The organism is Endozoicomonas sp. ALE010 (assembly GCF_049310165.1).
Classification (GTDB): domain Bacteria; phylum Pseudomonadota; class Gammaproteobacteria; order Pseudomonadales; family Endozoicomonadaceae; genus Endozoicomonas.
In genome coordinates this window covers 1-52,467 of record NZ_JBLYNV010000042.1, presented here as the reverse complement: position 1 = coordinate 52,467, position 52,467 = coordinate 1, and the positions used below count along the sequence as shown (strand labels likewise).

Annotated in this window: 47 protein-coding genes and 7 tRNA genes; 31 read left to right on the top strand and 23 right to left on the bottom strand. The window is 48.8% G+C overall.

The window, feature by feature from the left end:
• Nucleotides 1-119: 119 nt before the first annotated feature.
• Nucleotides 120-851 carry an ankyrin repeat domain-containing protein gene (locus ACO6UY_RS16535; RefSeq protein ID WP_422490672.1) on the top strand — a complete coding sequence of 244 codons (732 nt, stop codon included), beginning with the start codon at nucleotides 120-122 and terminating at the stop codon, nucleotides 849-851.
• 15 nt (nucleotides 852-866) lie between these two features.
• On the opposite strand, the gene ACO6UY_RS16530 is transcribed toward ACO6UY_RS16535, so the two are convergent.
• Complete coding sequence (locus ACO6UY_RS16530; protein ID WP_422461366.1) at nucleotides 867-1,772, bottom strand: sulfurtransferase; 906 nt, start codon at nucleotides 1,770-1,772, stop codon at nucleotides 867-869.
• Nucleotides 1,765-2,211 carry a TVP38/TMEM64 family protein gene (locus ACO6UY_RS16525; protein ID WP_422490670.1) on the bottom strand — a complete coding sequence of 149 codons (447 nt, stop codon included), beginning with the start codon at nucleotides 2,209-2,211 and terminating at the stop codon, nucleotides 1,765-1,767. Before ACO6UY_RS16525 ends, ACO6UY_RS16530 begins: the two co-directional genes overlap by 8 nt.
• Nucleotides 2,212-2,583: 372 nt before the next feature.
• Between ACO6UY_RS16525 and ACO6UY_RS16520 the strand changes: the two genes are divergently transcribed.
• Nucleotides 2,584-4,101 (top strand): hypothetical protein, encoded by a 1,518-nt coding sequence (locus ACO6UY_RS16520; RefSeq protein ID WP_422450128.1) that lies wholly within the window; start codon nucleotides 2,584-2,586, stop codon nucleotides 4,099-4,101.
• Between the two features lie 43 nt (nucleotides 4,102-4,144).
• Here ACO6UY_RS16520 and ACO6UY_RS16515 read toward each other — a convergent pair whose 3' ends face one another.
• Nucleotides 4,145-4,693 carry a carboxymuconolactone decarboxylase family protein gene (locus ACO6UY_RS16515; protein ID WP_422450129.1) on the bottom strand — a complete coding sequence of 183 codons (549 nt, stop codon included), beginning with the start codon at nucleotides 4,691-4,693 and terminating at the stop codon, nucleotides 4,145-4,147.
• Between the two features lie 178 nt (nucleotides 4,694-4,871).
• On the opposite strand from ACO6UY_RS16515, the gene grxD reads away from it, so the two are divergent.
• Complete coding sequence (gene grxD, locus ACO6UY_RS16510) at nucleotides 4,872-5,207, top strand: Grx4 family monothiol glutaredoxin (protein ID WP_209275513.1); 336 nt, start codon at nucleotides 4,872-4,874, stop codon at nucleotides 5,205-5,207.
• Nucleotides 5,208-5,480: 273 nt separating this feature from the next.
• On the opposite strand, the gene ACO6UY_RS16505 is transcribed toward grxD, so the two are convergent.
• Nucleotides 5,481-6,173, bottom strand: coding sequence for a hypothetical protein (locus ACO6UY_RS16505; RefSeq protein WP_422490668.1), 693 nt, complete (start codon nucleotides 6,171-6,173; stop codon nucleotides 5,481-5,483).
• 462 nt (nucleotides 6,174-6,635) lie between these two features.
• Between ACO6UY_RS16505 and ACO6UY_RS16500 the strand changes: the two genes are divergently transcribed.
• The 7 genes from ACO6UY_RS16500 to ACO6UY_RS16470 all read left to right on the top strand — a co-directional run bounded on the left by ACO6UY_RS16500 (nucleotide 6,636) and on the right by ACO6UY_RS16470 (nucleotide 8,155).
• On the top strand, nucleotides 6,636-7,238 hold the full coding sequence (locus ACO6UY_RS16500; RefSeq protein ID WP_101746706.1) for a peroxiredoxin: 603 nt from the start codon (nucleotides 6,636-6,638) through the stop codon (nucleotides 7,236-7,238).
• A 126-nt stretch (nucleotides 7,239-7,364) separates the two neighbouring features.
• Nucleotides 7,365-7,440 (top strand) — tRNA-Asn (locus ACO6UY_RS16495).
• A 37-nt stretch (nucleotides 7,441-7,477) separates the two neighbouring features.
• Nucleotides 7,478-7,553 (top strand) — tRNA-Lys (locus tag ACO6UY_RS16490).
• A 117-nt stretch (nucleotides 7,554-7,670) separates the two neighbouring features.
• Nucleotides 7,671-7,746: transfer RNA gene (locus ACO6UY_RS16485), tRNA-Lys, on the top strand.
• A 72-nt stretch (nucleotides 7,747-7,818) separates the two neighbouring features.
• Nucleotides 7,819-7,894: transfer RNA gene (locus ACO6UY_RS16480), tRNA-Asn, on the top strand.
• 37 nt (nucleotides 7,895-7,931) lie between these two features.
• Nucleotides 7,932-8,007: transfer RNA gene (locus ACO6UY_RS16475), tRNA-Lys, on the top strand.
• Nucleotides 8,008-8,079: 72 nt separating this feature from the next.
• Nucleotides 8,080-8,155: transfer RNA gene (locus tag ACO6UY_RS16470), tRNA-Asn, on the top strand.
• 249 nt (nucleotides 8,156-8,404) lie between these two features.
• On the opposite strand, the gene ACO6UY_RS16465 is transcribed toward ACO6UY_RS16470, so the two are convergent.
• From ACO6UY_RS16465 to ACO6UY_RS16425, 9 genes are all read right to left on the bottom strand, one after another.
• On the bottom strand, nucleotides 8,405-9,415 hold the full coding sequence (locus ACO6UY_RS16465; protein WP_422490666.1) for an ABC transporter ATP-binding protein: 1,011 nt from the start codon (nucleotides 9,413-9,415) through the stop codon (nucleotides 8,405-8,407).
• The gene (locus tag ACO6UY_RS16460) at nucleotides 9,412-10,446 is read right to left on the bottom strand and encodes an ABC transporter ATP-binding protein (RefSeq protein ID WP_422462415.1); all 1,035 of its coding nucleotides are present in this window, start codon (nucleotides 10,444-10,446) and stop codon (nucleotides 9,412-9,414) included. The genes ACO6UY_RS16465 and ACO6UY_RS16460 overlap by 4 nt, the downstream gene beginning before the upstream one ends.
• 2 nt (nucleotides 10,447-10,448) lie before the next feature.
• Entirely contained in the window at nucleotides 10,449-11,378 is a 930-nt protein-coding gene (locus tag ACO6UY_RS16455) for an ABC transporter permease subunit (protein ID WP_422490664.1), read from the bottom strand.
• Nucleotides 11,375-12,301 carry an oligopeptide ABC transporter permease OppB gene (gene oppB / locus ACO6UY_RS16450; protein WP_422462411.1) on the bottom strand — a complete coding sequence of 309 codons (927 nt, stop codon included), beginning with the start codon at nucleotides 12,299-12,301 and terminating at the stop codon, nucleotides 11,375-11,377. The genes ACO6UY_RS16455 and oppB overlap by 4 nt, the downstream gene beginning before the upstream one ends.
• A gap of 116 nt (nucleotides 12,302-12,417) precedes the next feature.
• Nucleotides 12,418-14,028, bottom strand: a complete 1,611-nt coding sequence (locus ACO6UY_RS16445) for a peptide ABC transporter substrate-binding protein (RefSeq protein ID WP_422490662.1) — start codon at nucleotides 14,026-14,028, stop codon at nucleotides 12,418-12,420.
• A 197-nt stretch (nucleotides 14,029-14,225) separates the two neighbouring features.
• The gene (locus ACO6UY_RS16440; RefSeq protein ID WP_422490661.1) at nucleotides 14,226-14,705 is read right to left on the bottom strand and encodes a hypothetical protein; all 480 of its coding nucleotides are present in this window, start codon (nucleotides 14,703-14,705) and stop codon (nucleotides 14,226-14,228) included.
• The gene (gene pspB, locus ACO6UY_RS16435) at nucleotides 14,702-14,938 is read right to left on the bottom strand and encodes an envelope stress response membrane protein PspB (protein ID WP_101746715.1); all 237 of its coding nucleotides are present in this window, start codon (nucleotides 14,936-14,938) and stop codon (nucleotides 14,702-14,704) included. The genes ACO6UY_RS16440 and pspB overlap by 4 nt, the downstream gene beginning before the upstream one ends.
• A gap of 53 nt (nucleotides 14,939-14,991) precedes the next feature.
• A complete protein-coding gene (locus tag ACO6UY_RS16430; RefSeq protein ID WP_422466131.1) occupies nucleotides 14,992-15,669 on the bottom strand; it encodes a PspA/IM30 family protein in 678 nt (225 codons plus the stop codon).
• On the bottom strand, nucleotides 15,666-16,004 hold the full coding sequence (locus ACO6UY_RS16425) for a hypothetical protein (protein WP_422466133.1): 339 nt from the start codon (nucleotides 16,002-16,004) through the stop codon (nucleotides 15,666-15,668). The genes ACO6UY_RS16430 and ACO6UY_RS16425 overlap by 4 nt, the downstream gene beginning before the upstream one ends.
• Nucleotides 16,005-16,248: 244 nt before the next feature.
• Between ACO6UY_RS16425 and pspF the strand changes: the two genes are divergently transcribed.
• Nucleotides 16,249-17,334 carry a phage shock protein operon transcriptional activator gene (gene pspF / locus ACO6UY_RS16420; RefSeq protein WP_422490659.1) on the top strand — a complete coding sequence of 362 codons (1,086 nt, stop codon included), beginning with the start codon at nucleotides 16,249-16,251 and terminating at the stop codon, nucleotides 17,332-17,334.
• A gap of 55 nt (nucleotides 17,335-17,389) precedes the next feature.
• Here the strand turns inward: pspF and ACO6UY_RS16415 are convergent, their stop codons facing one another.
• Genes ACO6UY_RS16415 through ACO6UY_RS16400 form a run of 4 tightly spaced genes read right to left on the bottom strand, consistent with a single transcriptional unit; the run spans nucleotide 17,390 to nucleotide 23,680 of the window.
• Nucleotides 17,390-19,075 carry an ABC transporter ATP-binding protein gene (locus ACO6UY_RS16415; protein WP_422490657.1) on the bottom strand — a complete coding sequence of 562 codons (1,686 nt, stop codon included), beginning with the start codon at nucleotides 19,073-19,075 and terminating at the stop codon, nucleotides 17,390-17,392.
• Complete coding sequence (locus ACO6UY_RS16410; RefSeq protein ID WP_422490655.1) at nucleotides 19,072-20,502, bottom strand: ABC transporter permease; 1,431 nt, start codon at nucleotides 20,500-20,502, stop codon at nucleotides 19,072-19,074. The genes ACO6UY_RS16415 and ACO6UY_RS16410 overlap by 4 nt, the downstream gene beginning before the upstream one ends.
• A gap of 18 nt (nucleotides 20,503-20,520) precedes the next feature.
• Nucleotides 20,521-21,498: an ABC transporter permease gene (locus tag ACO6UY_RS16405; RefSeq protein ID WP_422490653.1), complete on the bottom strand. Its 978-nt coding sequence runs from the start codon at nucleotides 21,496-21,498 to the stop codon at nucleotides 20,521-20,523.
• A gap of 10 nt (nucleotides 21,499-21,508) precedes the next feature.
• Nucleotides 21,509-23,680 (bottom strand): ABC transporter substrate-binding protein, encoded by a 2,172-nt coding sequence (locus tag ACO6UY_RS16400; protein WP_422490651.1) that lies wholly within the window; start codon nucleotides 23,678-23,680, stop codon nucleotides 21,509-21,511.
• Between the two features lie 764 nt (nucleotides 23,681-24,444).
• Here ACO6UY_RS16400 and ACO6UY_RS16395 point away from each other — a divergent pair.
• The 18 genes from ACO6UY_RS16395 to ACO6UY_RS16310 all read left to right on the top strand — a co-directional run bounded on the left by ACO6UY_RS16395 (nucleotide 24,445) and on the right by ACO6UY_RS16310 (nucleotide 45,560).
• Entirely contained in the window at nucleotides 24,445-27,309 is a 2,865-nt protein-coding gene (locus tag ACO6UY_RS16395; protein ID WP_422490649.1) for a TonB-dependent receptor domain-containing protein, read from the top strand.
• Nucleotides 27,310-27,425: 116 nt separating this feature from the next.
• On the top strand, nucleotides 27,426-28,226 hold the full coding sequence (locus ACO6UY_RS16390) for a DUF3450 domain-containing protein (protein WP_422490647.1): 801 nt from the start codon (nucleotides 27,426-27,428) through the stop codon (nucleotides 28,224-28,226).
• Nucleotides 28,226-29,653: a MotA/TolQ/ExbB proton channel family protein gene (locus ACO6UY_RS16385; protein WP_422490645.1), complete on the top strand. Its 1,428-nt coding sequence runs from the start codon at nucleotides 28,226-28,228 to the stop codon at nucleotides 29,651-29,653. The genes ACO6UY_RS16390 and ACO6UY_RS16385 overlap by 1 nt, the downstream gene beginning before the upstream one ends.
• Before the next feature lie 10 nt (nucleotides 29,654-29,663).
• Nucleotides 29,664-30,185, top strand: coding sequence for a MotA/TolQ/ExbB proton channel family protein (locus tag ACO6UY_RS16380; RefSeq protein WP_101746722.1), 522 nt, complete (start codon nucleotides 29,664-29,666; stop codon nucleotides 30,183-30,185).
• A 54-nt stretch (nucleotides 30,186-30,239) separates the two neighbouring features.
• The gene (locus tag ACO6UY_RS16375; RefSeq protein WP_101746723.1) at nucleotides 30,240-30,644 is read left to right on the top strand and encodes an ExbD/TolR family protein; all 405 of its coding nucleotides are present in this window, start codon (nucleotides 30,240-30,242) and stop codon (nucleotides 30,642-30,644) included.
• A 31-nt stretch (nucleotides 30,645-30,675) separates the two neighbouring features.
• A complete protein-coding gene (locus ACO6UY_RS16370; protein ID WP_422490644.1) occupies nucleotides 30,676-31,296 on the top strand; it encodes an energy transducer TonB in 621 nt (206 codons plus the stop codon).
• A gap of 15 nt (nucleotides 31,297-31,311) precedes the next feature.
• Nucleotides 31,312-32,553, top strand: coding sequence for a tetratricopeptide repeat protein (locus ACO6UY_RS16365; protein WP_422490642.1), 1,242 nt, complete (start codon nucleotides 31,312-31,314; stop codon nucleotides 32,551-32,553).
• An 83-nt stretch (nucleotides 32,554-32,636) separates the two neighbouring features.
• Nucleotides 32,637-34,454, top strand: a complete 1,818-nt coding sequence (locus ACO6UY_RS16360; protein WP_422490640.1) for a M3 family oligoendopeptidase — start codon at nucleotides 32,637-32,639, stop codon at nucleotides 34,452-34,454.
• A 415-nt stretch (nucleotides 34,455-34,869) separates the two neighbouring features.
• Nucleotides 34,870-36,612, top strand: a complete 1,743-nt coding sequence (locus ACO6UY_RS16355) for an ABC transporter transmembrane domain-containing protein (protein ID WP_422490638.1) — start codon at nucleotides 34,870-34,872, stop codon at nucleotides 36,610-36,612.
• A 67-nt stretch (nucleotides 36,613-36,679) separates the two neighbouring features.
• Nucleotides 36,680-38,467, top strand: coding sequence for an ABC transporter ATP-binding protein (locus ACO6UY_RS16350; RefSeq protein WP_422490636.1), 1,788 nt, complete (start codon nucleotides 36,680-36,682; stop codon nucleotides 38,465-38,467).
• 121 nt (nucleotides 38,468-38,588) lie between these two features.
• Nucleotides 38,589-38,786, top strand: a complete 198-nt coding sequence (locus ACO6UY_RS16345; RefSeq protein WP_422462389.1) for a hypothetical protein — start codon at nucleotides 38,589-38,591, stop codon at nucleotides 38,784-38,786.
• Nucleotides 38,767-39,363 (top strand): hypothetical protein, encoded by a 597-nt coding sequence (locus tag ACO6UY_RS16340; RefSeq protein WP_422490634.1) that lies wholly within the window; start codon nucleotides 38,767-38,769, stop codon nucleotides 39,361-39,363. Before ACO6UY_RS16345 ends, ACO6UY_RS16340 begins: the two co-directional genes overlap by 20 nt.
• Nucleotides 39,342-39,593: a hypothetical protein gene (locus ACO6UY_RS16335; RefSeq protein ID WP_422490632.1), complete on the top strand. Its 252-nt coding sequence runs from the start codon at nucleotides 39,342-39,344 to the stop codon at nucleotides 39,591-39,593. Before ACO6UY_RS16340 ends, ACO6UY_RS16335 begins: the two co-directional genes overlap by 22 nt.
• A gap of 61 nt (nucleotides 39,594-39,654) precedes the next feature.
• Entirely contained in the window at nucleotides 39,655-40,155 is a 501-nt protein-coding gene (locus tag ACO6UY_RS16330) for a GNAT family N-acetyltransferase (protein ID WP_422462387.1), read from the top strand.
• A gap of 189 nt (nucleotides 40,156-40,344) precedes the next feature.
• Nucleotides 40,345-41,043 (top strand): Type 1 glutamine amidotransferase-like domain-containing protein, encoded by a 699-nt coding sequence (locus ACO6UY_RS16325; RefSeq protein WP_422462385.1) that lies wholly within the window; start codon nucleotides 40,345-40,347, stop codon nucleotides 41,041-41,043.
• Nucleotides 41,044-41,147: 104 nt separating this feature from the next.
• A complete protein-coding gene (locus ACO6UY_RS16320; RefSeq protein WP_422490630.1) occupies nucleotides 41,148-44,222 on the top strand; it encodes an efflux RND transporter permease subunit in 3,075 nt (1,024 codons plus the stop codon).
• Nucleotides 44,219-45,277, top strand: coding sequence for an efflux RND transporter periplasmic adaptor subunit (locus ACO6UY_RS16315; RefSeq protein ID WP_422450158.1), 1,059 nt, complete (start codon nucleotides 44,219-44,221; stop codon nucleotides 45,275-45,277). The genes ACO6UY_RS16320 and ACO6UY_RS16315 overlap by 4 nt, the downstream gene beginning before the upstream one ends.
• Nucleotides 45,278-45,484: 207 nt before the next feature.
• Nucleotides 45,485-45,560 (top strand) — tRNA-Lys (locus ACO6UY_RS16310).
• Nucleotides 45,561-45,610: 50 nt separating this feature from the next.
• Here the strand turns inward: ACO6UY_RS16310 and ACO6UY_RS16305 are convergent.
• Nucleotides 45,611-46,924, bottom strand: a complete 1,314-nt coding sequence (locus ACO6UY_RS16305) for an NAD(P)/FAD-dependent oxidoreductase (RefSeq protein ID WP_422490628.1) — start codon at nucleotides 46,922-46,924, stop codon at nucleotides 45,611-45,613.
• A gap of 125 nt (nucleotides 46,925-47,049) precedes the next feature.
• Nucleotides 47,050-47,289 carry a DUF3094 family protein gene (locus ACO6UY_RS16300; protein ID WP_422450160.1) on the bottom strand — a complete coding sequence of 80 codons (240 nt, stop codon included), beginning with the start codon at nucleotides 47,287-47,289 and terminating at the stop codon, nucleotides 47,050-47,052.
• A 183-nt stretch (nucleotides 47,290-47,472) separates the two neighbouring features.
• Here ACO6UY_RS16300 and ACO6UY_RS16295 point away from each other — a divergent pair, with 183 nt between their 5' ends.
• A complete protein-coding gene (locus ACO6UY_RS16295) occupies nucleotides 47,473-48,249 on the top strand; it encodes an SAM-dependent methyltransferase (RefSeq protein WP_422450161.1) in 777 nt (258 codons plus the stop codon).
• A 39-nt stretch (nucleotides 48,250-48,288) separates the two neighbouring features.
• Here the strand turns inward: ACO6UY_RS16295 and ACO6UY_RS16290 are convergent, their stop codons facing one another.
• The 3 genes from ACO6UY_RS16290 to ACO6UY_RS16280 form a co-directional block, all read right to left on the bottom strand.
• A complete protein-coding gene (locus tag ACO6UY_RS16290; protein WP_422490626.1) occupies nucleotides 48,289-49,086 on the bottom strand; it encodes a hypothetical protein in 798 nt (265 codons plus the stop codon).
• A 183-nt stretch (nucleotides 49,087-49,269) separates the two neighbouring features.
• The gene (locus ACO6UY_RS16285) at nucleotides 49,270-50,280 is read right to left on the bottom strand and encodes a nucleoid-associated protein (RefSeq protein WP_422490624.1); all 1,011 of its coding nucleotides are present in this window, start codon (nucleotides 50,278-50,280) and stop codon (nucleotides 49,270-49,272) included.
• 333 nt (nucleotides 50,281-50,613) lie between these two features.
• Nucleotides 50,614-51,216: a TetR/AcrR family transcriptional regulator gene (locus ACO6UY_RS16280; RefSeq protein ID WP_422450164.1), complete on the bottom strand. Its 603-nt coding sequence runs from the start codon at nucleotides 51,214-51,216 to the stop codon at nucleotides 50,614-50,616.
• Nucleotides 51,217-51,385: 169 nt separating this feature from the next.
• Between ACO6UY_RS16280 and ACO6UY_RS16275 the strand changes: the two genes are divergently transcribed.
• On the top strand, nucleotides 51,386-51,931 hold the full coding sequence (locus tag ACO6UY_RS16275) for a thioredoxin family protein (RefSeq protein WP_422466160.1): 546 nt from the start codon (nucleotides 51,386-51,388) through the stop codon (nucleotides 51,929-51,931).
• Between the two features lie 4 nt (nucleotides 51,932-51,935).
• On the opposite strand, the gene ACO6UY_RS16270 is transcribed toward ACO6UY_RS16275, so the two are convergent.
• Nucleotides 51,936-52,467: tRNA-uridine aminocarboxypropyltransferase (locus tag ACO6UY_RS16270; protein WP_422490622.1), on the bottom strand; the 532-nt coding region annotated here is incomplete at its 5' end.

The following is a 52,467-nucleotide window of genomic DNA, read 5'->3' as shown; positions in this document are numbered from 1 at the left end:
ATAAATTGAATATAAGAAATTTCTGCCCAAAGGAACAAGTTTAATTAGCGTTAAATAATAGTACTTTAGTACGCCTGAAGCTTTCGCCCTGAGGTTCCGGTCAATCAGCCTTTCACGAGGTGGTTAAAGAGGGGCAAAAAGACAAAATCCAGGCCATGATAACCCGGCGTGCCGATGTGAATGCCCGTGACTACCGGGGATGGACGCCCCTGCACTGTGCAGTCTACAGCCGCCATCCGCAAGACGCCATTGAGGTACTGGTTGGTTCTGACGTCAATGGCAGAAACAACGAGGGACAAACACCTCTGCATCTTGCGGCTAAATCAGGTAAGTCAGACGTTATTGTTCAACTGATTGACCGTGGTGCTTCTGTCAATGCTACCACCGACAGAAGGGTCGATGTTACAAGGTGGACGGAGGTTGAGGGTTATCAGTCAGCCATGGCAGCACTGGCATTGGAGCGTTTCAAACAGGAGTTTTGCCTGAGAGGCTTGCTATTAAATGGCCAACCGGTCATACCGGATGCGATGGTTAAGATAGATAACATCGGCATGATGACCCCCCTCCATTATGCAGCCCAGGGAGGTCATGTAAAAGCAGTTCAGCACCTGCTTGTCAGAGGAGCTTCCATCAACGAAAGAGCCCAGAACGGAATGACACCACTGAAACTTGCAGAATCTGAGCTGATGAAAGCTAAAAAGATAAAAGTGTTAGGCCTCACCTCATTCCTTGTGAGGCAGCAGGGATCAGGCTTGACCGTCGCAGAAGCAAAAGTTAAATCCTACTCAGACATCATCAGCCTTCTGAAGGCTCAGTCATCACTAACCTCCGTACCTTCGGTACCTATCTGAGGACCTTCAATGTTGTCATTCAATCGGGGTGTAGGATAACGCAGCCCAATGGTAAAATGAGGGCGTATAATTTTTGACGTTGGTGTAGCCAGCCGCCTTCAGCACCATCACCATGTGTGCGGACCGGATACCGGCAGTACAGTAGACGACAATCGGGCTATTTTTTTGAATATCCTTATCCGATAACATTCGGCTAATGTCGTCAAATGACTTCAAGGTGCCATTGGCCGTGAACATCTGCTGAAATGGTAAGCTCACGGCCCCGGGAAGATGCCCTTTGCGCTGTTCACCCAAGTCCATTTTGCCGTGGAACTCTTCCGGTGATCGCGAGTCGATCACGCGAAACTGTGAGTAGTCCCGGTAAAGGGCTTTGGTATGAATGGTGGCTGAAGAATCCCGTTGGGTTATCGTGTAATCACTTTTGGTATTGAAGAAGGTTGGGATGATGGTGGTTTTCAGCCCTTTTTCTTTCCAGTGAGAGTACCCGCCATTAAGAATGCGGACATTCTTTAACCCTGCCACGTGCAAACTCCAGGCAATTCGGCCATCTTCACCCCACCCCCGTTGAGCATCGGCATAAACGACAATATTGTCTGTTGGGCTCAGGCCCAGCTTCTGTATCTGGTATTCCAGCTCCTTATTGTCAAGAACTGTTGCCCAGTTCTCGCTACCGGCCGCCCCATTCATATCAGAAAGTGATTGCCACTGAACTGAGCGGGCTCCCGGGATATGTCCCTTGAGATACTCAGAGTATGCCCGGGCATCGATCAGCAGGTAATGGTCGGGATTGCTGGCAACCGTTTCTGCACTGATAAAATAATCCTCTGGTACTGCACAGGCGAATCTGAAGGGCAGAATCAGTAACAGGAAGAAGAAAATACATCTTTTGAGGTATTGGGATAATACTGGTTTCTTATTCATTGCCAACAGGCCTCGATTCACGGAAATAGACAGACTTCAGGAAAAAGTCATCGACCTGATCAAGGGCAAAGTGACTGGTCAGCCTGGCCACTCCCTCCCGGCCAAACCAGCGGGAGATAAAGAAACAGAGTGTAACCGCGACCATGGCGCTGCTCCAGGATAGCAGTGCCCCCTGCCACCAGCCAAAAATGGCGGCGTTGGCAAAGGTAAGAATAAAAGCAGGCAGCGGCGCTGCTACTGCCTGGATCACCATCAGCAGTCCTGACACCAGAGGGGCCCACAGTCCGAAACTGAGAATGTAGGTGCGTACCTTGTCGATATCCAGCGATGAAAGAATCCGGATCATCTCAAATAGCCACTCACGGGCTGGCGGGGTAGCCAGAATAGCGGCAGTTATCAGCAGAACGATCAGTGGTTTGGTAATAGATTGAATAGTCATTAATCGGTTGTAAACGCAGTTCTTTAAGGAACCCTTCCATGCCTGGTTGAAGTTTCCCAACTGCCAAAAGATGTGAACGTTGAAATTGGGTCGTTGGCCACTGTGAAATCAGCAGCTGTGGTTTTTTTACCGTTTGAAGATAAACTATTCGGTTTTTATATTTAAACTCCGACGTTTACTTCAAACATTGATTCCAAGGAGTTAATCGGTCCTCAAAGCGCGAGGGAGGGTACTCGTGCATGAGCCCTGTGTCAAACCGGGGCCGTTCGAGAGATCGGCGGTGAACTTTATTCTTCAGCGGTTGTCAGAATGCCGGTCATATTCAGGATTTTGCCCAACTTTCACTCGTTCTGTGAAGATAAGAGGAAAGGTATGTCAAACCCATCTTCGCAACCGGCAATCTCTGGTGCAGTGCACTCTGGCTGGAATTTCCCTCCCCCTGATGATCAGTCGGCAAGTTCCGCCGCCACCCACTTGCCGGATACCCATAAAGCTACGGCGTTTTGTCGGCGAAATACGACGTTGGCTTCTCATGAAGAGCAGCACCTGAAGATTCATGGCTATTCCACCGAGGAAATCGCCAGGTCGGAAAAAGCCCTGGTCCAGCGCAATATCACCCCAAGCAACAGTGAGATCATTGGTCATCTTCAGTCAGACAACGGTGATACACTGGGCACCATTAAACAGTGTATTGAAAACGGGTTGAGTTCAACAGCAGGGGTTCAGGGCAAACTGCGATTGTTGATCGAACTGCAAAGCTACACCAAATCATGTGTAAAAACCGCCGCTGAGAATCTCAATCGTCAATACTCTTCCTTCTGGCCAGATCGCCAGAGCATCGTAACTATGGTCAATAAATGGCCCAGCACATTGCAACGACAGGGCGCTGTTATTTGCAAAAGCTGGCCAGAGCTGCTTGTTGACAATGCTGTACAAGTGGATTTCAGCTCCAGCATAAGTATCTGTTCCAATGAACTTAACTTTCAGTTAGCGCCACTGGATTGCCTGTCATTTTTACGACTTGTCAAGGATATCTGGTTTGATGCCCTGAGTTGTGGAAATATCTGTGCCATCGACAGAGTCAGTCACCTGCTGGTTACGTTTGCCTGGGAAATGTCTTCCAATCTCTATTATTTGCGCGGTAGCTCTCCCACGCACGACCGTCACGAGCGATTTGAGCAAGTGGTTCAGCAAATGCTGCAACAAGGTATTCACTGCATTGATGATATTGACGCGTTTGCATTTATGCTGGTAACCAAGCCCCACATCTGGCGCAATCATCAAAGTGATGTTCTGCAACTGATGATCTGCAGGGCGTTCAAAGGCCGGGACCAGCAACTGTCTCCACTCTGTGCCCAGTGGCGGGAGGATGCAAAGAGCCACGAACAAATCGCTAAAACAGTAGAAACAGAGATCATCCCTGACACAGCTTCCGCCATGCATTACCTTAACGACATACACGGTTATCTGATGCAATACAGGGACAGGCACCCTAACTGCAGCGACAGCAGCCAAATACATAACGCGAAATACTTTGATCCTGTCACCCTGCAATTAATGTCACCAATCCTTGCCCCTGACCTGACAACCACACCCGCTCTTGAGGTGACAGGTGCGACTCTATCGGCCTATTTCAATTTCTGCCTGGACCATCAGGCGTCGTCATCAAATAAAACATTTGAGGACTTCCTGACGAACAAAGTCGTACCGGATATCAGCGAGCCGGGATATTTTGGACTTCTGGAAAGCACTGACAACGCCGAAAGCATGGCATCGAGACCAGGCACCAGCGCAGAGTTGAGTACCATCCGTAGTCACGGTGAAATGCCCAAACGCAGAAAGAAGTTGGCCAAATCACCCGTGGTGCCAAGAAGCCTCACCAGGGATTGATGATCCTGTCGGGTTTATTGGTGCCAGCACTTGCAGGAAATGTTTATTTCTTCGGAATTTTGCAGAAACCTTCTGCTGGCACATCCAGGGCGGCGTTGAATTTGCTGGACATGTTCTGAAAAGCGATCAGGCCAGTCAGTTCAATAACAGCGTCATTATTGAAATGCTCTTTTAGCTGCTTCATCAGTTCAGGGGTTACCTGTTGGTCGCTATAGGTAATCGCTTCGGTATATTCCAGGGCAATACGCTCCTGAGCATTGAAAAGATCAGAGTCTTGCCAGTTATCCAATGCTTCTACTTTATCCATGCTGCCTGCACGTTTTGCCAGGGTCATGGCATTGATGTCAACACAGAAGGAGCACCAGTTAACCTGGGATACTCTGACGGTAACCAGCGAGCGCAGCTCCGGCGACAGGGGTGACTTTTTTCGATCCAGCACGCCGTAGAGCGTGGCTACAGCGGCAAATAACCGGGGAACTCTTGCCCATAACAAGCCCGGCTTAAGGACTTTTCCATAGCGACGCTTCTGGCTCCAGAAAAAAGGCATTAGCCACCAGGGATAAGAGCGAAGGGGTTTATCCGGTACATACATGGCTGATTCCTAACTTGCAGTTCCATAGTAGGTCAGCCGATGGTGGCAGGAAAGTTGGATGTCTACAATCCTGTTGTTGGTTTTTTCTATTCGACTATATGTAATAACATATGGTGACAGTCAGGTATTTTCTTTAAAATATCCTGCTTTATGATTCCAATGAAGAAGAGGTCGTCTCATGGACGTAATGGAGCAAATAAAAGAACAGGTTGAATCCCATACTATTCTGCTGTACATGAAGGGCTCTCCCAAGTTGCCCCAGTGTGGTTTCTCTGCCAAGGCGGTTCAGGCGTTGATGGCCTGTGGCGAACAGTTCGCTTTTGTGGATGTTCTGGCTAACCCGGAGATTCGTGCCAATCTTCCCAAATATGCTAACTGGCCGACCTTCCCACAACTGTGGATTAAGGGTGAGCTGATTGGTGGCAGTGACATTATTATTGATATGTTTAACAGCGGTGAACTGCAGCAGTTGATTGCTGAAGCGGCTGGTTCTGCTGAAGGTGCAGAAGACTGATTTTGCAATCGTTTTCATCCTTCCCTTCCGGTGTGATAAAACCGGAAGGTTATCTTTCTCCTAGGAGGCTGACCGAGAATAGCGCCCGTAGCGAGGATGGCAGAAAATTGAGGATAAAAAGTCGGAAATTTTTAGTGAATAGTGGTTCTATTTGCTAAAAATTTCCGACTTTTTAGACCAATTTGCTGCTACCGCAGTAGGGCAGTCTATTCTCGGTCAGCCTCCTAGTACCTGACTCATTGAGTCCCTGTCAGTATCTCCTTTCTGCTGTAATTACTCCAAAGGCTCCTTTCCCGGGGCAAAGTCATAAGGTAAGGAGTGAAAACCAAATAAGTCTGACTGTTCAGCCATCAGAGTATCCTGAGGCTCTAGCCAGTTTATGGCAGCATTTACCGGAGGTGCTGAATTGCACAGCTTTTTGGGCGAAGGCTCAGTATTGGTATTGCCCGGGCTGAACATTGTTGCATCTGTTGTTACAAAGGCTATGGGTAAAGTTGCTGCGGATATTACCTGCTGCCCTGAAGTGCCGGGATAAGAGTGGAGCCTTACCGGTTTTGGAGGGCCATTTTTTTTCTTGTACGATAGCTTTGTTTTGGCTTTTAACATGGCCCTTTCATTAAAATGTTCAGGTTTGTGCCCGGGGCGTTGATGTTTATCGATATTAGTGTGATCTGGGATTGATATGCCAGCAAATGCTTCCAGTATTTCCTGATCACACTCTGAATCGCTTTCTGATTCATTTTGCGGCGTTTTTGTTGTCTGTTCAGATTTCCTGGCAAGGGGAGAAAATGCAGAGTCTTCTCCAAACAGGACGTAGTTTGATGGCGGATGTGGGGTAACCTTCAGCCCTCCGCTGGTATGTCCGATATCTGGTTTTCTTGTGGGATTTGGTTTTTTGACATCATTATCGGGTGCTTCATTCCAGAAAAGCAGCGTCTTTCCAGTAGGAACGCCAGTATTTTGCATAAACACACGCCAGTAAAGTCATTTCTACACATACTTTGATGTTTTAATTCCCAATTAGTTCATTTTTTTTGTGCGAAAAAAAAAAAAGCTTTCTGAACCCTGTCTTCATTCAGGATTTGCTACCGCAATAAACTCTGCTTTGTGGGGGGAGGAAAAGAGTGGATTCCGGCTGGGCCAGTCTTTAGAAAGGCGGCACGTCAACAGGCTCCGGGTTGTATTTTTCTTCTTGCTCCTTTATCTGTATGTGGCTTGTGATAAAAAAAGTAGTCATTTGTTTCTACTGCGGTAGGCGAAAACCGTGGTCATGTGTATCATTGTATGCGCAGTTTTTGTGATGCGTGATTCAATGTGAGATGACATATTACTTGGACTCTCGTATTAATACGCACAACTTTGTAAATGATAGCTTTTTATATGACAGCTTTTTAAATGACAGTTTCATAAAGCGTAGGAGAAATATTTATGGGCGTTTTAGTAGGCAAAAAGGCTCCTGACTTCACAGTCCCTGCTGTACTGGGTGACGGCTCTATTGTTGATGCTTTTACCCTGTCCGAAGCCATTCGTGGCAAGTACGGTCTGCTGTTTTTCTACCCTCTGGACTTCACTTTCGTATGCCCTTCTGAGCTGATTGCCCTGGATCACCGTATGAGTGCTTTCCAGGAGCGAGGTGTTGAAGTGATCGGCGTTTCTATTGACTCTCACTTTACGCACAATGCGTGGCGTAATACGCCTGTGGACCAGGGTGGTATCGGTCAGGTGAAATATACTCTGGCTGCTGATATGACACACGACATCTGTAAGTCTTATGACGTTGAATCAGAAGGTGGTGTGGCATTCCGTGGTGCTTTCCTGATCGACAAGGAAGGTCTGGTTCGCTCCCAGATCGTCAATGACCTGCCGCTGGGCCGTAATATGGATGAACTGATTCGTCTGGTTGATGCCTTGCAGTTCCACGAACAGCACGGTGAAGTTTGCCCGGCTGGCTGGAACAAGGGCGACAAGGGCATGACAGCCTCTCCAGACGGTGTGGCCCAATACCTGTCCGAGAGTGCAGATGGTCTCTAGGTTGATAAATGCCATATATACAGCCTTTTTAAAAAGTTTTTTGCAGTGGAATACTTGACTCACGGCAAAATAACCTTATCATTCGCTGCCGTTGGTTGGTGACGAGATGTCGCTGCCAGGCATAGTTCCCTGATAGCTCAGTTGGTAGAGCAAATGACTGTTAATCATTGGGTCGCTGGTTCGAGTCCAGCTCGGGGAGCCACTTATTCTTTATGTTAGTCTGTGGCTGGCATAAGAGCGGGTCGTTAGCTCAGTCGGTAGAGCAGTTGGCTTTTAACCAATTGGTCGTAGGTTCGAATCCTACACGACCCACCATTTTATTTTATGCTGAAGCATAAACCGCCCTGTAAATCGGCGGTTTTTTTATCCTGATCAATAAGGGTCAGAGATAGTCTAAGCATTGCGTTCTTTAAAAGATTCTTTGTTAAGAATGGGTCGTTAGCTCAGTCGGTAGAGCAGTTGGCTTTTAACCAATTGGTCGTAGGTTCGAATCCTACACGACCCACCATACAGCATTGAGATTTGTAAAAAGTCCCTTGTTGAAGAAACTGTTGTCAGTACAGTAAAACTGTCGATTAGTTCCCTGATAGCTCAGTTGGTAGAGCAAATGACTGTTAATCATTGGGTCGCTGGTTCGAGTCCAGCTCGGGGAGCCACTTATTCTATCTGTCAGCCTGTGGCTGATGTAAGAATGGGTCGTTAGCTCAGTCGGTAGAGCAGTTGGCTTTTAACCAATTGGTCGTAGGTTCGAATCCTACACGACCCACCATGCAGCATTGAGATTCGTAAAAAGTCTCTTGTTGAAGAAACTGTTGTCAGTACAGTAAAACTGTCGATTAGTTCCCTGATAGCTCAGTTGGTAGAGCAAATGACTGTTAATCATTGGGTCGCTGGTTCGAGTCCAGCTCGGGGAGCCACTTTTCTTAACTATGAAGTGCTATTGTTGGTGTTTTCAAATCCTGCCGTCTTTTCTTGAGACAGTTCCCAGTTTGTTTTCAAGCCCCTTCCCCCTCTGATTGTTCCCCCATAGACATGGTATTAATTCTCCGGGGTTAGCCGCCATCGGGAACTTCAAGGCAGGCATAGAGCAGGCCATACTTTATTAGGCGGCTTTTCGGTTTTAATCAGCAGCACTGAAGAGCGGAGTAAATCACCCCGCATATTGGTCAACCGTCGATTATATCAGTTTTATAACAGGCAACCTGGTGATGCTGATTCAATCCGGACGTGGAGCAATCAACAAGGTCTGGTTTTTTCTGTGAGCACTGTTCGTCCGCATAGAGGCAGCGAGTCCTGAAGACACAGCCTGATGGTGGATCAATCGGTGAAGGTAAATCGCCTTTCAATACTACCCGCTTCTTTCTCACTGCAGGGTCCGGAGCCGGAACTGCGGAAATCAAAGCCTGTGTATAAGGATGTTTTGGCGAGTTATAGAGATCATCTTTATCGGCAATCTCCATAATATTACCCAAATACAAAACCATTACCCGATGACTGATGTGACGGACAATGGAAAGATCATGACTGATAAACAGCAGTGACAGACCAAACTTCTGTTGCAACTCTCCCAGCAGATTAATGATCTGCGCCTGAATAGAGACATCCAGTGCGGACACAGGTTCATCACAGACGATCACCCTGGGTTGAAGAATCATTGCCCGGGCAATACCGATTCGCTGACACTGTCCACCTGAGAACTCATGGGGGTAACGGTTGATCATGTGTGGCAACAGGCCAACAATATTCATCATCTCACGAACACGGTCCCTGACCGCCTCACCAGCAAGCTCTGGATGATGGGTGATCAGTGGTTCAGCAATAATCTCGCCGATGGTCATGCGCGGATCAAGGCTGGCCAGCGGATCCTGAAAAATGATCTGCATCTGTTTGCGCAAAGGGCGCATCTCTTTTACGGAATGCCCGGTGATGCTCTGCCCCATCCAGACAACCTGTCCATCAGTATTGTGAAGTAATTGCAGAACTGCTCTACCGAGCGTGGATTTCCCGCAGCCAGACTCACCAACGACAGAAAGGGTTTCACCTTCATGAAGTTGGAAACTGACACCATCGACGGCTTTCAAAGTCTTTTTTTTCGTGAAGAATGTGCCTGTATCGACGGGGAAGTGCACCTTAAGGTTTTCTACTGTAAGGATTGGCGCTTGCTCAGTAACCGTCATAAAACACCTTCCACGACATTAACAGGATTATTTTTAACAGGGTTGCTGGTGTGAAAAGCTGAACTCAGTTGATGACAAGAGGCCGTTCGACCAGCATCAAACTCAGTGGTTTGAGGGCGCTCCTGTTGACAGAGATTGGTCGCATATTGGCATCGGGGCTGAAATGCACAACCTTGTGGCAATGCTTGAAGGTTGGGAGGCTGTCCGGGAATTGCGTAGAGGTCTTCATTATGATCACCATCAATTCTCGGCATGGATTGCAAAAGACCCCGGGTGTATGGGTGTTTTGCATCACTGAAGAGTGCTTGTACGGATCCGGTTTCAACCACACGACCACCATACATCACCATCACATGATCGCACATACTGGCAATGACACCCAGGTCATGGGTAATCATCACAATGGACATACCCAGTTTGTCTTTCAGGTCATGGAGCAGGTCCAGAATCTGAGCCTGAATGGTAACATCGAGCGCAGTGGTTGGCTCATCAGCAATTAACAGGTCCGGCTCACAGAGCAGCGCAATAGCAATCATAACTCGCTGACGCATGCCACCAGAGAACTCATGGGGGTACATATGAACCCGCTTACGGGCCTCTGGTATGCCTACCAGTTCCAGCATTTCAATGGATCGCTCCAGGGCTTTCTTTTGGCTCATGCCCTGATGTTCAATCAGGACTTCAGTCATCTGTCGTGAGACTTTCAGATAGGGGTTCAGGGATGTCATTGGGTCCTGAAAAATCATGGACAGAGAAACGCCACGCACCTTATTCAGTTCTTTAACGGGCAGTCCAAGAATGTTCTGGCCTTTAAAGATAGCTTCACCCGTGGTTTTGCCATTCTTTGCCAGCAAACCCATCAAAGCCATAAATATCTGGGTTTTTCCGGAACCGGATTCGCCCACGACACCCAGACTTTCACCTTTCTTCAGGGTGAAACTGATTTCATTGGCGGCGGCTACTTCACCATCCGGTGTATCGAAGCGGGTATTGAGGTTTTTGACCTCAAGAATGATGCTGTTCTCGTTCATAGTTATCGATCCTTTGGGTCCAGTGCGTCGCGCAGACCATCACCAATGAAGTTGAAACAGAAAAGTGTGATGGCCAGGAAAGTGGCTGGGAATGCCAGCATCCAGGGCGCGGATTCCATGACTTTTGCCCCTTCGGAAATCAAAACGCCCCAGCTGGTCAAAGGCTCCTGAACCCCGAGACCCAGGAATGAGAGAAAACTTTCCGTCAGAATGACCTGGGGAATTGTCAGTGTCATATAGACGATCACCGGCCCAAGAATATTGGGAATGATATGGCGGAAGATAATTTTTGTCGTTGACACGCCACTGGCATGGGCTGCTTCAACAAACTCTTTCTTTTTAACCGCCAGGGTCTGACCTCGCACAATACGGGCCATGGTAAGCCATTCAACAGCACCTAATGCGACAAAGATCAGATAAATGTTGCGACCAAAGATCACCATCAGAATAATCACAAAGAACATGAAAGGCAGGGAGTAAAGAATATCCACACAACGCATCATGATGTTATCGATACGCCCACCCATATAGCCAGCTACAGCACCATAAACGACACCGATGACCAGTGAGACGGCTGTGGCTACCAGACCAACCATGAGCGAAACTCTTGCTCCATAGAGCGTGCGGACAAACAGATCTCGACCATTCTCATCGGTACCAAACCAGAAGCCTTCAGCAGCGTTGGGAGGCACTTGAATAAAGTCCCAATAGACCTCATCAAAAGGGTGAGATGACAGCCAGGGAGCAAAAATAGCCATCAATGTAATGATGGATAGAATGATCATTGAAACCACGGCCGCCTTGTTTCGCATCAGGCGAATACGGGCATCCTGCCAGAGAGAGCGGCCAGCAACTTCAGTTAAATCGGCTGAATCTGAAAAGTTGTCGTTAAACGTGGCCAGTTTATCGTTCACATTCATGATGTTGCTCATCCGCTAACCCTCAGTTTTGGATCCAGAAAGCTGTACACCACATCCACGATCAGGTTCATAATGAGAATCAGGGTTGCGTAGAAAATCACCACACCCATTACCAATGGATAGTCACGGTTCAGTGCGGCATTGACAAAGTAACGGCCAACGCCGGGAATATCATAAATAGACTCAATCACTACCGAGCCGGTAGTCACAGCGGCAACCGCTGGCCCCAAATAGGAAACCACAGGCAACAAAGCACCTTTGATGGCATGGCGAATGACCACCAGGCGTTCACGAATTCCTTTAGCTCTTGCCGTTCTGATGTAGTTAGAGTGCAGAACCTCAATCATTGAACCCCGGGTCAGTCGGGCAATATAAGCGATCTGGGGCAGGGCCAGAGAGATTACGGGTAAAACCAGGTTTCTGGCAGCGCCATCGCCCCAGCCTGCAACCGGTAACCAGGCCAGGTAGACACCAAATACCAGGGAAAGAATTGGGGCCGCAACAAAGTTAGGAACCGCTATACCGGTCATCGCAACGCCCATAATGGCGTAATCGGTTTTCTGGTTCTGATAAAGTGCTGCAAGTGTTCCTAAACCAATGCCAATAAACGTCGCCAGCAATATAGCAAGTCCGCCAATCTGGAAGCTGGCTGGTAAGCCGGACAAAATCAGCTCAGTAACGGAAAAGTCTCTGAATTTATAAGAAGGGCCAAAATCAAACTGAAGCAGCTTACCAAGGTAAATGAAATACTGTTCATAGACTGGTTTGTCCAGATCGTAGGCTTTGAGAATGTTGGCTTCAATTTCCGGGGGTAACTGTCGTTCTTGATCGAACGGCCCACCGGGGGCAATACGCATCATAAAAAATGCGATGGTAATGATGATGAGCAGCGTCGGAATCGCCGTCAGCAACCGCTTGAGAATATAGGAGAACATGGAACAATTCGCTCTTTCCTCTGGAGTTCCCTCTTCGTTTTGTTATTCATGGCCATCCGTGGCGCACGACAACTTTTGAGCGCACTCCTGCTGTACAACAGCAGGAGGCTGTCCAGTTACTTAATAGAAAGGTATCGGGCCCGATGGATATCGGAGGCGTTATCAATCCAGCCATCAACCTTCGGACTTACCAGGTTTTTGGATACATAGTGGTAAATAGGTATATTTGGCAGTTCGTTCAGCGCAATAACTTCAGCCTGTCGCATATATTCATTACGCTTGACAGGGTCAGCTTCCAGCTCCGCTTTTCTCATCAGATCGTTGTAGGTGCCGTCATTAAAGTTAGCGTAGTTCTGAGAAGTGTTACGGCTTTCCATCAGATTCAGGAAGTTCTGCGGATCGTTATAGTCAGCGATCCAGCCAGCGCGGGCAGCCTGAAAATCCCGGGTTTTCAGGTTGTCGTAGTGAACCTTGACTTCAGTGTTGAACAGTTCAGTTTTCACACCCAGTGCTTTTTTCCACATGGCAGCAACAGCGATCGCAACCTTCTTATGGTTCTCTGACGTGTTGTAACTCAGCCGGATGGTAGGTGCATTAGATTTATCATAACCCGCTTGTTTCATCAGTTTTTGCGCTTCGGCGACACGCTCGGCCTGATTCATTCCTTTCCAGCTGACTTCAGGAGATGAGCCGTAGTCGCCAGTACCGGGTGGTACAAAGCTGTATGCCGCTACTTCACCCGTTCTCAACACTTTTTCAGTGAGAATTTTGCGATCAATGGTCATCGCCAGTGCCCTCCGGACACGCAGGTCTTTCAGCACATCATCATCAAGGTTAAGAGGGTAGTAATAAACGCCGAGATACGGTGCGATGCGCACGTAGTCCGGCATGTTTTTCTCCAGCCATTTCAGGTCTGAAGAAGCAAAGTCTGTTTGAATGTCGACCTCGCCAGCCCGAACTCGCTTCAGTACAGCTGAACGGTCTTCCTGTGGGTAGTAAACCAGTTCATCCAGCGATACATTCGCAGCGTCGTAAAACTGCGGGTTTTTTTCCAGGCGAATCTGAGCGTTAGGTGTCCACTCACTCAGAGTGAACGCGCCATTGCTGACCATGTTGCTATCTTTTGCCCAGTTTTTACCCAGCTCTTCGATTTTGTGACTCGGAACAGGGTAGGCGGTGTAATGGGCCAGCTGTGCAATAAAGTAAGGGGCCGGGCCGGAAAGTGTAATTTCGAGAGTACTATCATCAATGGCTTTTACTGCAAGCGCTTCAGGACCTGCCTTGCCGGTGTTGTAATCTTCAGCACCTTTGATGGTATAAAGAAGGGAGGCATAACCAGCAGCAGTTTCAGGCTTCAGGATACGTTCCAGTGCCATTTTGAAATCCTGTGCGGTCACTGGCTTGCCATCAGACCAGGTGTGGTCTCTGAGTGTGAACGTATATACAAGACCATCGTCTGACACTGTCCAGCTTTTGGCAGCTCCGGGAATGATGGTGCCATCGGCTGCTTCTGTGGTCAGGCCAAGAAACATATTGCCAACAATGCCGCTTTCCCAGGTGCCTGAAATGAAGTGTGGATCAAGAGAGGCGGGCTCCCCCATATTGCCGATACGGAGTGTGCCGGCAGCAAGGGCCTCGTTGTTCGCAGTGGTTAGCAATGTGCCGGAAAGCGCAATAGAAACAGCCAGCAAGCCAGCTTTAAGTTGCTTGAATTGTTTGATTTTCACGGGTGCTACTTCCTCTTTTCATGGTCTTCTTATGTAGTAAGTATCGACAGTCTACTTAAGCCCGGAGGGTATCCATGCTCAACAACGTAGCGATATATAGAAGTACGAAGTCGTTTTTATTGTGTTAGCAAACAACTTGCCAATAAGAACAGATATGAATATGTATTGCAATCTGTCTTGATCAGCAGGGGGGGAGGTTATGATTCTTGCCTGGCAGGTTTTTCTGAAGATTGCAGATCTCGAAACTCACGAGCGAATTTCAAATGATTTGACGTTACGCTGTCCTCGACTCGGGACAGACGACTTTCCAGTCTTGTTACTTTACGGGCCAGTTGACTGACAGAGTTTTTAGACAGTCCAGGCGCTGCTTCTTTATCATTAATAAGGACATCGTCGTTTTGTTCTGCCGACTCAGAGTTTACATCTACTTCTATTTTCTTGATCCGACGCCCTCGATAAGTGTCTTTTCCTGAGCTAATGCTGAGGACAACACCAATGGCAATATAGGCAAGGATGGCGCGAGAGGTTGACGTGAAATAAGCAATACCTGCTGCACTCAGGCGAACGGCAAGAACATCCAGATGAAATCGGTTGGCAATATAGCTGCACACGCCCATGATAGCGGGAGAGGCTTCACCTTCCTTTTGCTGAGTGAAAATTTTTCTGATCACTCTCATTGACGAGTCCTCCAGCCCGGAACTTCATTGTCCAGAATACGCTCCAGAACATGAACTCGTTCTTCCATGACTTCTACCCGGTGTACAGTGGCTTCAAAAAGCTCCTGAGAATCTTCATCCAACTGTCTGGCCTGACGCAATTGTGTCAGGTAGTGGAAGACCAGCCAGGGCAGGAACAGGAATAAAATCAGAATGGCACTGATAGGGACAATGCCGTCGATGACATATTCCATAGGTATTGTGACTCCCTTTTTGGATCAATTCAGTATTGTTGTTTTAACCATTATCAAACGGCTTTTTCAGGATTTTCTGTGGACAGAGATGCTTTTAGAGAGGCAAGTTCTTGTTCCACTGCACTGTTCATTTCCAGATTCTGGAATTCCTGCTCAAGTTCTGAAGTACCAAGACCTTCAGCTTCTAACTGGCTATCCAATGCATCCAGATCCCTTTCCATCTCTTCGAACCTGGCTTCCTGACGCAACCGGGCCTTTTCCCGGGTGCTCTCCCGCATTTTCAGACGATTCTGGCTCACCTGCCTTCTGAGGCGCAGAGACTCAAGACGTTTGCGAGCTACCTTCATGGCATTTTGAAGACGCTGTATGTCTTCATCATGGCGGCCAAGCTGCTGTTCCATTTCTGCCAGATACTGTTCTTTTTCCCGGGATTCTGACAGCAATCTTTGCTTTTCTGCCAGAGCATGGCGGGCAAGGTCTTCACGGCTATGCTCAAGTGCCAGTCTGGCTTTGGCGGTCCACTCTTCAATATTGCTCAATCTGTTCGCCAGCTGTCGTTCGATATCTTTTTTATCGGCGATCAGACCTGCGGCATCGGAGCGCACTTCAACCAGGGTTTCTTCCATTTCCTGAAGCATCAGGCGAGCCATTTTTTCAGGATCTTCTGCCTTATCCAGCAGAGCGGTGATATTTGCATTCAGGATGTCACTGAGACGGGAAAAAATACTCATGACTGCGCTCCCTGATTCGGGTTGATTTTCAAAAAATTAATAATGAGCTTGTCGTCTTTTTTCTTGTTTAAATGGCTGTTGTTGTCATTTTGCTGAACGGTCTCATTTAATGGCTGCTGATCAAAGAGGTGCTCATTAATCAACTGGTGATGTCTGGCGAGATCTGCTGGCAGCTCTTTCATCAGTTCCTGTTCTATTTGCTCCATGGCTTCCGTTTGCAGTGCTTTCATTTCAGTGTCAGAAATCATTTCTGACCACAGTGGCAGCTCATCGGCAAGAGCAACTGTGCTAATCAAACCAAGTGAGACAATAACAGATTGAAGCAGTGCTTTCATGTTTAGAATTCCTTTCATTAAATATTTACTTGCCATTTAACAGGTCAGAAACTGTGCCAACCTGACAAGTTACAATAACCTGCTGTTTATTAAAGAGTTATTAAATTTCTGTTTAGAGCTGACAGTTTTTGACCGTGGTCTTTTTGGCCACTATGTGGTTTGATAGACCAGACAATGGTTTAAATCGCATAGCTTTCGAATAACAAAAACAATGCCCGACATCATTTCCTCCAGGAAGAAGACTTTGATCGGCTCATCGCCTGCATTTCTTGAGATGCTTGAGTCAATTTCCCGCTATGCTCGCCATGAGCGTCCGGTATTAGTGATGGGAGAGCGGGGAACGGGTAAGGAAGAGGTCGCAAGTCGTTTGCATTATCTGTCACCACGATGGCAACAGAATCTTGTTAAGCTTAACTGCGCCGCATTCAATGATGAACTACTGGATTCAGAACTGTTTGGCCACGTGGCCGGTTCATTCACCGGTGCACGACAGGCGAGAACGGGTCTTTTTCAAGCGGCTGATGGAGGAACTCTTTTTCTCGATGAGTTGGCGACCATGGGGCCAAGGCTGCAGGAAAAATTGCTAAGGGTTGTGGAATATGGCGAGTTATACCGGGTTGGCAGCTCCAGGCCTGTGCAGGTTGATGTGAGGGTGGTAGCCGCAAGCAATGAAAACTTACCTGAGCTTGCAAGAGAAGGACGCTTCAGGGAAGACCTTCTGGATCGACTGGCGTTTGATGTGGTGGCTATCCCTCCTCTGCGAGCCAGACAGGAAGATGTCCTGTTACTTGCCAATCATTTTGCAGTGCGAATTTCTCACGAGTTGGGAGAGATAGAGGACGACATAGGCTTTGCAGGCTTTTCAGGCTCAGCGATTGAAACGCTGGATAACTATCAGTGGCCTGGCAATGTCCGGGAACTTAAGAATGTTGTTGAACGCAGTGTATGTCATGGCATCCCGGGTGAACCCATTGAGGACATTGTGCTTGACCCATTCAGTTCCCCATGGCTTTCCGGATTAAAATCATCGAACGAGCCAGACGTAAAGACATCCAAAGAAGAATATCGAAGTTCTTCTTCTGATATTGATGTAACCAATAAAACTGGACAGCTGGAATTATGGCTTGAGCAGATGAGAGATGGGCAGGTCGTAGAATTGAAGGGTGTCCTGGCAGAGACAGAGCGCTCGTTTGTCCATCATGCCATGGAAAACTGCCGGCATAATCAAAAAGCGGCAGCAGAAATGTTGGGTTTAAGTTATGACCAGTTCAGGTCATTAATAAAAAAATACGGGAAGGAGCAGGTAAGAAAGCAAGAAATAATTGTCTGAGGTGTCCTGGTTCCCACGCGGAGCGGTGGGAACGTACACCAACTTCACTCTCAATTCAATGGGCCGAAGGAACCGCATCCAGCAACATTTTTGTGTATTCATGTTGTGGCTGAGTCAAAACCTGTTCAGTCAGACCTTGTTCAACAATCTTGCCACCCTGCATGACCGCAACGCGATGGGCGATGTGAGGGATAATGGAAAGATCGTGGGTGATGAACAGATAGGATACCTGTAACTCTCTCTGAAGCTCTAACAGCAAGTCCAGTACTTCAGCCCGAATGGAAACATCCAGGGCGCTGGTGGGTTCGTCACAGATAATCAGATCCGGCTCTACGGCCAAAGCCCGGGCAATGGCAATACGCTGTCGTTGACCCCCTGAAAACTCATGTGGGTAGCGGTGACGATGCTCAGGCTCAAGCCTTACTCGGGCAAGCAGAGATTCAATGCGCTGAATCCGCTCCTCTTTAGAAAGTTCAAGACCAAGGCTGACCATTCCCTCTTCAATAATATCGCCAACGGTCATGCGTGGGTTCATGGAAGAGAACGGGTTCTGGAAAATAACCTGAATCTTCTTGCGCAGTGGCAGCATTTCCCGGCGGGTTAGCTGATTGACACAAAGGCTGTTGTACCAGATGTTGCCAGCAGTGGCTTTCTCAAGGTTAAGAATGGCGCGTCCTGTCGTAGACTTACCACACCCGGATTCACCAACCAGTGCCAGAGTCTCCCCTTTGCCAATGGCAAAACTGATGCCATCAACGGCTTTGGTGTAGCTGTGCACCCGCTGAAATAATCCTTTGCGCACCGGGAAGTGAATTTTCAGGTCTTCCACGGTTAACAGGGACGCTTCTTTTTCCAGTGAACGGTACTTGTCCAAATCCGGAAGACTATCGATCAGCTGTCGGCTATAGGCTTCTTTTGGATCGGCAAAGAAGGCTTCACAAGCATTCTGTTCAATGATCTCACCCTGGTACATAACGCCAACCCGGTCAGCAGTCTGACGAACAACCCCCATATCGTGGGTGATCAGCAGAACGGCCAGTTTGTGCTTTACGGTCAGCGTTTTAATCAGTTCCAGAATCTGTTTCTGAATCGTCACATCAAGAGCGGTGGTTGGCTCGTCCGCCAGGAGAATATCGGGTTCACAGGCCAAAGCCATGGCAATCATCACACGCTGTTGCTGACCACCGGACATTTGGTGGGGATACCAGTCAACCCGCTTCTCTGGGTCAGGCAAGCCTACTTCCCGAAACAGTTCAACCGTCCGCTCACGGATTTCTGAAGAACTCAGCGAGGTATGAATTTTCAAAGTCTCTGCAATCTGAGCCCCAACGGTTTGTACCGGGTTCAAGGCAGTCAGTGCATCCTGAAAAATCATGGCGATCTTTTTGCCGCGTATACTGCCCATTTCCTGCTCCGTTAAAGCGAACAGGCTGGTTTCAGGCAAGGCGATTTTACCCCTGGTAATGGTCAGGGCATCCGGCAGTAGTCGCAGAATGGACAGGGACGTTATGGATTTGCCACTGCCGGATTCCCCAACCAGTGCATACACTTCACCTTTTTTCAGGTCAAAACTGACATCCTTCAAAATGGCCGTATATGGCTTATGACGCAAGCGAACACTCAGGTTGCTGACGGAAAGCGCCAGCGATTTATCGACTGTTTGCTTTTTTATAGTGAGTTCACTGGTGGCCGTTTGAACGTAGGCAGTGGATCGTGCTTCAGTCATTGTTACCGTCATCATGCCGTCTCCAGTTTGGTTTTTGGGTCAAACGCGTCGCGCACCAGGTCAGAGAACAGGTTGACGGACAGCACCAGGGTAAACATCAGGAAGAAAGCTCCGCACAGATTCCACCAGATAGATGGTTCACGGGACAGTTCTGTACTGGCCATATTGATCATATTGCCCCAGCTGGCCATGGCAGGATCAATACCGACACCAATGTAGGCAAGAACCGCTTCCGCCAGTACAAGACCGCTGAAGTCCAGTACGAAGGAGATCATAATGATATGGCTGAGGTTGGGCAGGATATGCCGTTTGATAATCTGGAAATGGCTGACACCAAAGGCATGTGCAGCCTGAACGTAGTCAAGCTGACTGATCTTCAGAGTTTCTGCCCGCAGCAGACGACAGAGGGTTGTCCAGCTGGTGATGCCCAGAATAAAGCACAGAGCCAGGAACTTGGCATCGGCTTTTTCCAGGCCAATCTCAAAGAACTGTGGATTATTATTGATCCAGACCTGGAACAGCAGAACGGAGGCTGCGATCAATAGCAAACCGGGAATAGAGATAAGCGTCGTATAAATATATTGCACGACATCATCAATCCAGCCCCTGAAGTAACCTGCTACCAGCCCCAGGCTGATAGCCACAGGCATGGTGATCAGGGTAGCCAGTGTGCCAATCAATACGCCGGTCCGAATGCCTTTCAGGCTTTCAAAGAGTGTGTCGTTTCCGGCCTGATCGGTACCCAGAACATGATAAAGATTGCCCAGGGTGATCAACCAGCCAAGCACAGCCATGATAATGGCAAAGGTAATCCAGGCTGCCTTCCAGGGCAGAGGGCTTATGTCACCAACACCGGCAGACTGGCTTCTACGCAACCAGAGGGCATGAAGGCCGATCAGTGCCAAAGCAACAGCCAGGCCTTTGCCAATTCCGATCAGTGAGTTAATAGCAACATCTTTAACAAATGATTCCGGGCTTGCCAAATGTGCACCGCCATAGGCCAGCTCCGGGTAATCCCGAACCCGCTCTCCATCCGGCAGTAACAGGTTTTCCTTATTCCATGATTTCAGGGCAAAAGGTGCTGAGTAGGTACGCTCAGGTCGTTCACCCATCTCACCAAGGGCAAGATCCAACAGGCTATGCACATCATTGCTGTAAAACACATGTTCGCTACTTTGACCTTCCGTAACCGGCAGCGCTTTGCGGAAATGGATGGAGTCCACCAAAGCAATCACCACATAGGACATGATGATAACAAAGGTTGCCATGCCCAGTCTGGTGGCGAACACCTGCCGCCAGCGTTCCATGTTTTGGGGGTTGCGCTGAAATGAGGCGACAAACAGGGAGATTGCACCGACCAGCAAAAAGATCAGTGCATCACTCCATAAAATGGTCCACATAAAGCCATCGCCAAACAGGCCGGGTCCGATTTCGAAATCCATAATTACGTCCCTCGCTGTTTAGCTCAATCGAACCCGGGGATCTGCCCAGGTGTATGAAATATCGGTCAGAATCAAACCAATGATGTAAAGAACAGAGCCGAGAAAGACCATTGCTCTGACAATGGCAAAATCCTGCGCACGAATAGCGTCCAGCAAGTAGCTGCCAAGGCCCGGAATACTGAAAAATGATTCCATAACCAGGCTACCCATAAACAACACTGGAATCACAACCACCACCCCGGTGAGAATTGGCAGCATGGTATTGGGCAAAATATGCCGGAACAGCACGCCCGCCTCGCTGACGCCTTTGGCTCGGGCTGTTCTGGAAAAATCCTGTCCGGCTACTTCGATAAACAGCGAGCGGTACCAGCGGGCGCTGGCACCAATGCCGGAGATCACACCAATCACAATGGGCAATATCAGGAAACGCCAGCCGTCTATACCGTCATTGAATCCGGATACCGGGAACAGGCGGGACATTTTCGCCATGTAGTACTGGCCGAAAATGATATAGAACAGATAGGAGATGGACATCAGGGTAACAAAGACCACCACCGCAAAACGGTCCAGGCTGCTGCCACGGAACATCAATACCATCAGAGCCACCGAGATGTTGACAAAAATCCCAATAAAGAAGGTAGGAAGAGCCAGTGCCAGGCTTGGTCCCATGCGATCCAGAACGTCGGACTGAATACTTCTGCCGGCATCGGAAGTGCCAAAATCGAAAGCAAACAGTTTTAACGACTTGTTAAAAAAGATGGTGTCTGTGAGTATTCCCAGTCCATCGGCATCACCGTTTAAGAAAAGGGGTTGGTCATACCCTTTTTCAGCGATCCATGCCTGCACCGCGTCTTCGGTTACGTACTTATCCCCAAGATGAGCCGTTGCCATATCTTCAGGCGTGTTGATGATAAAAAATAAAACAAACGTCAGCAGATTTACGCCAATCAAAATTGGAATGGCGTAGCACAGTCTTCTAATTATGTAGGAAAACATATTTTTATCTCTACGAAGCATCAATCGTCAGTTTCTGCCTGCGGCGATAAGCCCTGATACCAGGAACAACCAAAAGGAATAACAAGCCGATACTGGCCATCAGTGGCCAGACAATGGGTTGGTTCCACTCTTTTTGCTTTTGTTCTCTGAGCGCAGGATCAACGCGAACATATTTCAGGGTTCCCTGACTAATACCGTGGCGCTTGGTGTTGTACACCCACTGGTTGGAGAGGTAATACTCTTTGTTATTAAAACCCCAGATCCATGGGCTGTCTTTCTGGGCAATAGCGACCATCTGATTGATAGCGGCCAGCCGCTCTGGCCCATTGGCCAGTGTTTTAACTTTGTCGTATAAACGATCAAACTCAGGGTTGTCGTAGTTGGTAGAATTGCTGCCTGCACACTGACATTTCACCAGACCCTGTCGGCTGTCCAGAAGGAACAGGAAGTTTTCAGGGTCCGGGTAGTCAGCCAGCCATCCCCAGCCGAACATCTGGGTATTGCCCTGGCGCATTTTTTCTTTGAAGCGCGGGTAGTCGGTGGTGCGGAACTCAAGTTGTACGCCAATCCTGTCCAGCTGTTTTTTGATCCAGTCCGCCCTTGGGCTGCTGTCCGCAGAGATGGTATCCATATAGAGGATCAACGGCTTACCGGTTTCGTGGTGTCGTCCATTGGGGTATCCCGCCTCAGCCAGTAATTGCCTGGCGTACTCAACGGATTTTCTTTTGGGTGTTTTGGTTGCCGGGTCCCAGTCAAAGATATAGGCGTTCGTTGCCGCTTCTCCTTCGGCATAACCATATAAGCCCGGTGGGATGGGGCCCTGGGCTACCTGTCCAATACCATTGCGGAAAATATCGATGTACTCCTGATCGTTATACACGATGCTGATGGCCTGACGTAGCTTGCGCTTATCTTCTGTATATCCACCAACGACTGAATCGACCATATTAAAGCCGGTGTAGAAGAGCGAGGGGCGGATTTCTTCATCAACAATAATATTGCGTTTTTCCAGTTCCGGGGTCAGCTCGAGTCCATCTGGGCCGACAGTAAACGCCTGGTCGAAGGTGGCCGTATTGATGTTTGGGTCGCCATCACCGGAGCGATCGTAGTAACCCTGGGTGAACTTGCTCCACATGGAGGTAGCCGCTTTTTCATAGCGAAAAATGGCTTTGTCAATAAACGGCAGTGGCTTCCCAGCATCGGCCAGGTAGCCTTTTTTCTGATCATCGACCGAACCATCAGAAGGGTAGAGTTCTTGTCGGAAATTCGGGTTTCTCTCCAGAACGATTTCACGATTGGGTGAGTTCACCGTCATCATAAAGGCACCGGTACCAATGGGGTTCCAGTCCAGCGTCAGGTTACGATCTGGAAATCCGGGGTTGTGGTAAAAACGATCGGCTTCCCAGGGGACAGGCGCAAAGAAAGGCATGGCAAGCCAGTATTGAAATTGCGGGTAAATGCCTTCAATGCGAATGGAGAACGTATAGTCATCCACCCTGGTCAGTCCTTCCATGGGGTGAGTGCGAAGGTCCAGCCACGCTTCTTCCTGTCGGTTCTCTTTGGCCCATGCACCAAAATCTTTCATGCCGACAATGTAATCGGTCATCAAACCAAGCAGCGGTGATTTGTTGACCGGATCAGCCATCCGTTTGATCTGATAGATGTAATCGTCTGCTTTCAGTTCCCGGGTACCGGTGGCGGGAAAGTCGCTCAGCAGCGTGTACTGTTCACTTTCTTCCGCAGAGTTAAACAGATAAACCGGTTTGCCCTGATCGTCTTCTGCAAGTGCTGGGTGGGGCTGATACATGGTGCCTGGCTTGAGTCGTATGGTAATCAGGCTGAATGCGACATCCTGACTGTCGTCAGATACCGGATTTAAATTCTCGTCAAGCAACTCCAGTGTCGGCATTGATGCAGCAGTAGCAGGCTCCAGCTCATAAGGGCGCTTGAGGAAGTGGTATTGCAGTGGTGGCTCATAAATCTGGTCAATAAACAGCTTTTCTTCCGCACTGTAGGAGCGAACCGGGTCCAGATGTTTGGGCCGGGTAATGAAACTGCCAAAGTAGGTAACGTCTTCTGAATCCACTGGTGGATTCGGGTCATTCCAGGGGCCTGAGCATCCCGAAAGCACTAGAGTTGCAGTCAGAATAGCGGCCCACTTTGAAGTGGGGCTTTGCGGCATGATTGTTCTCTTTATTGTTATCGGAGGTCAGAGCCAGTGGGCTTCTGTTCGCCATGCGTCAAGCAGATGTTGAACCAGAGACGCATACATTTTTCAGAGATAGCCAGGGTGTTGGCTGATCAGTCGCTAAAGAATTGTACGTATTTATCCTTACCTCGTCACCTTTCAATTAATAATACGTCTTATGACGTCTAATGGTGCAATCAAAAAGCAAAAGGCATCAATATGGTGCAAAATAGAAAAGATGACTGACAGAGGATGGTGGAAAAAAATTGCAGAGTAAAAGCCTTTGTTATCTGCAATTGGCTAGTAAAATATCCTTTTTGCGAGGCTGGTAGGTGAAAATACCTATTTTTTTGTGTTGTTTGGTTGATTTTTCTCTTTAAAAAAACTTACAGTGCGCTTACCTGTCACAAAAATGAAATATACGTACGGCTGTGAAAGTATAATTTGTTTCTGTTTTTAATCCTTGTTTTTGCGGGTGACGTAAAAATTGGAATGATGATTGCATGGTCGCGTTTATGGATGTGAAAGCATTACAGGTATGACTGCATCAATGTCTAACCGACAATTGCAGTATAAATTGGTGATAAGCCAATAGTGTTGTGAAGGCTAATAACCGGATCAGCACAGGGGAGCTACAAGGGGATGTCTCCATCGGGGATGGAAGTAGTAAGAGCGTAGCCCGCCACGGCGGTGTACAGGCAAGGAGCCAAAAGCTCAGGCTGGCCATAATAAACACAACAAGTGAGCAAGGAAAAATAATGTTTAGAAGGACGGTGTTGAGCACAGCGGTTGCTGTTGCTTTAGGGTCTTCGTTTGTCTCGTCGGCAGCATATTCTAATGAGGATTCGGTTGAAAAGCTGGAGAAAATCCAGGTGACCGGGTCTCGAATTTCAAGGGTAGATGTTGAGGGTGCCAACCCTGTTCAGGTGCTTACCCGCGATCAAATTGTTCAGTCGGGTCTATCAAGTATTGGTGAGCTGTTGCAGGAATTGCCATCTGTTAGTGGCGCGGCTCTATCTTCTGCTGTAAATAATGGTGGTGATGGTTCTTCAACAGTCTCTCTTCGTGGTTTGGGTGCTCGACGTACGCTGGTTCTTGTTAACGGGCGTCGTTTTGTGCCAGGTGGCATAGGTGCGAAAAGTACAGTAGATCTGCAAATGATTCCTGTCTCTATGGTTGAGCGGGTGGAAGTATTGAAGGATGGTGCGTCAGCTATGTATGGTTCTGACGCACTTGCAGGTGTTGTAAATATTATTACCCGAAAAAACCTTGATGGGGTCGAAACGAATTTTTATCACGGTCAGTCTAGTGAGGGTGATGGAAATATTGCCCAGGTTGATATTGCTGGTGGTAAAGAGTTTGATCGAGGTTCGATTACTTTCAGTCTGACTGCTGTGCAACAGAAAGACATTATGGCTGGAGATCGTAAGTGGTCGGAAAACGATATCCTGTACAATACGGCAAAGAATGAAAAATATATTGGCGGGAGCACTGCTGTACCTTGGGGTTATTATGTGGTGCCTCAGCGTGATGGTGGTAATTTCTTCACTTACGCAGATACCGATGCTGATGGAGAAGCTGATAAAAATATCAGCGGTGAGAAAATTAAATATGCTGTAACTATTGACGGTAATGGTAATCCGATAGCAACTATTGGTGGTGTTCCTGTTAATATTAATGAAGACAAAGTCACTATTGATGGCAAAGAAAAGAGTAACTCAGTTACTAAGATTGTTACTAAAACCCTTACATACGGCAAGGAGGAAGGGAGCGCTCTCAGGGACTTTGATAGGCCAGATGACCTTTATAATTATCAGCCTGATAACTATATCCAAACACCAAGTGACCGCTATTATGCCAATCTATTTGCTGACTATATGGTGGCAGAATCCGGTGTATTTGGTTTAGTCACAGCGTCTTCGGAGCTTTCCTTTGCTCAGCGTAAGTCAACTATACAATTGGCTCCCGAGCCTATTTTTGGTGCATTTTCAGGTGTTGGTGGTATTGGGCCAATTGCCAGTGATAACTTCTATAATCCTACGGGCGAGCAGATAGTTGATTGGCGTCGTCGAATGGTTGAGGCAGGTCCACGAGTGCAGAAGTATGAAAATGAGACTTTGCGCTCTGTATTTTCGCTGGACGGTCAATTCCAGAATGATTGGGAGTGGGAGCTGTTTTATAACTACGGGAAAAATACCGGAACGGATACACAAAACTCGTTTTTGTCGCAAGAGCTTGCTAACTCGATTGGAAGGAGTTTAAACGGCAGTGAATGTCTTGACAGTGGAGGTCAAGTGATTGCCGGTTGCGTACCGCTGGATCTATTCGGAACTCCTAGTCAGGCTGCTCTTGATTACGTGACATACGTAAAGAAGGCAGAGGGTGAGAACGAGCAAAAGAATTGGGAATTTAACGTTAATGGTGAGTTATTAGAGTTGCCAGCCGGTGTGTTAGGTTTTGCCAGTGGTTACAGTTGGCGGAAAGAGTCTGGTTCCTATACGCCGGACCAGCAGGTTCAGGATGGTAACGATGTAGCAGGCTTACAAGCTGCGACTAAAGGTTCTTATACCGTAAAAGAGACTTTTGGTGAACTGGCTATTCCTTTGCTGGCCGATATGCCGTTTGTTCAATCACTGGATGCGTCCATTGCTGCACGTTATTCGGATTATAATACCTTTGGTGATACAACCAACTGGAGTTATGGTTTAACGTATAAACCAAACGATACGGTAATGCTGCGGGGTACACTTTCCGAGTCGTTTAGAGCACCGTCTGTGAGTGAGCTCTATTCCGGAACAGTCCAGTCCGCTGAGAAACTGGATGATCCAAGAGGAATTGATGATCGTGAGCAGTTTGATGTGAACATTGGGGGTAACCCGGATCTGCAACCAGAAACAGCTGAGATTAAGACATTGGGCTTGGTTTTATCACCGCAATCTCTGCCCGGATTCTCAGCTACTTTCGATCTGTGGGATATTGTGATTGACGATGCAATCATGAATGTCGGGGCTCAATACCGTTTGAATCAGTGTGAGGCTACTGGCGAGTTTTGTGACTCAATCCAGCGCAATGACACAGAACAGATTCTCTTCATTAATGATAGTCAGGAAAACGTTGGCAAGATTGAAGCCCGCGGCCTGGATATGAATTTCCGCTACAAAGATAACTACAGTTTTGGCCAGCTTGGCTTTAACTGGGATATCACCTATCTGGATCAATATGATGTAACTCAGGTTAATGGTGCAGTCATTAATTATGCTGGCCGCTACAGAGGTGAGCCGGATGATAATGGTGGGAACTTTGCTCGTTGGCGTTCAAACCTCGGAACAAATTGGAGTGACGGCCCATGGGCGGCGAATTACGACCTGCGCTATGTCCATCACTTAGAGGAAGAGATCGATAGTGAAGACGAGACATTCAATAAAATTGATTCTGTCTTCTATCATGATGTTCGTGTCAGCTACCTCTTCGATGAGTGGAAAACAACAGTCTCTGCTGGCGTTGAGAATTTATTCGATGAAACACCGCCACTGGTCTTAACTGCTCTGAATGCAAATACAGACGATAGAACTTATGACACTACAGGAAGATTCTTCTACTTGAATGTGAATACAAAGTTCTAATCCCGTTTCGACAGGCTCCCTTGGGAGTGCATACCTGAACCCAACCTGGTTCCCATGCAGATCATGGGAATCAACTCCAAGTAAACAACAAAAACACACATGGGAAATGGCAGTCCATGGATAAGAAAAAAACCACCCACAAGGTAAAAGGCCTGTGCAGCACGCTGGTACTCAGCACTGCGTTGTCCGCTTCAATAGTCATTCCAACCGCATTTGCCCAGGACCCTTTGAGCAGTGCACTCACAACACAACAGAAAACCGATAAAGCATCCCAGCGCTCCCAGGCGAAGGTGAATACCCTTTCTGACCAGACCCAGGAACTGCTGGCTGATTACAAAAGCACCATTCGACAGGTGGAAGCATTAACGGTCTATAACCGTCAGCTGCAAAAAGTCGTCAATGCCCAGCAAGCAGAAATTGAATCCATGCTGGCCCAGATCGAAACACTGGATCAGACCAATATCGAAATCACACCACTGATGTTGAAAATGGTGGATGGTCTGGAAGACTTTATTGCCCTGGATGTGCCCTTCCAGCTGGAAGAACGGACTGACCGTGTCGCCCGCCTCCGGGAAACCATGGATAGCCCCAACGTCACTACCTCGGAAAAATACCGCAAAATTCTTGAAGCCTATCAGATTGAAAACGACTTTGGTCGTACCATCGAGGCCTATGAAGCCAGTCTCGGTGAAGGTGACGATACCCGTACCTACAACTTCCTCCGTATAGGTCGCCTGGCGCTGCTTTACCAATCCCTGGACGGCGAAGAAACCGGTCAGTGGAACAGCGACACCCGCAGTTGGGAAGTACTTCCGGATAACTACCGTGCCGGTGTTAACCAGGGCCTGAAAATTGCCCGCAAACAGGCACCCCATAACCTGATCAAACTGCCGGTACGCGCTGCGGAGGATGCATAATGAAGTACATTACCGCTATTACAAAAGCAGTGGTAAAACCACTGGTGGTATCCTTGGGGCTTGGCCTGACATTCTCGGCCGGTGCCAGCGAAGGTGCTGCTGCGCTGCAGGATCTTTTGAATAAAATCAAGGCAGACAGCGTTACCGAAAGCCGTGAAAACAAAGCCCGTGAAGCACGGTTTTTGAGTGACAAAAACTCACAACAGCGTTTGCTGGCGGAAGCTAAAGCGGAGCTTAAGGCTCAGGAAAACCTGAGTGACCAGTTGCTCAAGCAGTCAGACGACAATGAGAAAGTTCTTAAGGAAACTCAGAATACGCTGGATATTCGCTCTGGAGAGCTGAAAGAACTGTTCGGAGTTGTGCGTCAGTTTGCCGGTGATAACAAAGGTATCTTTGAAGCCTCCATGATCACCGCACAATATCCTGAAAGAACCACTTTTATGGCGGAAATGGCAGAAAGTAAAAAACTGCCCACAACCGCCAAACTGGAACAGTTCTGGCACGAAGTACTCCGTGAAATGGTGGAATCCGGTCGTGTGGTTAACATGTCGGCCACGGTTGTTTACGGAGAAGGCGGTGAGGCTCAGAAAGACATCATTCGTGTCGGTAGCTTTAATGCCATCGCCGATGGTAAATACCTGACTTACTCTCCAGCCGTTGGCAAGTTCCAGGAGCTGTCCCGCCAGCCACAGTCCGGCATTTTCTCTGCCGTTGCTGAGCTGGAAGCCTCTGCCGCCGGTTATACACCGTTCTATGTAGATCCATCTCGTGGCCAGATTCTCTCGCTGCTGGTGCAAAGCCCAAGTATTGGTGAGCGAATCGATCAGGGTGGTGTTGTCGGCTATGTCATCCTTGGTCTGGGTGCCTTTGGTCTGCTGCTGGCGGCTGCCTGCTTTATTAACCTGACACGAATTGGTCAGGGGGTTCGCAAACAGCAGAAAACCGATCAGGTCATCAAAGGTAATCCTCTGGGTGACATCATGCAGGCTTATCAGGATAACCGTGATGCCGACCTTGAAACCCTCGAGTTGAAACTTGATGAAATCATCATGCGTGCAGCGCCTTCCATTGAACGCGGTGTGGGTGGTATCAAACTGATCGCTTCAGTAGCACCACTGTTGGGCCTGCTGGGAACCGTGGTTGGTATGATCGCTACCTTCCAGGCCATTACCCTGTTTGGTACCGGTGACCCGAAGCTGATGGCAAACGGTATCTCCGAAGCCCTGGTGACCACCATGCTGGGTCTGGTTGTCGCCATTCCGACCCTGTTTACCCACAGCCTGGTGAATAGCAAGAGTCGTCGTCTGATTCAGGTACTTGAAGAGCAGAGCGCGGGTTTTATTGCCCGTCATCAGGAGCAGGACCTGAATACTGGCGCACGTAATGCTCGTACTACGGTGTCCGTCAACGCTGCTGAACCGGCGTAAGGAGTAATCCATGCTCTGGTTACTGGAAGAAATTGACTCCATTCGCCGCTTTTTAGGCATGGGCGGCGATGTACTGATGATGCTCTTTGTGCTGACCCTGATGCTCTGGGTGCTGGTCATTGAGCGTTATCTGTTCTTTTTTCTCGAAAGCCCGAAGCTGGTTAAGGGAACCATTGAGAAGTGGCAGAACCGGTCGGACAAGTTGTCCTGGCAGGCCCGGCATATTCGTACCGCCATGATCTCCGAGGTCTCCCTGAGTGCAAAGCAGGGGCTGCCCATGATCAAAACCCTGATCGCCCTTTGTCCATTATTAGGACTGCTGGGCACCGTCGTGGGCATGGTTCAGGTATTTGATGTACTGGCCGTCACCGGTACCGGCAGCCCAAGGGCCATGGCCTCGGGTATTTCCAAGGCCACGATTCCTACCATGGCAGGAATGGTGGCCGCGCTGTCCGGTCTTTATTTCAGCGCACTGCTTGAGAAGCGTGCCGACCGGGTGAGCCATAAAGTCGCCGATTCCATGCAGCATTGATTGAATTGCCATTGCACTGCCCCCCAGCAGTGCAACGGGTGAGAGGAAAGAATAATGAGAAGACGCTATAGCAACGGCGCACAGGAAGATGCAGGGATTGATATGACACCGATGCTGGACATCGTGTTTATCATGCTCATCTTTTTCATTGTAACAACGTCGTTTATTAAAGAAGCAGGTATTGATGTTAACCGGCCTACGGCCAATTCCGCCCAGGTGGTGAAAAAAGGCAATATCATGATCGCTGTGAGCGACACCGGAGCGGTGTGGATTGACAAACGCCGGGTAGAAGTGGGTGCGGTTCGTGCCAACGTTGAACGCCTGAAGGCAGAAAACCCGGAAGGTGCGGTGGTAATCCAGGCGGATAAGAAATCCGAATCTGGCATTGTCGTAGAAGTCATGGACCAGGTGAGACTGGCGGGTGTTTACAGCATCTCCGTGTCTGCACGGGAACCATAAAGCTGTTTGATCGGTGTAGTGAGAGGTGCGTATGCGTTATTTAGCAGCACTCGGTCTCGGTTTTGTGGTGGCACTGGGGTTGTTTGCGGTGATGAATGCCCTGGTCAACAACAACCGCCATGAACTGGTCGAGGCCGATGATAACCGGATCAGCGAGTTTATTCGCTTGCAGCGTCCGGAAACCATCAAAGAGAAAAAGCGGGAAATCCCAAAGCCCCAGCCTAAACGGCCACCGCCACCGCCAGAGATGAAAATCTCCCAGCAGGTGGATAAGCCGGTGATTGAGCAGGTGAAGATGGAAGTGCCCCAGGTGGATGTGGATCTTGACCTGGCCGTAGGCGACGGTGCTGGCCTGTATGCCTCAGGTGGTGTTTCTGCTGGTGGTGGTCCGGTTCCTCTGAATAAGTTCAGCCCCATGTATCCCCGTAAAGCACTGCAAAGTGGTGTGGACGGTTCAGTGGTCTTTCAGTACACGGTTAATGCCGATGGCCGGGTATCGGACGTAAAAATTGTCAAAGAAAAGCCCCGTGGTAAAGGATTCGGCAAGGCGATTAAAAAGGCTGCTCTGAAATGGAAATTTAAACCGGCAATGGAAGACGGTGTTGCGGTGGCACTTACACAGCAGCAGGAATATGAGTTCGTCTTGGAATAACGAGTGGAGTAAACCATGGACAGTATAAGGTTAAGTCTAAAAAAGACGGCTATGGTTTCTGTGCTGCTGGCGGGCATAAATGCTCCGCTGGCCATGGCCGCTCCCAAAAAAGCGCCAGAGCTGCGGCAGATTACCTATAAGTACATTCTCAAAGCCCAGGAACAAATGGCTGAAGATGATTATGCCTCGGCTCGTCAAAGCCTTGAGCATGTGCTTGGCAAAGTAAAAAACAGTAAATTCGATAAGGCGGCGGTTAACCAGATGCTGGGCGTCGTATTTGCCAACCAGGAGCAATACGACAAAGCCATCGGTTATTTTCGATCAGCCCTGGCTGATGATGCACTGCATTTACCCGCAGCTCAGCAGGTTCGCTATAACCTTGCACAGCTGTTGATGATGAAAGGTCAGTACCGGGAAGGGATCGACCAGCTGAAAGTCTGGATGGCTAATCTGGATGAGAAAGTTGCGATACCGGCCAGTGCCTGGATTATGCTGGCCAACGGCTATTCCAGAATGCAGGAATGGAAAAATGTGGTAGATCCGGCGAAGCAGGCAATTGCGGCGTCGGAAGCACCTCCGGAGTCCTGGTATACCCTGTTGCTGGCCGCCCATTATGAGTTGAAAGAGATTCCCAAAGCCATTGATGTTCTGGAAATACTGGTCACTCTGGCACCGCAGAAAAAACAGTACTGGCTGCAGCTTTCAGGCATGAATATGTCCATCAAGCGGGATGCAGCGGCACTGGCCGCACTGCGTGCCGCCTATCGCAATGGTCTGTTTGATAAGGAAAGTGACTACACACAGCTGGCAAACTTCCTGACTTATCAACAAGTGCCTTATCAGGCTGGCGTTGTTTATTCACAGGGAATGGAAGCCGGGCTGGTTGACAGTAATTTCGAAAACCTGAAGAAGCTTGCCAATTTCTGGTCCCACGCCCGGGAGAATAGCAAGGCCATTGATGCTTTTAATCGAGCGCTGGAACTTGAGCAAGATCCTGATCTGCAGCTTAAATTGGCCAGAATGCTGGCTCGTTCCGAGCGTTATCAGGAGTTACTGACGCTGGTTGCCAATCCTTTTGGCGGGATTACCGAGAAGCAGCAGGGAGAGATGCTTTTTCTAACAGGAATGGCCCACTATCAGCTGGGAGATAGTCAAAAATCACTGGGTTATATGGAGAAAGCGGCGTCTATTCAGAGCAGTAGAGGGCAGGCCAACTCCTGGATTGGCTTTTTGCAACAGGACCTGAATAACCAGTAATCGGCAAATAAATTCCTCCCTCCCTTAACTGCCATCGTGGGTAAATCCACGGGGAGGGAGGGATTTTTTATGTGAAGGAAATCATGAATATCAAAATGGATGACTCAATCCCGGTATGGGATAACACTCACATTTATCAGGATTTTAACGATCCGGCTCTCAAACAAGACCTTAAAACTATCACCGAAATATGCGATGCATTGAGCGACAAAGCTTTAGCACTCGATACCGGCAATGAAAATACGGTGGTTAAAATACTGGTTGAGGCTATTAAGCTTGATGAAAAAGCCAGTATTCTCTGTTGGACCGCTTCCACCTTCGCCAGTTCAGCCAGTAGTGTCGATGCTAAAAATGAAGATGCATCCAGGCTGGATGCCAGAACCAACACACTGAGCGCCAGGATTGACCAAGCATTTAAACCCTTTAAACAGTATTTGCTAAAAGCGTCAGATGAAGTATTGCAGCAAGTGTTTGCTGATCGCGCTGCAGCGAGCTATCAGTTTTATTTTCAGCATGAAAGAAAACGTAACGCACATTGGTTGTCTACCGATGAGGAAGTGGCGATCTCCACTCTGTCAGTGGACGGCCTGCATAGTTGGTGGCGGCTTTATAATGATCTGAGAGGTTCATTGCGATGCCAGGTCGGCGACCAGGAAATGGGCCTTGCCAGTGCATTTAACCTGACATTGCAACATGACCCGGTAAAACGTAAACAGGCATGGGAGGGTATCCAGAACGCCTGGCGTAGCCGCGAGGAAACCGCTGCAGCGATTCTCAATGCGGTCAATGGCTGGCGGAATGAAGAGAATCAACTGCGGTCAAAAATTGAGCCAGTTCATTATCTGGATGTGAGTTGTCATCGCCAAAAGATTGAAAGATCAACGTTAAGTGCCTTGATGGATACCACGGAATCCCGGATGACCATTGGTCATCGTGCTTTGAAGGGAATGGCAAAAGGGCTGGGTATTGGTCAACTGGAGCCACAGGATATTTTAGCGCCATGTCCCAAATTAAATCATGATCTGTCCGGGAGTTATCACGCTTTCTCAGATTCCATTGATCTTATTTCAGATGCCTTCAGCCAATTTGACCCGGAAATGGGTGATTTTGCCAAAATGATGTATCAGAAGGGGTGGATTGATGCAAGACCTTCCAATAACAGGGCCAATGGTGCGTATTGTTCAAAGTTTCCCGGCGCCAGGGAACCTCGAGTATTTATGACCTGGGATGGGGCCATTACCAACGTTATTACTCTGGCCCATGAACTTGGCCATGCCTGGCATAACTGGGTTATGAGAGATTTGTCGTTTGTAGAAACGATCTATCCATCAACCCTGGCCGAGACGGCAAGTATCTTTGCTGAAACGCTTGTGCGTGATGCTTTGGCCAGAGAGGCGAGTAATGATCAGGAAAAACTGGCAACGTCGTGGGAAGATGCAAAAAGTGCCGCTTCGTTTCTGATCAATATTCCAGCCCGGTTTGATTTTGAGTCAAAACTGGTGGAATCAAGAATGCAGGGCTATTTGCCAGCCAGTGAATTGTCAGCAATGATGAGTGAGAGTTGGAGTAAATGGTATCAAAACAGTGTGTCAGGCTGTGATTCCATGTTTTGGGCTGCAAAAATGCACTTCTCAATATCGGGAATGAGCTTCTACAACTATCCCTACTTGTTTGGTTATTTGTTCAGCCTCGGTATTTATGCCAAGAAAGAGCAATATGGTGATCAATTCAGCGATGTTTATCGGGCCGTATTGATGGACACAGGCCGTATGACCTCAGAGGACTTGATAAAGAAACATTTTGATCAGGATATCCGTCAACCGGAGTTCTGGCATGCGAGCCTCGACATTGTAGAAAAACAGGTGGTCCGTTTTGAGGAATTACTGGACAACATTGCCTGAGACAGGTTGAAAGCAAAATAGGCATCAGGAATAATACTTATTCCTGATGCCTCAACCTTTGCGACAGGGAATCAAATAAACGGTCAAAAGCTGATAACAAAAAAGGTCAAGGAGTATTCCATGATTAATACCGCCCAGAAACTCACTATGACGACGTTTGCCATTGTGTGCATCCATGGACTTGTCGCTGTGGACAGTATGGGTGGTCTGCTAAACCCCCTGCCATAGGATAGCTGCACATCTTATTAACGCTGTTTTCTTTCAATCAAACCAAGTGTTGTTGTCAGCTGTCTTGTCTCGAACAGTATTGCTGTTCCCATCGGTTTTGACTGTTTGGTGAATACATGACCCTGACGTATTCATTTCTTAGCCTTTTATCGGCTGAATTTAGTAGTTAAAAGGCATTGGGGGATACATGTCTATTTTCTGGAACCTGGGATGGTTCTTTAAGCAACACTGGCTGCGTTACAGCTGTTGTGTACTTTTTCTGATTCTGGTGTCTCTTGCAGAGTTATTGCCGCCCTGGATTATCGGTGATCTCGTCGATGAGGTGCAGCAGGGCAGCATTACTTTTGCCAGTGTTTTGCAGTCATCGCTGCTTATTGCCTTTATTGGTCTTGCCATATACGCCCTGCGAAATGGCTGGCGGATTATGTTGTTTGGTGGAGCGATTGAGCTGGGCAGGGTTATGCGCCTGCGTTTATTTCATCACCTTACCCGGATGTCGCCGGAGTTCTATCAGCGGCACAATACCGGTGATTTGATGGCTCACGGGACCAATGACGTAAGAGCCATTGAAATGACAGCGGCAGAGGGCGTGCTTACTCTGGTGGACTCCATGATTGCCGGTTCTGCGGTGATTATTGCCATGGTTCTGGTGTGCGGTTGGGAGATGACCGTGGCTGCGCTGCTGCCTTTTCCGGTCATGGCCTGGCTGATGTTCAGGTATGCGGGCTTACTGCATTCCCGATTCAAGCTGGCCCAGGAGGCGTTTTCCGATCTCAATAACCGGGTTCAGGAAGCGGTTTCCGGAGTGCGGGCGATCAGGGCCCATGATTTGAACCGTTCACAGATGCAGAAGTTCGCAGCTCAATCAGAAACTACCGTCGCTGCCAATATGCAAGTGGCCCGGATTGATGCGATGTTTGATCCGACGATTTCCATTTGTGTGGGTGTTTCTATCCTGGGAAGTCTGGGTTTCGGTGCATGGCGCATTGACAGTGACCTGATGACGCTCGGTGAACTGACGACATTTACCATATATCTGGGTTTACTGGTCTGGCCAATGTTTGCCTTTGGCTGGCTGTTCAATATTGTGGAAAGGGGGAATGCCTCGCTCAACCGCCTTCAGTCATTGATGGGTGAAAAGCCCGGTGTGGTTGATAGTGAATTCGAGACTGTTAAAAGCCTGGATGGTGATATCCACTTTGACATTAAAAGCTTTACTTACCCGGGTGCCGATAAAGTGGCTTTGGGGCAGTTGGCACTGACTCTGACGAAAGGACAGTTTGTGGGTATTTGTGGCAGAACTGGCAGTGGGAAGTCCACCTTGCTGAGGCTGCTGTTACGACAGTACGACGATGCTGCCGTAAGTATTCAGTTAAATGGTGTTGATCATCAACAGTTCTCGCTGGATCAGCTCAGAAGCCGCTTCGCCCTGGTGGCCCAGGAGCCGTTTTTGTTTTCTGCGACCATTGCGGAAAACATTGCTTTTGGAAAACCGTTGGCCAGCCGTGCAGAGATTGAACAGGTTGCCAGGCTGGCCTGTGTCCATGACGACATCGTGCAGTTTAAAGATGGTTATGAAACCATGCTGGGCGAGAAGGGAGTCAACCTGTCCGGTGGCCAGAAACAAAGGCTGACCATTGCCCGGGCATTACTGCTGGATGCGGATGTTCTGCTGTTTGATGATGCTTTTTGCTCTCTGGACATGCAGACTGAGGCAAGAATTCTCGACAACTTAATAACATCAGGTCAACAGAAAACCATTGTTCTGATTACCCAACGACTGACTAACTTGAACAAGGCGGATCAGATTGTGGTGCTTGATCAAGGCAGAGTCAGCGAATCAGGGGCACACAGGGAGCTGATCACCGGGAATGGCTGGTACGCCAGAATATTTAAACGTCAGTCTCTGGAAATAAAAACATCAGGGTGACTAAGTAGCTGGCCATATGGTTAGCTACTTAACTCTGTCTTCCGGGCCTTGGGAACTGGGTGGAAACGTGTTGGAAAGGAATAAGAACAATAAGCAGCAGTTTATACGGCTGTTGAATTATGGAAGACCCTACCGGCGGCAGCTGGTGCTCAGTCTGTTGCTTATGTTACTGGGTACCGGTGCCACGCTCTATGCGCCGGTATTAATGAAAACGTTTATTGATGACCATGTGGTTCCCCGTGACTGGGATCAGAATGCCCTGATCCTGCTAGCGGTTGGTTTTATGGCAATGTACCTGATGGCCGCTGTGATGAGCTGGTTTGAAGCCATGCTGTTTCAAAAGGTGGCGCTGTCGGTAGTACACGATATTCGTCGTCAAGTGTTTAATCACCTGTTCCGGTTACCGATGGCTTTTTTTGACCGGGAGCCGGTGGGCAAGCTGGTTTCCAGGGTGACTAACGATACAGAAACTGTTCGGGACCTGTTCGTTCAGGCACTGCCTGATACCATCAAAGGTGTTGTCACCATTATTGGCGTCATCATTGCCATGTTTTTGCTGGATGTTCGGTTGGCACTGTTCTGTCTGGGCATTCTGCCCATTATTGTTGGCTGTATTTATCTTTATCAGAAATACAGCCATCCGGTGTTTCATGCATCCCGCGCTGTGCTCAGTGATATCAACACCCGGATTAATGAATCCATACAGGGGATGTCGGTTATTCAGGTATTGCGTCAGCAGAAGCGGGTTAGTCAGCAGTTTGAAGATACGTGTCAAGAGTATCAGCGGATTCAGAATCGTCTGGTGATCATTAATGGCGTGCTCTTGAGGCCAATGGTCCATTTTGCTGCCATGTTGGCGCTTGCATTAATGGTCGGTGGCTTTACTGGTCAGGCATTGAGCGGGCCGGTAGAGATCGGGTTGCTTTATGCGTTTATAAACTATCTTGATCGTATGTTTGAGCCATTGACCCATATCACCATGCAGATGCAGGTTTGGCAGCAGTCAGTAGTTTCTGCTGAGCGGGTTTTCCAGTTGATGGATGAACCGGTTGAGGATAGACCGGAGCGTAAGAATGGTGTGGTTATTCAGCGTGGTCGTATAGCGTTTCGTGATGTTGAGCTGTCTTATGATGGGGTTAACAAGGCATTGGATGGTATCAGTTTTACCGTTGAGCCCGGGCAATTTGTCGCACTGGTTGGCCATACCGGCAGTGGGAAAAGTTCCATTGTTAACCTGTTAATGCGGTTTTATGAATACCAGAAAGGTTCAGTGCTGATAGATGACCAGCCCCTGGCTTTATTTTCCGAACAGACCTTGAGAGACAGCCTTGGGCTGGTGTTTCAGGAGCCTTTTGTTTTTCAGGGCAGTATTGCTGAGAACATCCACCTGGGAAAGGCTGACATCTCTGATCAAGGAGTAAAAGAAGCGGCTAACCGGGTTCAGGCATCTGGCTTTATAGAACAGCTTCATGATGGCTATGAAGAGAAAATGGGTGAACGTGGGCAGTCACTGTCAAGTGGTGAGAAACAGTTGTTGTCGTTTGCCAGAACCCTGGCCCAGGACCCTGCGATACTGATCATGGATGAAGCCACTGCCAATATCGATAGTGAAACCGAGCTGGCGATCAAACAGTCGTTGTTTACTCTGAGGCAGGGCAGAACGACGTTAGCGATTGCCCACCGATTGAACACTATTGAAGACGCAGATCTGATTCTGGTGATGGAGCGAGGCAAAATAGTTCAGCGTGGAACTCATCAGTCACTGCTGAAAGAGCCGGGGTTGTATCGGGATATGTTTAAGGCACAGCAGGATGTTGTAGTGCAGGAGTCTGACAGGTTGTCGCTGGTCAGCTAACGTCTGCCAGGCCTTTTGCAACCGTATGTTTGCAAACAGACAAATATCGTCGTTTAAAATAAACCGAAATTATACACTGATTGTTTAAACCATATAGATCGGGAAACGAAGAGTTAAGCCTATGAAGTTGAAACTCCTGACAGTTGCTATTGTCGGTACCGTGTTAATAACAGGCTGTGCAGTTAGCTCCCATCATTCTCTTGAGAAGCACGAGGAAGTAGCTCAGGCCCCTGAGATTTCTGGTATTGAGTACGACAATATGGATTCATCCGTGCGTCCGCAGGATGATTTCTATCGTTATGAATGGTCAATGGCTTGATAAAACAGAGATACCGGAAGACAAATCACGCTATGGTGCCTTCAGCAAACTTTATGATGCACGACAATCTGAAGTGAATGCACTCTATGTGAGTCAATCCGGGTTGGGGCTTCCTGATCGGGACTACTACCTGGAAGAGGGGGAGCGATATAAGGCTATCCGGCAACAATACCAGGATTACATGACCGAGCTTTTGGTCCTGGCGGGTCAACCAGAGCCGGAACAAGTGGCAATGGGGATTATGGCGCTGGAAACAAGGCTGGCTGAAGTTCAGTGGTCTCGCGTGGAGCGACGTGATCCGATAAAAGCCTACAACAAAATGACAGTAGCTGATGTCAATCAATTAATGGGGGATTTTGATTTTTCCCGGTATCTCCGGCAGGCCGGTGTTGATATTGACCAGGTGATTGTACGTCAGCCGGGCTACTTTGAAAAACTGTCGTCCATTATCAGCGGTACTGATATCTCGACATGGAAAAACTACCTGACATTCCATACATTAAACAGTTATGCGTCGTCTTTAAGTGAACCCTTTGCCCAGGTACGTTTTGATTTTTGCGGCAGAACGTTAAGTTAAGAGGTATTGAGGAGCCTGCACCACACTGGAAGCGGGGTGTTGACTCAGCGGATGATGTACTTGGCGAACTGTTGGGTAAGGAGTACGTGAAAACGTACTTTCCACCGGAAGCAAAAGCCAGAATGTCAGTGTTGGTTGATAACGTTATTGATGAATTCTATAAAGCCTTTGAGGTGGAAGAAGGTGATGGTATGTACCGTAAACCAGAAGACCGGGTAAAGATCTGGTAATATCAGTCGTGCTTTCGCCTCCTGTCAGGTACAGGAGGCCATTTAAAAAGGAGTTTGCTCAATGGCTGAAATTATTATCAGATCCGTAGAAATGAACGATGCGGATCATCTCAGAAAACTCTACGAGGGAGAGCGGGCTTATTCGGGTACACTGCAGCTCCCACGACCATCTCTGCAGTTCTGGGAAAACCGCCTGGAGAAGAGCAATCGGGAAAGTGTCCATCAATACGTGGCAGAAATAGATTCGAAAGTGGTTGGTTATCTGTTTCTGGATAACCCACCCAATCCGCGACGACGCCACGTAGGTTATCTCGGAATGGCCGTTCATGATGACAGCCAGGGGCAGGGGGTTGGCAGTGCCTTGATGGCAGCCATGGTGGATCTGGCAGATAACTGGCTGAACCTGCGAAGAATGGAGTTGACGGTGTTTGTGGATAATGAACCTGCAATTAAGCTCTATAAAAAATTTGGTTTTCAGATAGAAGGCGAGTCACCGGATTATGCTTTTCGAAACGGTGAGTATGTTGGTGTTTACCATATGGGCAGGATTAACAAACGGTAATTGAGCTTGTATGACTTTTGCCAGAAATCAAAGAGCAGGTTAGGGAACCAGTGGCAGATACGTTATCGGGCACTTTCAGCCTGAGGAGGCTGGAAGTGCCCGATTATAATAAAAAGTTGCCACCAACGGGATTGGTCAAAATCAGATGCTTACCCTGAAATACAAGAATTAATAAAAGACAGTGAATTTATGAGTAGTCAGCAGATTATCGCTCTTGGTGGCGGTGGATTTTCCATGGAGTCTTCACCGGTACTGGATGATTATATCCTTCGGCAAGGTGGAAATAATCCGAGGATTTGTTTTCTAGGCACAGCATCCGGTGACAGTGAGAGTTATATTACTCGTTTTTATCAGCGTTTTGCTCAACGGGAGTGTCAACCTTGTCATCTTGAGCTGTTCCGAAGAGATGGCCGGGATATTGAGGCTTTTCTTTGCTCACAGGATGTGATTTATGTTGGCGGCGGAAACACGGTCAATATGCTGGCTATCTGGCAGCTTCATGGTGTTGATCAGGCGCTGAAAAAAGCATTGAACAGTGGAACCGTGCTGTGTGGGTTAAGTGCCGGTTCAATCTGCTGGTTTGAAACAGGGGTTACTGATTCCTTTGGCGGTGATTTGCAGCCATACCCATGCCTGGGCTTTTTACCAGGAAGCCATTGTCCACACTATGATGGTGAAAAAAACAGAAGGCCTGCCTATCAGGAATTGATTAAACACGGTCGCCTTTCCCCGGGTATTGCAGCAGATGATGGGGTTGGTCTTCATTACATCAATGGGGAATTGAGTCGAGTAGTGTCTTCAAGGCCGGGTGCTGCAGCATATCGTGTGGAGATGGAGGCGGGGCAGTTAGTTGAGACTCGTCTGGTTAGAGAATTGTTAATCGAATGAAGGAACTGAACGTGTAGCTGGTTGATCTCAATGTGGGGAGACAGCAGAAAAACTATCACCTTTATATGTAGATTTTTTGAGATGAAAACAAGAACTAAAGTAATATGAACCTGACCCGCTTCTCCATCCACAACCCGGCCGTGATTGCTATTGCGGTTGCGCTCACTTTCCTGTTTGGCCTGTTGAGTATAAGTCAGCTGCCCATTCAGTTGTTTCCTGATATTGACCGTCCTCACTTATCGGTAGAGGTGTTCTGGAGGGCAGCGGCACCGGAGGAGATAGAATCAGAAGTCACAGATCCACTGGAACAGGCGCTTAAAGGTCTGCCAGGGTTGAAGATGATGGAAAGTGATTCCGGCAGTGGACGTGTTGAAATTGATATGGAATTTGCCCTGGGCACGGACATGCAGGAAACCTTGCTTGAGGTGATCAATCGCCTGAATCGGGTTTCTGGCCTGCCAGACAATATCCGTGGACCGTTTGTCAATAATAATGGCTCCAATGACAGCCTGACCTGGTTTTTTCTTCAGCAGTTACCGGGCAATGATCGTTCCATTAAAAACTATCAGGGGCTGATTGATTCCCGGGTGAAACCGGTGCTGGAAAGTATTCCCGGTGTTGCTGGTGTCGCTGTCCGTGGCGAAGGGGAACAGCAGCTGGATATTGTTTTTGACCCATGGCGTGCCGCAGAGCTTGGGGTCACTATTCCTGAACTGGCAGCTCGTGTAGCCACCGGTTTTGATGTCTCCGGCGGTACCCTGAATATCGGGCGCCGTGAGTATAAACTGCGGCTGGCGGGTAAATATGAGATTGACCAGCTGGGTGACATGGTGGTGTCCTGGCGTGACGGTTTGCCAGTGTACCTTCGTGATCTGGCAGATATTTCAATAAGCCGGGGTAAGGAGCGAACGCTGCGCATTCAGAATGGCAACCCGGCCATTGGCATGCAGATTTTCAAAGAGTCTGGTGCCAATGCCCTGGATGCATTACTGGGCATCAAGTCAGCAGTTAAAAAACTGAATGACGATGTGTTGGAGCCTGAAGGGGTGAAGATGGTTCAGTCCTTTGATGCTTCGGTATTTATTCAGCGCGCCCTGGATATGGTCAGTACCAACCTGCTCTTTGGGATTTTGCTGGCCATCGCCGTTCTCTGGTGTTTTTTGCGGCGCTGGCGGGCAACGTTGATTATTGCCATGTCGATCCCTGTGTGCCTGATGATTACGTTGGGTATTCTGTTTTTCACTGGCCGTACCTTAAATGTTATTTCTCTGGCCGGGCTGGCATTTTCTGTTGGCATGGTACTGGATGCCGCCATTGTCATGCTGGAAAGCATCGTACGACAGAGGGAGAACAGTAATATCGAACCAGTTAAAGCGGTGGAAGTGGCGTCGTCCAGGGTATGGGGCGCACTGCTGGCATCAACGCTGACGACGATCGCCATCTTTCTTCCCGTTATGCTTCTGAATGATGTGGAGGGGCAGCTGTTTGCTGACCTTGCCCTGACTATTGCGGTTTCGGTGGCTGTTTCATTGTTGATTGCCATGACGGTGCTGCCCACCGCTGCCGCACGGTGGTTACCACAACAGGAATTTAAAGACCACTACCGCCATATCTGGCAGGGAATAAGTGACTGGATTGTTCGCCTGACCTCAACCAGCCGTCGCCGCTGGCTGATTATTGTTGTTCTGATGGGGCTGCCAATCGTATTAACCCGTGTTGCTATGCCCCGAATGGATTATCTGCCGGAAGTTAAACGGGATGCTGTTGACGTCTGGTTTAATTTTTCTCCGGGAACCAGTGTCTCATCGGTTAAGGAAGAGGTGGTTCCACTCCTGATTGAACGGCTTAAACCGTATATGGAAGGTACTGCTGAGCCAGCATTGAAAAATTATTACTTTATTCTGTGGCCCGGTGGCGCAACCATGGGGATTCGAGCGAAAGACCAGAGCCAGGTGAAAGTGCTGGAAAGGTTGGTCAGACAGGACATTGTCAATGATATTCCCGATGCAACGGCTTTTGCCCGCCAGGGCAACTTGTTTGGCAATTATGGCAGTGGTAATGGCGTCAATCTTGATCTTCAGTCAGATAACCTTCCCGGGCTTTATACCGTAGCAAAGCGGGTGATTGGGCTAATACAGGAGGAGTTGCCCGGTGCTGATGTACGGCCTTTTCCCGGGCTGGATTTTACTGCACCGGAACTAAGGCTTTTGCCGGATGATCGTCGCCTTTCTGAAGTGGGTTGGTACCGGGGCAGTCTGCCAGTGATCATACAGAGTCTGGGAGAAGGCATTCATCTGGGAGAATATTTTGATGGCCAGGAGAGCCTGGACATTATTATGCGCAGCAATGAAATCCGCTCCCCTCAGGTGTTGGAAATGACGCCGTTGATGACCCCTGCCGGGTTTGTTGTTCCTCTTGGTGAGCTGTTGTCGGTCGAGTCCAGACTGGGGCCGGAAAGTATTCGCCGGGTCGATCAGCGACGGACGCTGACCCTGTCAATTTCACCAACCGATGATATGACCCTGGAAGACACACTGGATTTTGTCGAGCAGACCATTGTCCCGAAAGCTTCTCAATTGATTAAAGACGGGATTAAAGACGGTGGCCAGATAAAAATTTCCGGTAATGCTGATAGCCTCAAGCAAGCGATTAACAACTTACTGAATATTTTTATCTTTGCATTGTTGATTTTAATGATCCTGCTTTGGGGGTTATTCAGGTCCTTCAGAGACACGCTGCTGGTCATCCTGACGCTGCCACTGGCCACGGTGGGTGGTTTGCTGGCGATGGTTTTATTGAATGGTATTACCGCTCAGCCCATGGATCTTTTGACCATGGTCGGCTTTATTATTCTCCTGGGGCTGGTGGTGAATAATGCCATTCTACTGGTTCATCAGGCTCGAAGTGGTGAGCGTTCAGGAATGAACAGAAAACAGGCGGTCCGGCAGGCACTGGTTACCCGGATGCGCCCGATATTTATGACCACATTGACCAGTATCTTTGGCATGTTGCCGCTGTTATTAAGTCCTGCAACGGGCAGTGAAATATATCGTGGGTTGGCAGCCGTGATTATTGGCGGCATGACCATCAGTACGGTCTTTACATTAGTGCTGCTTCCGAGTCTGTTACGGGTCGGGGAAAAAGAGGTGGCTGATACCGAAATGGAGTCAAGCGCATGAAACTATTACGTCTCAACGGTATGTTGATCCTGCTGATGCTGGTTGCTCCCGTTAGCTTCAGTTCTACCGCCGTAACCACGGCTGTGGTGGAAACTCATTATTCAGCTCCTGTTCATTGGTTGAACGGCTCTGTGATCAGCCGGGAGAGTGCCAGGATCAGTGCAGAAGTGAGTGGTCGTATTGTCTGGCTGGCGGATTTTGGACAACCACTGCAAGCAGGTGATTTGCTGGCCAGAGTGGATGATGCAGCGCTAACACTGGAAGTGGACAGTCAAGAGCTGAAAATGCTCAGGGCCCGTGAGAAGTTTGAGTATTTGAATAAAGAGCTTGAGCGTCTTCAGGCATTGCATAAGAAGAAAAGTATTTCAAAAAGTGTGTTGGATACAGCGGAACATGACTATCGGATTGCCAAACTGGATTGGCAGCTGGCTACTGTGAATCATAAGAAGGCGCTTGATCAGTTGCAAAGAACAAAGATACGAGCGCCGTTCGCCGGAGTGATTAATGATCGAATGTCGGCTGCTGGTGAATTTGTCTCTATTGGTGACCCCCTTGTTCAACTGATTAATACCGGACAGATTGAGGTGAAGGTTCAGGTGCCCATTGAGTTGTCAGGCTATCTGGATGAGCAAAACTTGCTGGATATCCGCGACGGTGAAAAAACTTACCAGTCACAGTTGATTAACCGGGCGGGGGCGGCAGATTCAAAGTCCAGGTTAATGGAGGTGCGGTTGAGCCCGATTGACGTTAACTGGGCTCCCGGCGTTCCGGTGAAGGTTGCCATACCACTGAAAAAACCGCTGAAAGCATTGAGGGTTCCCAGGGATGCCGTGGTCATGGACGGTGATGGGCATAAGGTTGTTAAGATCATCCGGGAAAGCGAGGTTTATCAAGCGCAGCCTGTAGCTATTGAAGTGCTGTCTGGCAGTGAGCTGTATGTAACGATACGGGGGGATGTGTATCCCGGTGATCGGGTGGTCGTACGAGGTGCCGTTGGTTTAAAGGCTGATGATGTGGTGACGCTGGTTGATGGCGAGTTAAAGAACGCTGGATGATTTCAGGATTTCTACCGTGCAGTGGACTGCTCCACAATTATGGCAGATCACTTTATTATGGGACGGGTTGCGGGAATTACTGAGTGATACTTTCGTCCTCGGGCTTTACAAGCTCTATGGGGATGGGTAATATCGTCGCCTCTCTGGTTCGCAGTCGGTTGTGAACAAGGAGCGTTCTGTCTATCAGCCTGTGGCTGGTGCAGAAATGGGTCGTTAGCTCAGTCGGTAGAGCAGTTGGCTTTTAACCAATTGGTCGTAGGTTCGAATCCTACACGACCCACCATTTTCCAGTTTTTATAGCCGTTGGTGAACTTTTTGCCAACGGCTTTTTTGTTAGTGAAGTTTAAGCTGTGGTCGGGTTGTCCTGCTGATCAGGTCCTTCAGAATCAATGTTCCGGTTCTCAGTTTGCCAAAGAGTGTCATCTGGTGCATCCGGTACAGGCTGATGTAAAACCATTTGGCCAGTGTTCCCTCAATCATCATATCGCCGGTAATGGCACCCATCAGATTGCCCACGGCACTGAAACGGCTCAGGGAGATCAGCGAGCCGTAATCCTGGTAATTGAATTCCAGCGCTGTGGAGCCATTGGCCTGGGCTATCAGGCTTTTGGTCAGCAGGGATGCCTGTTGATGGGCCGCCTGTGCCCGGGGAGGAATGGTAATACAGTCATTGTTACTATCAGTCAGGGTACAACTTGCACAGTCGCCCATGGCGTAGATTTGATCGTCCAGCGTCGTTTGTAAGGTGGAACGGACAACCAGTTGATTGATCCGGTTGGTTTCCAGGCCATCTATATCGGACAGAAACTCAGGTGCTTTGATCCCCGCTGCCCAGATTCTCAGGTCGGATTCAATAAACTCACCATCACGGGTGGTTACCCCGTCAGCCTTGATTTCTCTCACCATCTGTCGGGTCATTACCCGAATCCCCATTTTGCTTAACTGCTTTTGAACACTGTTGCTGATTCGAACCGGCAGTGCAGGCAGTATTCTTTCGCCTCCCTCGATGATGGTTACTTCCAGATCCTCCGGCTTGATGGCATCCAGTCCATAGTGGGCCAGTTCAATGGCGGCAAAATGGAGTTCTGCGGCCAGCTCCACGCCAGTGGCACCGGCACCAATAATGGCAATGCGAAGCCTGGTGCTTTCGTTATTGCTTGCCTGGGCGTGAAGGTAGTGGTTTATCAGGGTGGTGTGGATTTTCTCTGCCTGTTGACGGTTATCCAGGAACAGGCAGTGCTCTCTGGCACCGGGTGTATTGAAGTCGTTGGCGGTGCTGCCTACGGCAATAACCAGCTGATCGTAGGCCAGAGTGCGGGCAGGCACTACCTCGTGACCGCTGGCATCCTTAACAGGGCTGAGTCCGATGGACTTTTCTACGCGATTCAGGCTGGCCATCTTGCCCGGGATAAATTTGAAGTGGTTCCATTTGGCCTGTGCCAGATAGCTTAATTCATCCTCAAAGGCATTAAGGGAGCCAGCGGCCACTTCGTGCAGGAGCGGTTTCCAGAAATGGGTATTATTGGCATCAATCAGGATGATTTCAGCGCGCTTTTTTTTGCCGAGTTTCCTGCCCAGGCCGGTGGCCAGTTCAAGTCCTCCGGCTCCACCACCAACGATCACGATTCTATGGAGTTTGTTCTTCACATTGATTCCAGTTTTTTCTATTAATTATGTATGGCTGTTATGGGGGCTGTTATTGTTTCACCGGAGAGCCGAATTTACTGTTCATGGCTATTTTTTTGCCTGCGTTCTGGTTGCAGGTCATCCTCTCAGTCAGGTAAAACCAGATAGCCGATAATCCGGCTTAAAACACCAAGCACAACAATAACAACGGTTAGCCAGGCCATCAGGCGCAGAGGCTTGAATGGCGAACGCTCGACCTCATTAACCCCTTCTTTTAAATACTGATCAACCCGCTGCTGGTCTTCAGGATACAGCCGTTTGGATTGTTGGGCGGAACTGGCAATGGGCTTTTTATCGGCAACAGGCGCTGAAGTATCTTGGCTCATGGTCATAACTCCCTTTCTTCAGCCCAAACATAGTACATTCTGAGATCGGCGGAAAGGTGATGGGATGGTTTTTGACCGATTTATCAATTTGCCCGGCGGCATCGGGTATTTTGCGTTCCGGGCAATGGCTGGTATTAATATAAGGGCACACTTTCGAAATCACTTTCGTTCAGGGGCAAAGGCATGGCATTTAACAGGGAATTGTTAATACTGGCTTTTCGGCAATGGCGTTATCAGTGGCGACAGAGTTTCAGGGAGCTGAAGCGCTATGGCAGAAACCCAAGGTTTGTTTTTCCATGGTTATGGTTGAAGCTCAGTTATCTGCTGGATAGTCCGTACGCGGTCAGTCGTCGTTATCAGCGTCGTATCAAGGCGGAGAACATTTATGTCTACGGTGAAACTCCCTTGACCAGCCTGGAGTTAATTGCGGAAAGATCAGGCGTGAGCTCGGACGATCATGTGTTTGAACTGGGTGCCGGGAGTGGTTTTACCAGTATCTGGTTGCAGGGGGTTAAGGGGTGCCAGGTTACCGCTATTGAGCAGATTCCACTGTTTTGCTGGCGCTTGCAGCGCACCAGCCAGCGTATGCGGTTGCATGGCATTGATGTTCGCTGTGAAGACTATCTGACGTCGCCACTGGAAAGCGCATCAATTATCTATCTGTATGGCTCAAATCTTGATGATCATGTCATTACCGGGCTGGCAGAGCGCCTGGCTGAACTGCCCGCTGGCATCAGGATTATTACCGTCAGCTATGCGCTGCAACCATTTCTGCATCAGCAGGCGTTTAAGGTGACTGATCAGTTTACGGTGCCTTTTGAGTGGGGTGAAGCGGAGGTGTTTCTGCAGGAAAGGATGTCGGCAACTGAAGTGCTGACGATTATGGCACCAGGGAGTCATGAGTCAGACAGCTATTCTTGTATCGTTCCGGAGAGCGGGATGGTAGAGAATGAAGAGTGATGCTTTTGTACGTGATAGCCGTGGCTGAAAAGCGCTTATTTACAGCATACGTTGGACGGAAGAAAGCCTGCGAACAATCCGTTTGCCATAGCGCACAATCAGATCAGGTATCTTCCGTTCCGGAAACCGCTCAAAACTGCTGTGAATAAACGACCAGGCGGCGTTTGCCTGTTTGACGGGTACCATGGCGTGGGGATGATCACCTAACTCATCATTAAAAGCAGTCATTCGCTGGTGGAACCGGTTGGCCTGTGCTTTCAGTTGCATTTGGTTGGTATTGGTGATCTCGGTATTTTGTTCTGAAACCAGCAGGTTCAGGTAGTCTCTGGTCATGTATTGCATCAATAGCGCTTGCTCCAGAAAGCGCAGATTGGCCTTGTCTCCAGCCAGGACGTCGGTGACTTTTTGCCTCAACAGCAACAGCTGGCGATCCATTTTCGCCAGTACCCGCAGTAATGAGGTTCCAGAGGGGGGGGCAGAACTGGCTGGAATGGTGCTCAGCCAGGTAATGTGTTTGTTGACCACCGGCCAAAGGGATACGACGGTGACCAGCAGTTTATTGGCTTCAGGATCATCAAGGCTTTCTGGCAGCGTATTGATGGTGATGTTGACTGATTGCTGTGCCAGCTGCAGCGCGTTTCTGGCATCCTGATCGAGAAAATCCAGCTGCAGGCGGTGAATGCTGATCAGTATGTCGTTGAGCATTATTTGCTGCTGGATAATGGTGGCAGGAGATAGGGCAGGGGATTCTTTTTCGCTCGCTTTTACACCGAATGCCAGCAGGATTGTGGACAAGGTGATGACCGTTGTTGCACGAAAAACTGCACGAAAAATCATAGTGGCTTCCGGGTTGTTTTTCATCAGGTGTTTATCGGCAAGCGGGATGCTCGCTGTAGGAAGCAGACCTGAAGACCCTCTGCGCTTAAAAGCGTGTGCAGTGTGATGCAGGCACCCATCCCTGGGCGTCAGATCAATCCCTTGTGTTTATTTGTAGCAAATTTGTTCTGGTATGGATACTGCTTAATTCTGCTTCAGCTGTGCTTTCAGTTTGTCAGGAACCCCGGTGATGATCAGCTGGTCGTTGGTTTCATCATAGCGAATCTGCCCGCCCAGTAGCTCGGCATCAAAAGAGAGGCTGAGTCCCTTGCTTCGCCCGGTATAGCGTACCAGCTGGGTCAACTTGCGGCGTTCAGGGGACATGGGGGTGCTCATGTCATAATCCCGGGTGTTGACGAAGCGGGCAAAGTCATCCGGGCCAGCTTCGCTGAGGTGGCCTGTCAGCTCCTGCATTGACAGACTTTCCCCTTCATCCAGTTTGTTCTGGCAGTAATCATAAACCTGCCGTTTCACAATCGTGCGGTTTTCTTCTACCGGTTCTTCCTGGCAATACGCCTCCACTGCCTTGAGAAGGGTGTCCGCTTCGTCTTTGCTGCTACTGGTTTCACTGCAGCCAATCACCTCCTGGAATACGGTGCTGAGACGCTTGCCCCCTTTTGGCCGGAGAAATGATAGATAGCGCCCCGCTTCCGGGTTTTTCTGCCAGTCGGTAATGTTGATGCGACAGGCCAGGGACATACGAGCGGTGTCCAGGTAGGACGTGTCCTGAATGGTCAGCTCATCAGTAATGGTGACACTGTTCTGGCTGCTGAGCATGCAAAGCAGCAGATAACGGGTCAGGCCCTGCTGATAGTCTGCGAACATCACATAGCCACCATTGATGGCTCCGGCCTCACTGAGGTTTTGCCCAAGGCTGGTCAGTGTTTCTGTGGTGAATTGGGTAAAACCGGCGGCCTGTTCATCGGAGCTTTGATCCATATATTGCTTCAGGCGTTCGGGAAAACTGTCCTCTGCCAGATCGGAGAACTGTCCATAGCACTTATCGGGTTTTTTATTATAGGTTTGCAGCAAGTCATCCAGTACCAGCTCCAGAGAGGGGGAGGAGACCAGGCTCTGGGAAGCTGGAGTGGGCTGTAACTGCTCTGAACCATGGGCAAGGTCCAGTTTGTGCACAATAATCTGTTTGATGGTCATGACTTGATGCTGGAAAGTCCGAATTGATAGCTCGATATGGTACAGGGATTCTGCGTGTTTTGCTCGACAGACTCCCGGCACGGCCTGAAGATGGGGAATGGATTGAATTCATTATGGCAGGCGTTAAGTAGCTAACCATATGAAATCATATATTTCTGACTCCTTGTGCTGGCACTCCCGGCAACTGCTCCTGCGTTGCTCTAGCTCCTGCATCCATGCAGTCGTGCTTCGTTACAACTCCGGTCACATAGCTACGGCTATGCTCCCTCCGTTGTGCCTCGCATAGTACCAGCCCAAGTAGCCAGAAATATTCGATTCCATATGGCCAGCTACTTACTGGTGCGGGATGGAAGTAAAGAGGTTATTCAGGCTCTGCCTGACCTGTTTGTCCAGGGCATGCTGATTCGGGTTCACTTTGGCCATCAGCTGGATGCTCAGATAAAGGTTCAGCAGCTCGCTGGCAATAACTTCATGATTAATAGTAGCGCTGCTGTTTTTTTTCGGTTCTGTATATTTCTCAATAAAATCAATAAAGCCTGTTCGCAGCATCTGGATGCCTTTCTGCACCCGTTCTGATGCATCGGACGGCAGTAGATGGAGTTCATTGCTGGTGGTCACCAGGAAACAACAGTTGCGGTAGCTGGCCTCCTGACCATGACGATAACCGGAGGTAAAAAAGCGTCGGAGATCCAATAGCGTGGGACTGTAAGCTAGGTACTTATCGATTCTTGGTTGCAGCTGCCATTCAAGGTAGTGATCAAGAGCACAGAGAAATAATTGCTCTTTATTCTGGAAATGATAATAAAGGCTACCCGGATGCATGTCGGTAACCTCTTCCAGTTGCTTCAATGAGCAGGCATAAAACCCCCTGGACCAGAAAAGCTCAAGGGCATCGCTTAACACCTGTTGTCGATTGAACGAGGATGATCTTCCCATAGGCTTACTATTGATTATTGTCACCCTAAGTTAGCAGAGTTTTGACCTCTGTAAACAGCCTTGTGGTGCCAGGGCATGGCTTATGCCATGATTCCGTTGAATTGCAGAAACGTCGCGGACCACCATATCCACTATGGTTAAACAGGTTAAATAACAAAGGTGATACATCATGGCGCTCACACCCTCTTCTATGGTTGAACTTGGTTTTCAGGCTCCGGATTTCAGTTTGCCGGATGTTTTTTCCGGGACCGAAAAAACTGTGGCTGAGGTGGCCCGAAGTAAAGGGCTTCTGGTGATGTTTATCTGTAACCATTGCCCTTATGTTGTGCATATTGACGAGGGGCTGGTGGCATTGGGCAAAGAGTTTCACGGCACGGATCTGGGCATTGTCGCGATCAGCGCCAATGACGTGACCGATTACCCCCAGGATCGCCCTGAGTTGATGGCCCAAAAGCCCTATGGCTTTCCGTATCTTTATGATGAAACTCAACAGGTGGCTAAAGCCTATCAAGCGGAATGTACGCCAGACTTTTTTCTTTTTGATGGAGATTTGAAGTGCGTTTATCGCGGACAGTTTGATGGCTCAAGGCCGGGGAATGGTAAACCGGTGACAGGAGATGATCTTCGCAGTGCCATGACCGCTTTGCTAAAGGGCTTGCCAGTCAGTGAAGATCAAAAGCCCAGTGTCGGTTGCAACATCAAGTGGCGTAAATAGTTACTCAACCATTTCTCTGCGGATAATTTTTCTTGAAAATCTCCTGCCCCATGGCGTTGATTTGCTGGTCAATCATCAGGCTGAATGTGTCCAGAAGCTGCTGATGTGCCTGGCTATCCCGGCTGGCCTGACGCAGCAGGGTAACCGCTGCTTCTACCGTTGATAAGGCACCTTCTCCCGGTGCTTTGCGAATGCGATAGTCGGATATGGCAAGCTCGGTGAGCTCAATACTGGGGAGTTGTTGCAGTTGTGGGTTGCGGTAATAGATCTTTTTGGCCTTGCGCCAGGTTCCATCCAGGATGATCAGTGCTTCCGGCATCGCTGTTCGCAGGATATCCTGGCTGGCGTGGGCATTAGCCCCGGGAAATAGCAGATAACAGTCCTTTTCTGCCAGCGTATTTTGGAGGTGTGTATGATCGGAAAAATCTTCCCCCACCCATACCTGGCAATTACCGATGCCCAGCTCCAGAATGCGAGCCGTATTCAATGGGTGCCTGGACTCCCGGGGGTGCTGCAAAATAATTATATCCATGCAG

Coding starts and splice junctions, on each gene's coding strand:
- ACO6UY_RS16530 (WP_422461366.1), bottom strand. CDS start 1,772: ATGAATAAGAAACCAGTATTATCCCAATACCTCAAAAGATGTATTTTC.
- ACO6UY_RS16525 (WP_422490670.1), bottom strand. CDS start 2,211: ATGACTATTCAATCTATTACCAAACCACTGATCGTTCTGCTGATAACT.
- ACO6UY_RS16520 (WP_422450128.1), top strand. CDS start 2,584: ATGTCAAACCCATCTTCGCAACCGGCAATCTCTGGTGCAGTGCACTCT.
- ACO6UY_RS16515 (WP_422450129.1), bottom strand. CDS start 4,693: ATGTATGTACCGGATAAACCCCTTCGCTCTTATCCCTGGTGGCTAATG.
- grxD (WP_209275513.1), top strand. CDS start 4,872: ATGGACGTAATGGAGCAAATAAAAGAACAGGTTGAATCCCATACTATT.
- ACO6UY_RS16505 (WP_422490668.1), bottom strand. CDS start 6,173: ATGCAAAATACTGGCGTTCCTACTGGAAAGACGCTGCTTTTCTGGAAT.
- ACO6UY_RS16500 (WP_101746706.1), top strand. CDS start 6,636: ATGGGCGTTTTAGTAGGCAAAAAGGCTCCTGACTTCACAGTCCCTGCT.
- ACO6UY_RS16465 (WP_422490666.1), bottom strand. CDS start 9,415: ATGACGGTTACTGAGCAAGCGCCAATCCTTACAGTAGAAAACCTTAAG.
- ACO6UY_RS16460 (WP_422462415.1), bottom strand. CDS start 10,446: ATGAACGAGAACAGCATCATTCTTGAGGTCAAAAACCTCAATACCCGC.
- ACO6UY_RS16455 (WP_422490664.1), bottom strand. CDS start 11,378: ATGAGCAACATCATGAATGTGAACGATAAACTGGCCACGTTTAACGAC.
- oppB (WP_422462411.1), bottom strand. CDS start 12,301: ATGTTCTCCTATATTCTCAAGCGGTTGCTGACGGCGATTCCGACGCTG.
- ACO6UY_RS16440 (WP_422490661.1), bottom strand. CDS start 14,705: ATGAGAGTGATCAGAAAAATTTTCACTCAGCAAAAGGAAGGTGAAGCC.
- pspB (WP_101746715.1), bottom strand. CDS start 14,938: ATGGAATATGTCATCGACGGCATTGTCCCTATCAGTGCCATTCTGATT.
- ACO6UY_RS16430 (WP_422466131.1), bottom strand. CDS start 15,669: ATGAGTATTTTTTCCCGTCTCAGTGACATCCTGAATGCAAATATCACC.
- ACO6UY_RS16425 (WP_422466133.1), bottom strand. CDS start 16,004: ATGAAAGCACTGCTTCAATCTGTTATTGTCTCACTTGGTTTGATTAGC.
- ACO6UY_RS16415 (WP_422490657.1), bottom strand. CDS start 19,075: ATGATGACGGTAACAATGACTGAAGCACGATCCACTGCCTACGTTCAA.
- ACO6UY_RS16410 (WP_422490655.1), bottom strand. CDS start 20,502: ATGGATTTCGAAATCGGACCCGGCCTGTTTGGCGATGGCTTTATGTGG.
- ACO6UY_RS16405 (WP_422490653.1), bottom strand. CDS start 21,498: ATGTTTTCCTACATAATTAGAAGACTGTGCTACGCCATTCCAATTTTG.
- ACO6UY_RS16400 (WP_422490651.1), bottom strand. CDS start 23,680: ATGCCGCAAAGCCCCACTTCAAAGTGGGCCGCTATTCTGACTGCAACT.
- ACO6UY_RS16395 (WP_422490649.1), top strand. CDS start 24,445: ATGTTTAGAAGGACGGTGTTGAGCACAGCGGTTGCTGTTGCTTTAGGG.
- ACO6UY_RS16390 (WP_422490647.1), top strand. CDS start 27,426: ATGGATAAGAAAAAAACCACCCACAAGGTAAAAGGCCTGTGCAGCACG.
- ACO6UY_RS16385 (WP_422490645.1), top strand. CDS start 28,226: ATGAAGTACATTACCGCTATTACAAAAGCAGTGGTAAAACCACTGGTG.
- ACO6UY_RS16380 (WP_101746722.1), top strand. CDS start 29,664: ATGCTCTGGTTACTGGAAGAAATTGACTCCATTCGCCGCTTTTTAGGC.
- ACO6UY_RS16375 (WP_101746723.1), top strand. CDS start 30,240: ATGAGAAGACGCTATAGCAACGGCGCACAGGAAGATGCAGGGATTGAT.
- ACO6UY_RS16370 (WP_422490644.1), top strand. CDS start 30,676: ATGCGTTATTTAGCAGCACTCGGTCTCGGTTTTGTGGTGGCACTGGGG.
- ACO6UY_RS16365 (WP_422490642.1), top strand. CDS start 31,312: ATGGACAGTATAAGGTTAAGTCTAAAAAAGACGGCTATGGTTTCTGTG.
- ACO6UY_RS16360 (WP_422490640.1), top strand. CDS start 32,637: ATGAATATCAAAATGGATGACTCAATCCCGGTATGGGATAACACTCAC.
- ACO6UY_RS16355 (WP_422490638.1), top strand. CDS start 34,870: ATGTCTATTTTCTGGAACCTGGGATGGTTCTTTAAGCAACACTGGCTG.
- ACO6UY_RS16345 (WP_422462389.1), top strand. CDS start 38,589: ATGAAGTTGAAACTCCTGACAGTTGCTATTGTCGGTACCGTGTTAATA.
- ACO6UY_RS16340 (WP_422490634.1), top strand. CDS start 38,767: ATGAATGGTCAATGGCTTGATAAAACAGAGATACCGGAAGACAAATCA.
- ACO6UY_RS16330 (WP_422462387.1), top strand. CDS start 39,655: ATGGCTGAAATTATTATCAGATCCGTAGAAATGAACGATGCGGATCAT.
- ACO6UY_RS16325 (WP_422462385.1), top strand. CDS start 40,345: ATGAGTAGTCAGCAGATTATCGCTCTTGGTGGCGGTGGATTTTCCATG.
- ACO6UY_RS16320 (WP_422490630.1), top strand. CDS start 41,148: ATGAACCTGACCCGCTTCTCCATCCACAACCCGGCCGTGATTGCTATT.
- ACO6UY_RS16315 (WP_422450158.1), top strand. CDS start 44,219: ATGAAACTATTACGTCTCAACGGTATGTTGATCCTGCTGATGCTGGTT.
- ACO6UY_RS16300 (WP_422450160.1), bottom strand. CDS start 47,289: ATGAGCCAAGATACTTCAGCGCCTGTTGCCGATAAAAAGCCCATTGCC.
- ACO6UY_RS16295 (WP_422450161.1), top strand. CDS start 47,473: ATGGCATTTAACAGGGAATTGTTAATACTGGCTTTTCGGCAATGGCGT.
- ACO6UY_RS16290 (WP_422490626.1), bottom strand. CDS start 49,086: ATGATTTTTCGTGCAGTTTTTCGTGCAACAACGGTCATCACCTTGTCC.
- ACO6UY_RS16285 (WP_422490624.1), bottom strand. CDS start 50,280: ATGACCATCAAACAGATTATTGTGCACAAACTGGACCTTGCCCATGGT.
- ACO6UY_RS16280 (WP_422450164.1), bottom strand. CDS start 51,216: ATGGGAAGATCATCCTCGTTCAATCGACAACAGGTGTTAAGCGATGCC.
- ACO6UY_RS16275 (WP_422466160.1), top strand. CDS start 51,386: ATGGCGCTCACACCCTCTTCTATGGTTGAACTTGGTTTTCAGGCTCCG.